The sequence below is a fragment of the Enterobacter sp. GD03975 genome, from assembly GCF_029838645.1.
GTDB lineage: Bacteria > Pseudomonadota > Gammaproteobacteria > Enterobacterales > Enterobacteriaceae > Enterobacter > Enterobacter quasihormaechei.
This window is the reverse complement of record NZ_JAOBZC010000003.1, coordinates 453554-499866: the sequence shown is the minus strand read 5'-3', so window position 1 is coordinate 499866 and position 46313 is coordinate 453554. Positions and strand designations below refer to the sequence as shown.

At 55.2% G+C, this 46313-nt stretch carries 36 protein-coding genes (1 of these 36 cut by a window edge); 25 read left to right on the top strand and 11 right to left on the bottom strand.

Going from position 1 to position 46313, the window contains the following annotated elements:
• The 4 genes from N5C09_RS08730 to N5C09_RS08715 form a co-directional block, all read left to right on the top strand.
• The coding region (locus N5C09_RS08730; protein ID WP_316087670.1) for a 4Fe-4S dicluster domain-containing protein at window positions 1-262 on the top strand (262 nt) is incomplete at its 5' end.
• A 1-nt stretch (window position 263) separates the two neighbouring features.
• Entirely contained in the window at window positions 264-1127 is an 864-nt protein-coding gene (locus tag N5C09_RS08725; RefSeq protein WP_279748869.1) for a dimethyl sulfoxide reductase anchor subunit, read from the top strand.
• 275 nt (window positions 1128-1402) lie between these two features.
• On the top strand, window positions 1403-2551 hold the full coding sequence (locus N5C09_RS08720; RefSeq protein WP_279748868.1) for an MFS transporter: 1149 nt from the start codon (window positions 1403-1405) through the stop codon (window positions 2549-2551).
• 123 nt (window positions 2552-2674) lie between these two features.
• On the top strand, window positions 2675-3196 hold the full coding sequence (locus tag N5C09_RS08715; protein ID WP_107535049.1) for an anti-virulence regulator CigR family protein: 522 nt from the start codon (window positions 2675-2677) through the stop codon (window positions 3194-3196).
• 36 nt (window positions 3197-3232) lie between these two features.
• Here N5C09_RS08715 and pflA read toward each other — a convergent pair whose 3' ends face one another.
• From pflA to ycaO, 4 genes are all read right to left on the bottom strand, one after another.
• Window positions 3233-3973 carry a pyruvate formate lyase 1-activating protein gene (gene pflA, locus N5C09_RS08710; protein WP_003858250.1) on the bottom strand — a complete coding sequence of 247 codons (741 nt, stop codon included), beginning with the start codon at window positions 3971-3973 and terminating at the stop codon, window positions 3233-3235.
• Window positions 3974-4177: 204 nt separating this feature from the next.
• Complete coding sequence (gene pflB / locus N5C09_RS08705) at window positions 4178-6460, bottom strand: formate C-acetyltransferase (RefSeq protein WP_015570975.1); 2283 nt, start codon at window positions 6458-6460, stop codon at window positions 4178-4180.
• Between the two features lie 51 nt (window positions 6461-6511).
• Window positions 6512-7369 carry a formate transporter FocA gene (gene focA, locus N5C09_RS08700; protein WP_017384832.1) on the bottom strand — a complete coding sequence of 286 codons (858 nt, stop codon included), beginning with the start codon at window positions 7367-7369 and terminating at the stop codon, window positions 6512-6514.
• 406 nt (window positions 7370-7775) lie between these two features.
• Window positions 7776-9536: a 30S ribosomal protein S12 methylthiotransferase accessory factor YcaO gene (gene ycaO / locus N5C09_RS08695; RefSeq protein WP_279748866.1), complete on the bottom strand. Its 1761-nt coding sequence runs from the start codon at window positions 9534-9536 to the stop codon at window positions 7776-7778.
• A 127-nt stretch (window positions 9537-9663) separates the two neighbouring features.
• On the opposite strand from ycaO, the gene N5C09_RS08690 reads away from it, so the two are divergent.
• The 13 genes from N5C09_RS08690 to N5C09_RS08630 all read left to right on the top strand — a co-directional run bounded on the left by N5C09_RS08690 (window position 9664) and on the right by N5C09_RS08630 (window position 24576).
• Window positions 9664-10356 carry a DUF421 domain-containing protein gene (locus N5C09_RS08690; protein ID WP_063449167.1) on the top strand — a complete coding sequence of 231 codons (693 nt, stop codon included), beginning with the start codon at window positions 9664-9666 and terminating at the stop codon, window positions 10354-10356.
• A 162-nt stretch (window positions 10357-10518) separates the two neighbouring features.
• Entirely contained in the window at window positions 10519-11607 is a 1089-nt protein-coding gene (gene serC / locus N5C09_RS08685; protein ID WP_063449166.1) for a 3-phosphoserine/phosphohydroxythreonine transaminase, read from the top strand.
• 68 nt (window positions 11608-11675) lie between these two features.
• Window positions 11676-12959 carry a 3-phosphoshikimate 1-carboxyvinyltransferase gene (gene aroA, locus N5C09_RS08680; RefSeq protein WP_279748864.1) on the top strand — a complete coding sequence of 428 codons (1284 nt, stop codon included), beginning with the start codon at window positions 11676-11678 and terminating at the stop codon, window positions 12957-12959.
• 185 nt (window positions 12960-13144) lie between these two features.
• Complete coding sequence (gene cmk / locus N5C09_RS08675) at window positions 13145-13828, top strand: (d)CMP kinase (RefSeq protein ID WP_131638111.1); 684 nt, start codon at window positions 13145-13147, stop codon at window positions 13826-13828.
• A gap of 111 nt (window positions 13829-13939) precedes the next feature.
• Window positions 13940-15613 carry a 30S ribosomal protein S1 gene (gene rpsA, locus N5C09_RS08670; protein ID WP_003858235.1) on the top strand — a complete coding sequence of 558 codons (1674 nt, stop codon included), beginning with the start codon at window positions 13940-13942 and terminating at the stop codon, window positions 15611-15613.
• A 170-nt stretch (window positions 15614-15783) separates the two neighbouring features.
• Window positions 15784-16071 (top strand): integration host factor subunit beta, encoded by a 288-nt coding sequence (gene ihfB / locus N5C09_RS08665; RefSeq protein WP_003858233.1) that lies wholly within the window; start codon window positions 15784-15786, stop codon window positions 16069-16071.
• A gap of 212 nt (window positions 16072-16283) precedes the next feature.
• Window positions 16284-18548: a ComEC family protein gene (locus N5C09_RS08660; protein WP_279748862.1), complete on the top strand. Its 2265-nt coding sequence runs from the start codon at window positions 16284-16286 to the stop codon at window positions 18546-18548.
• Window positions 18549-18584: 36 nt separating this feature from the next.
• Window positions 18585-20333 carry a lipid A ABC transporter ATP-binding protein/permease MsbA gene (gene msbA / locus N5C09_RS08655; protein WP_063449163.1) on the top strand — a complete coding sequence of 583 codons (1749 nt, stop codon included), beginning with the start codon at window positions 18585-18587 and terminating at the stop codon, window positions 20331-20333.
• Window positions 20330-21307: a tetraacyldisaccharide 4'-kinase gene (gene lpxK, locus N5C09_RS08650; RefSeq protein ID WP_204641897.1), complete on the top strand. Its 978-nt coding sequence runs from the start codon at window positions 20330-20332 to the stop codon at window positions 21305-21307. The genes msbA and lpxK overlap by 4 nt, the downstream gene beginning before the upstream one ends.
• A gap of 43 nt (window positions 21308-21350) precedes the next feature.
• A complete protein-coding gene (locus N5C09_RS08645) occupies window positions 21351-22580 on the top strand; it encodes a winged helix-turn-helix domain-containing protein (protein ID WP_279748860.1) in 1230 nt (409 codons plus the stop codon).
• A 45-nt stretch (window positions 22581-22625) separates the two neighbouring features.
• Window positions 22626-22808: a protein YcaR gene (gene ycaR, locus N5C09_RS08640; protein WP_006174474.1), complete on the top strand. Its 183-nt coding sequence runs from the start codon at window positions 22626-22628 to the stop codon at window positions 22806-22808.
• The gene (gene kdsB, locus N5C09_RS08635) at window positions 22805-23551 is read left to right on the top strand and encodes a 3-deoxy-manno-octulosonate cytidylyltransferase (protein ID WP_063449160.1); all 747 of its coding nucleotides are present in this window, start codon (window positions 22805-22807) and stop codon (window positions 23549-23551) included. The genes ycaR and kdsB overlap by 4 nt, the downstream gene beginning before the upstream one ends.
• A gap of 131 nt (window positions 23552-23682) precedes the next feature.
• Window positions 23683-24576, top strand: a complete 894-nt coding sequence (locus N5C09_RS08630; protein ID WP_112792827.1) for a YcbJ family phosphotransferase — start codon at window positions 23683-23685, stop codon at window positions 24574-24576.
• Here N5C09_RS08630 and elyC read toward each other — a convergent pair.
• The gene (gene elyC, locus N5C09_RS08625; RefSeq protein ID WP_279748859.1) at window positions 24553-25332 is read right to left on the bottom strand and encodes an envelope biogenesis factor ElyC; all 780 of its coding nucleotides are present in this window, start codon (window positions 25330-25332) and stop codon (window positions 24553-24555) included. The genes N5C09_RS08630 and elyC overlap by 24 nt on opposite strands.
• 120 nt (window positions 25333-25452) lie before the next feature.
• Here elyC and cmoM point away from each other — a divergent pair, with 120 nt between their 5' ends.
• The 7 genes from cmoM to N5C09_RS08590 all read left to right on the top strand — a co-directional run bounded on the left by cmoM (window position 25453) and on the right by N5C09_RS08590 (window position 36088).
• Window positions 25453-26232, top strand: coding sequence for a tRNA uridine 5-oxyacetic acid(34) methyltransferase CmoM (gene cmoM, locus N5C09_RS08620; RefSeq protein WP_063449157.1), 780 nt, complete (start codon window positions 25453-25455; stop codon window positions 26230-26232).
• 3 nt (window positions 26233-26235) lie between these two features.
• Window positions 26236-27558 carry a chromosome partition protein MukF gene (mukF, locus tag N5C09_RS08615; protein WP_041910621.1) on the top strand — a complete coding sequence of 441 codons (1323 nt, stop codon included), beginning with the start codon at window positions 26236-26238 and terminating at the stop codon, window positions 27556-27558.
• Window positions 27539-28243, top strand: coding sequence for a chromosome partition protein MukE (mukE, locus tag N5C09_RS08610; RefSeq protein ID WP_049132609.1), 705 nt, complete (start codon window positions 27539-27541; stop codon window positions 28241-28243). Before mukF ends, mukE begins: the two co-directional genes overlap by 20 nt.
• Window positions 28243-32691, top strand: coding sequence for a chromosome partition protein MukB (mukB, locus tag N5C09_RS08605; RefSeq protein WP_279748858.1), 4449 nt, complete (start codon window positions 28243-28245; stop codon window positions 32689-32691). The genes mukE and mukB overlap by 1 nt, the downstream gene beginning before the upstream one ends.
• A gap of 178 nt (window positions 32692-32869) precedes the next feature.
• Complete coding sequence (gene ldtD / locus N5C09_RS08600) at window positions 32870-34693, top strand: L,D-transpeptidase (protein ID WP_279748857.1); 1824 nt, start codon at window positions 32870-32872, stop codon at window positions 34691-34693.
• Window positions 34694-34868: 175 nt separating this feature from the next.
• Complete coding sequence (locus tag N5C09_RS08595) at window positions 34869-35420, top strand: YcbK family protein (protein WP_279748856.1); 552 nt, start codon at window positions 34869-34871, stop codon at window positions 35418-35420.
• A 20-nt stretch (window positions 35421-35440) separates the two neighbouring features.
• Window positions 35441-36088: an MBL fold metallo-hydrolase gene (locus N5C09_RS08590; protein ID WP_063866286.1), complete on the top strand. Its 648-nt coding sequence runs from the start codon at window positions 35441-35443 to the stop codon at window positions 36086-36088.
• A gap of 53 nt (window positions 36089-36141) precedes the next feature.
• Here the strand turns inward: N5C09_RS08590 and N5C09_RS08585 are convergent, their stop codons facing one another.
• The 4 genes from N5C09_RS08585 to pncB all read right to left on the bottom strand — a co-directional run bounded on the left by N5C09_RS08585 (window position 36142) and on the right by pncB (window position 41952).
• A complete protein-coding gene (locus N5C09_RS08585; protein ID WP_102749628.1) occupies window positions 36142-37332 on the bottom strand; it encodes an amino acid aminotransferase in 1191 nt (396 codons plus the stop codon).
• A gap of 184 nt (window positions 37333-37516) precedes the next feature.
• A complete protein-coding gene (ompF, locus tag N5C09_RS08580; RefSeq protein WP_063866289.1) occupies window positions 37517-38575 on the bottom strand; it encodes a porin OmpF in 1059 nt (352 codons plus the stop codon).
• 606 nt (window positions 38576-39181) lie between these two features.
• Window positions 39182-40582 carry an asparagine--tRNA ligase gene (gene asnS / locus N5C09_RS08575; RefSeq protein WP_003858191.1) on the bottom strand — a complete coding sequence of 467 codons (1401 nt, stop codon included), beginning with the start codon at window positions 40580-40582 and terminating at the stop codon, window positions 39182-39184.
• Between the two features lie 167 nt (window positions 40583-40749).
• Window positions 40750-41952, bottom strand: a complete 1203-nt coding sequence (gene pncB / locus N5C09_RS08570) for a nicotinate phosphoribosyltransferase (RefSeq protein WP_063449151.1) — start codon at window positions 41950-41952, stop codon at window positions 40750-40752.
• 254 nt (window positions 41953-42206) lie between these two features.
• Here pncB and pepN point away from each other — a divergent pair, with 254 nt between their 5' ends.
• A complete protein-coding gene (gene pepN / locus N5C09_RS08565; RefSeq protein WP_107535065.1) occupies window positions 42207-44819 on the top strand; it encodes an aminopeptidase N in 2613 nt (870 codons plus the stop codon).
• An 89-nt stretch (window positions 44820-44908) separates the two neighbouring features.
• Here the strand turns inward: pepN and ssuB are convergent, their stop codons facing one another.
• Both ssuB and ssuC read right to left on the bottom strand, forming a co-directional pair.
• Window positions 44909-45679: an aliphatic sulfonates ABC transporter ATP-binding protein gene (gene ssuB / locus N5C09_RS08560; RefSeq protein ID WP_063866291.1), complete on the bottom strand. Its 771-nt coding sequence runs from the start codon at window positions 45677-45679 to the stop codon at window positions 44909-44911.
• Window positions 45676-46313: the 3' portion of an aliphatic sulfonate ABC transporter permease SsuC gene (gene ssuC / locus N5C09_RS08555; protein ID WP_193032970.1), read on the bottom strand. The gene runs 154 nt beyond the window's last position; the window shows 638 of its 792 coding nt (coding positions 155-792); the start codon falls outside the window, past its right edge — the gene reads right to left on this strand; its stop codon occupies window positions 45676-45678. Before ssuC ends, ssuB begins: the two co-directional genes overlap by 4 nt.

Genomic DNA, 46313 nt, shown 5'->3' with positions numbered 1-46313 from the left:
CAAAGGCCACATGACCAAGTGCGACGGCTGCCACAGCCGCGTCGCGGACGGCAAAAAGCCCATTTGCGTCGAGTCCTGCCCGCTGCGCGCGCTGGACTTTGGCCCGATTGAGGAGCTGCGCAAAAAACACGGCCAGCTTGCTGCCGTCGCGCCGCTGCCGTCTGCGCACTTCACGAAGCCGAGTATTGTGATTAAACCTAACGCCAACAGCCGTCCGACGGGTGACACCACCGGCTACCTGGCAAACCCGAAGGAGGTGTGAGATGGGAAGTGGATGGCATGAATGGCCGCTGATGATCTTCACGGTCTTTGGGCAGTGCGTGGTGGGCGGGTTTATTGTCCTCGCGCTGGCGCTTATGAAAGGTAATCTCAGTGCCGAACGGCAGCAGCGTCTGGTGCTCAGCATGTTTGGTCTGTGGGTGCTGATGGGCATTGGCTTTATCGCCTCCACGCTGCACCTGGGTTCGCCAATGCGCGCGTTCAACTCCCTGAATCGCGTGGGCGCCTCTTCGCTGAGTAATGAGATTGCCAGCGGCGCAATCTTCTTTGCCGTAGGCGGGCTGGGGTGGCTACTGGCAGCGGTGAACAAGCTGCCGTCAGTGTTACGCGCGTTGTGGCTTATCGTCACCATGGTACTGGGCGTGGTATTCGTCTGGATGATGGTTCGGGTGTACAACACGATTGACACCGTTCCGACCTGGTACAGCGTCTGGACACCGATGAGCTTCTTCCTGACGATGTTCATTGGCGGCCCGCTGCTGGGCTATCTGCTGCTGCGCGTGGCCGGCGTTACGGGTTGGGCGATGCGCCTGCTGCCTGCGGTCTCGCTGCTGGCACTGGTCATCAGTACCGTTGTGGCGCTGATGCAGGGAGCGGAGCTGGCGACGATTCACAGCTCTATCCAACAGGCTTCGGCCCTGGTGCCGGATTACGGTTCGCTGATGGCCTGGCGCGTGGTGCTGCTGACGGCGGCGCTGGTCTGCTGGGTTGCCCCTCAGCTTAAAGGCTACCAGCCTGCGCTGCCGTTGCTGTCGCTGGCGTTTGTACTGGTGCTGGCCGGGGAACTGATTGGCCGCGGCGTGTTTTACGGTCTGCATATGACGGTCGGTATGGCTATCGCCAGCTAGTTTTTATTTTTTGTTATATAAAGCCGGGACATAGCGCCCGGCTTTTCTTTTTTCATTCATGAAATTTTTCAACTGATGTTTCGCTTAAGAATTTCCCGGATATAAATAAAAACAAATAGATAATTAATATCTGTAGCAGGCTTTGCATTAGCAGGATGAGTTTTTTAAATCGACGTGGCGCATATCGTGCGTGACGCCTGAATCGGTGGATTGACTTTGTTTTTGCCAGTGGCATGATGCGCACGAAATCTGAACTTCCTCACGGTTTTTAATCCATGACCACCTATACCCGCCCGGTGCTTTTGTTGCTCTGTGGCCTGCTTTTGCTGACCCTGGCGATCGCGGTGTTAAACACACTCGTCCCGCTCTGGCTGGCCCATGAAAACTTACCGACCTGGCAGGTGGGTATGGTTAGCTCGTCCTTTTTTACGGGAAATCTGCTGGGCACCTTATTAACGGGTAGCCTTATTAAGCGTTTTGGTTTTAACCGTAGTTATTATCTGGCGTCGCTGATCTTTGCCGTCGGATGCGCCGGTTTAGGCCTGATGGTCGGCTTCTGGAGCTGGATGGTCTGGCGCTTTATTGCGGGCGTCGGCTGCGCAATGATCTGGGTGGTGGTGGAAAGTGCGCTGATGTGCAGCGGCACCTCGCATAACCGCGGGCGTCTGCTGGCGGCTTACATGATGGTGTATTACGTCGGTACCGTTCTGGGACAACTGATGGTCAGCAAATTCCCAACCGACCTGATGAGCGTACTGCCGTGGGTAACGGGCATGGTGCTGGCTGCGGTCATGCCGCTGCTCTTTACCCGAATCGTGAACCAGAGCAGTGAGCATCAGGAAGCTACGCACGTCTGGCCGATGCTCAGGCTTCGTCAGGCGCGTTTAGGCGTTAACGGCTGCATTATCTCCGGGATTGTGCTGGGTTCACTCTATGGCCTGATGCCGCTCTATCTCAACCATCAGGGCGTCAGCGATTCCGGGATCGGTTTCTGGATGGCGGTCATGGTCAGCGCTGGGATTGTAGGTCAATGGCCGATCGGTCGTCTGGCCGATCGTTTTGGTCGCCTGCTGGTGCTGCGCGTACAGGTTTTTGTGGTGATCATGGGCTGTCTCGCCATGCTCAGTAACGCCGCGATGGCGCCTGCGCTGTTCATTCTGGGGGCTGCGGGCTTTACGCTTTATCCGGTCGCGATGGCCTGGGCCTGTGAGAAAGTAGAGCATCATCAGCTGGTGGCGATGAACCAGGCTTTATTGCTGAGCTACACCATCGGCAGCTTGCTGGGGCCGACTTTCACCTCCATGCTCATGCAAAACTACTCTGATAACCTGCTGTTTATCATGATTGCCAGCGTGTCGTTTATCTATCTGCTAATGTTGCTGCGCAAAGTCGGCGAGCATCCCACGCCGGTGGCACACGCCTGATGAATTAAAAGCCTGTCGATGACAGGCTTTTTTGTCCCTGTCACATATAAGACTTTTGCTTATTGTGCGTTTTTACTGCCTGGCGATAATTCAAATGCGTACTACCACTAAAAGGCAGCCATCATGTCTACTCGTCGTTTTACCACTACCGCACTTGCCGTAGTGTTGTCCTTAACGTTTGCAACGGCTCCGGTCATGGCTAATCCCGGGAACGGGAATGGCGGTGGCCACGGAAACGGTGGCGGACAAGGTAATAGCGGCAATCATGGTAACGGCAACGCCGGCAACCATGGTAATAAGCAAAATAAGGGTCAGGATAATCCAGGAAAATCGGACAAAAGCGTCAAAAACAGCAAAGATGTCGGTAACGACGTCGACGTTCGCGTGAGCTTCGATCGCGCCCGCCATCTGGCGCTGAATTATGGCTTAACGGGCTATGACTCTCTGCCTCCGGGCATTGCGAAAAACCTTGCGCGCGGTAAACCGCTGCCTCCGGGCATTGCAAAGAAAACCGTGCCTGCCTCAATGCTCGGCCAGCTTCCTTCCTATCCGGGGTATGAATGGCGCGTGGTGGGGGACGACCTCGTCTTAATTGCCCTGAGTACCGCGATTGTGACTGCCGTTATTAACGGCGTCTTTGAATAGAATATAAAAAGGCCCGGTTCTCACCGGGCCTTTTTCTTAATACATGACCTTGTGGCCGTATTGCTCAAGAATACCTTTGACGCGTTCCATCGTCTCTTTTTTCGGCGGCTTCACGCCGTCAAGCTTGTACTCTTCGCCCATCGCCACCCATTTGTGTTTACCCAACTCGTGATAGGGCAGGAGTTCAATTTTCTCCACGTTGCCCATATCCCGGGTAAACTCGCCCAGACGATGCGCGGAATCATCATCATCTGACCAGCCCGGCACCACCACGTAGCGGATCCACGTTTTGACGCCTTTGTTGGCAATGTATTTGGCAAATTCCAGCGTACGGTGGTTCGAGACGCCGACCAGGTTCTGGTGAATTTCATCGTTCATCTGTTTGAGATCGAGCATCACCAGATCGGTTACCTCAAGCAGTTCATCAATAACCGGATCGTAGCGGCGTACAAAGCCGTTGGTGTCGAGGCAGGTATGAATGCCTTCTTTGTGGCAGGCGCGGAACCAGTCGCGCACAAACTCAGCCTGAAGAATGGCTTCACCGCCGGATGCCGTCACGCCACCGCCGGACGCGTTCATAAAGTGGCGATAGGTCACCACCTCTTTCATCAGATCCTCAACGGTGACTTCTTTGCCGCCGTGAGTATCCCAGGTGTCACGGTTGTGGCAGTACAGGCAGCGCATCAGGCAGCCCTGGAAAAAGGTGATGAAACGGATCCCCGGGCCATCGACGGTGCCACAGGATTCAAAGGAGTGAATGCGACCAATAATTGACATTGCGGTGATATCTCCAGCATCGGCCCGTCCGGGGCCTGAGTATGCACAGCTCAAAGCCGGCTGTGTTGAAGTCTGTTTTGGCTGTTATCCATAAAGTATAGATAGCGGACAAAAGAGACTGAGGAGAAGAGGGTGCTAAAAAGGCCCCACTGACGTGGAGCCTTTATTGTACGCTTTTTAACGCGTGATTTCAGTCAATTCCACTTACATGGACTGAGTGAAAGTACGGGTGATAACGTCCTGCTGCTGTTCTTTAGTCAGGGAGTTAAAACGTACTGCGTAACCTGATACACGAATGGTCAGCTGAGGATATTTCTCAGGGTGTTCCATCGCGTCGAGCAGCATTTCACGGTTCATCACGTTCACGTTCAGGTGCTGACCACCTTCGATGGACGCTTCGTGGTGGAAGTAACCATCCATCAGACCCGCGAGGTTAGTTTTACGTACTTCGTCATCTTTACCCAGCGCGTTTGGCACGATAGAGAAGGTGTAAGAGATACCATCTTTCGCGTAAGCAAACGGCAGTTTAGCAACGGAGGTCAGAGAGGCAACCGCACCTTTCTGGTCACGACCGTGCATTGGGTTAGCACCTGGGCCGAATGGCGCGCCAGCACGACGACCGTCTGGGGTGTTACCGGTTTTCTTACCATACACAACGTTAGAGGTGATGGTCAGAACAGACTGAGTCGGGATAGCGTTACGGTAGGTAGTGAGTTTCTGAATTTTCTTCATGAAACGTTCTACCAGGTCAACTGCCATGTCATCAACGCGAGCGTCGTTGTTACCAAACTGCGGGTATTCGCCTTCGATTTCGAAGTCGATAGCCAGACCGTCTTCGTCACGAATTGGTTTAACTTTCGCATATTTGATTGCAGACAGGGAGTCAGCCGCAACGGACAGGCCTGCGATACCACACGCCATGGTACGAACCACGTCACGGTCGTGCAGCGCCATCAGAGAGGCTTCGTAGCTGTACTTGTCGTGCATGTAGTGGATAACGTTCAGCGCAGTCACGTACTGCTTAGCCAGCCAGTCCATGAAGTGGTCCATGCGCTCCATGACTTCGTCATAGTTCAGCACGTCGCCTTTGATAGGTTCAGACTTAGGACCAACCTGCATTTTCAGTTTTTCATCAACGCCGCCGTTGATAGCGTACAGCATGGTTTTCGCCAGGTTTGCACGCGCACCGAAGAACTGCATTTGCTTACCAACAACCATTGGGCTTACGCAGCACGCGATAGCGTAGTCGTCATTGTTGAAGTCCGGACGCATCAGGTCATCGTTCTCGTATTGCAGAGAAGAGGTGTCGATGGACACTTTAGCGGCGAATTTCTTGAAGTTCAGAGGCAGTTTTTCAGACCACAGAACGGTGATGTTCGGCTCCGGAGAAGGACCCATGGTGTACAGGGTGTTCAGGAAGCGGAAGCTGTTTTTGGTTACCAGAGTACGGCCATCTACGCCCATACCGCCGATAGATTCGGTTGCCCAGATTGGGTCACCAGAGAACAGCTCATCATATTCTGGAGTACGCAGGAAGCGAACCATACGCAGTTTCATGACCAGGTGGTCAATCATTTCCTGAGCGTCTTGCTCGGTGATTTTACCTGCTTTCAGGTCACGTTCGATGTACGCATCCAGGAAGGTGGATACGCGGCCGAAGGACATTGCTGCACCGTTCTGAGACTTAACAGCGGCCAGGTAGCCGAAGTAGGTCCACTGGATAGCTTCCTGAGCGTTGGTTGCAGGGCCAGAGATATCGCAGCCGTATTTCGCCGCCATCTCTTTGATCTGACCCAGCGCACGGTGCTGTTCAGCAATCTCTTCACGCAGACGGATAGTCGCTTCCAGGTTTACGCCGTTTTCCAGGTCAGACTGGAGAGAGACGAACTGCGCGTATTTGTCTTTCATCAGGAAGTCGATACCGTACAGCGCAACGCGACGGTAGTCACCGATGATACGGCCACGGCCATAGGCATCTGGCAGACCGGTCAGAACGCCAGATTTACGGCAGTTCAGAATGTCTTTGGTGTAAACATCGAATACGCCCTGGTTATGGGTTTTACGGTATTCGGTGAAGATTTTTTTCAGCATTGGGTCCAGCTCGCGGTTATACGCTTTGCAGGAACCTTCAACCATTTTAATGCCACCGAACGGGATGATTGCGCGTTTCAGTGGTGCTTCAGTCTGGAGACCAACGATTTTCTCAAGGGCTTTGTTGATGTAGCCAGCATCGTGAGAAGTGATGGTGGAAGCAACGGAGGTGTCAAAATCAACTGGCGCGTGAGTGCGGTTTTCCAGTTTAACGCCTTCCATTACGCTGTCCCACAGCTTGGTGGTTGCGTCAGTTGCACCAGCCAGGAAGGATTCGTCACCTTCATACGGGGTATAGTTTTTCTGAATAAAGTCACGGACGTTGACTTCATTCTGCCAGTCACCTTTCGTAAAACCTTCCCAGGCTGTGGCTAACTTTTCATTAAGCTCGGACATGTAACACCTACCTTCTTAAGTGGATTTTTTATTTACTGCCTGAGACAACCATTAATGATGATCGCCGCCACGCAGGTAAATGACCCAGTATGTCAACCCAACTAACAGACCCCCACCGATAATGTTCCCGATAGTGACGGGGATCAGGTTATCAGTAATGAAATTCATAATAGTCAGGTGTGAAAAACTTTCCGGGGTTGAACCAACAGCAGTCCAGAACTCCGGGCTTGCAAAGTTGCGGATAACAATCCCCATCGGGATCATGAACATATTCGCAATACTGTGCTCAAAGCCGCTGGCAACAAACATCGCAACCGGCAGAACCATAATCATGGCTTTATCCATCAGGCTACGACCAGAGTAGCTCATCCAGACCGCCAGGCAGACCATCAGGTTTGCAAGGATGCCGAGAGCAACAGCTTCGATAAATGTATGGTGCATTTTGTGGTCAGCGGTTTGCAGGACGTTAAGCCCCCAGCCGCCGTTGGCGGTCATGTACTCGCCAGAGAGCCACATCAACAGAACAAAGAGCAGACAGCCAATCAGGTTACCAACGTAGACGTTGAGCCAGTTGCGCCCCAGTTGACCCCAGGTAATTCTTCCGCTGGCTTTTGCCACAACAATCAACACCGTTGAGGTGAAGAGGTCGGCACCGCAGATGACGCAAAGAATCAGACCCAGTGAGAAGCAAATACCACCAATCAGTTTCGCTATGCCGAAAGGCATCCCGGCCGTGCCGGTGGTGGCTGTGATATAGAAGACGAAAGCGATGGAGATGAACACACCAGCCGTGATGGCCAGAAAGAACGTCGTCATCGGATGTTTCGTTGCTTTGTAGACACCCGCTTCTTCGGCAACTTTCGCCATCGCAGCGGGGAGTAATAGATCAAAAGGGTTGTCAGCTTTCACACTAACTCTCTCTTTATTAAGTCGGCGACGAGATACTAACAAAGCATTATAGAAGAGAAATTGATATAGATCATATCTCGCCTGGCTTATAGGCCCGCAGCGTGTATGGTTTTACAGCAAAAGCGGAGTAAGTATTTGATTATCCGTATAAAAATAAATTTTAAAAGTTATGAAAAGAGTTGAATTTTTTCCTTCAGCCTCCCTTAAAACAGTTAATTAAAATGGAGTATTTATTATAATTAGTAACAGTAAAGCACAGGTAAGTATTTTTATATTTACCCATGGTTAACTTAACTATTACATTTAAATGTCATTGCCTAAAAATAAAAAAAAAGGGGCAATGAAATTGCCCCGTAATATAGCTCAGGCGGTTGAATACGCCTACTGCCATTAATGTTATATGCGCTTATTTTGACCAGTAAGCGGCTTTAGCCTTCTGCAATTTTTCATACGCATTAAGCAGCGACTGATGCGCCGGGAAGGCTTTCAGATCGCTGTCAACCGCTTGCAGGCCATAGAACGGATCTTCACCGCTCAGTGCCGCGCTGGCAGCTTCAACGGCATCTGCACCGTACATGCGGACAAAGGCGTTCAGATACTGCAATGGCTCGCGATCGTCTTCCTGAGAAAGCAGGAGCAGCGTTTGCAGGCAACGGTAATAGTTAGTGCGCTCGGCGGAGAAGACGGACTGGTTAAACTCCATCGTCCACTCGGTCCAGGCCAGAGCCTGATCCAGATCGCCGCCCGCCAGTGCCAGCATCGCTTTCAGTTCGCCGATGCGCAGCGTGTACCAGCCGTTATCTTTTCCGGTTGCCAGACCCAGCAGCTCACGTACGCGGGTGAAATCATCGTGACCTTCGTCGTCCAGCTGGGCGATCAGGTTCAGATAATCTTCCTTTTCCCACTCGCTGCCCGGCAGGGCCAGCAGGGTTTCACGCAGATGTGCGCCCATGCTGTTGTTCGCCAGCCACAGATCTTCTGCCGGATAAATGTCGGACATGCCCGGTACAATGATACGGCACGCGTAAACGCCAAGGTGTTCATAGTCGGCAATATAGACTTCCTGATCCTCCGCGTTGAAGATCGCCATCAGCGTGGCGAACTCTTCTTCCGTCGTACCGGCAAAGCTCCAGTCCACGAACGGATAGTCCGCGTCCTGCTTGAACATATCCCAGGAGATCAAACCGCTGGAGTCGATGAAGTGCGTTTCGAGGTTGGTGTGCTCGGCGACCTCTTCGTCATCAAAGGTCGGCGGCGTAAACACGTCGAGATCTTTCAGGCTACGACCTTGCAGCAGTTCGGTCACGGTACGCTCCAACGCCACGCCGAAGTCAGGGTGCGCGCCGAAGGAGGCGAAGCAGGTGCCGTTGGCCGGGTTGAACAGCACTACGCAGATAACCGGATATTTGCCGCCCAGAGAACCGTCGTAGGCAAAGATTGGGAAACCTTCCGCTTCCAGTTTAGCGATGGATTCCACCACGCCCGGGTAGCGGGCCAGCACGTCAGCCGGGATCTCCGGCAGGCTGATGGATTCGGCAATAATGCGGTTTTTGATGTGACGCTCGAAAACTTCAGACAGCCCCTGAACGCGTGCTTCGTTGCGGGTGTTACCGGCGGACATGCCGTTAGACACGTACAGGTTGCCAACGATATTCATCGGAATATAGACGGTCTGCTCATCAGACTGGCGGGTGAACGGCAGGGCGCAGATCCCACGTTCCTCATTGCCGGATTGCAGGTCGATCAGCATGCTGGCGGTCAGTTCGTTTTCCGGATCGTAGAACGCACGCAGACGCGCATCCAGAATACCTTCCGGCAGTTCATCGTCCTCGGTCAGCGGGAACCATTTTTCATTCGGGTAGTGAACGAACGGACCGTTGGCGATGGTGTCGCCCAGCCAGAAGTCGGCGAAGAAGTAGTTGGTCGACAGACGTTCAAAATACTCACCCAGCGCAGAGGCCAGCGCCGCTTTTTTGGTTGCGCCTTTACCGTTGGTAAAGCACAGCGCACAGTCTTTGTCGCGAATATGCACGGACCAGACGTGAGGCACCGGATTCAGCCAGGAGGCTTCTTCGATATTAAAGCCCAGGTCGGTCAGTTTCTGCTGGAAGCGAGCGATGGAATCTTCCAGAGCGGCGTCTTTGCCGGGGATAAACGTTTGAGTCATGGCGTTCACTTTTATCGTACGTAAAGCGCGCAATGATACGGGTTTTGCGTGACGGGTGCTATCTCCGGCGAAAATAAATGGTTGGGCTATGCTTATAAGCAGTAACCTACTGTTAAGGCATAGAAAAATGAAAGCATTTGATCTCCAGCGGATGGCGTTTGATAAAGTTCCCCCCGAGTTTTTAGGTGAAGTGGCGCTGCGCAGCTTCTACACCTTTGTTCTCGTCTTCCTGTTTCTGAAAATCACCGGACGCCGCGGCGTCCGGCAGATGTCGCTGTTTGAGGTGCTGATCATCCTGACGCTGGGGTCAGCGGCGGGGGACGTTGCCTTTTATGACGATGTTCCTATGGTGCCGGTCTTTGTCGTCTTCGTGACGCTCGCGCTGCTCTACCGGCTGGTCATGTGGCTGATGTCGAAAAGCGAAAAGCTGGAAGATCTGTTCGAAGGGAAACCGGTGGTGATTGTCGAAGATGGTCAACTGGCCTGGGAGAACGTGCAACGCGCCAATATGACGGAGTTTGAGTTCTTTATGGAGCTTCGCATCAGCAGCGTTGAACAGCTGGGGCAGGTGCGTCTGGCGATTATGGAAACGAACGGTCAAATCAGCATTTATTACTATTCCGACGATGAGGTCAGGCCCGGGCTGTGCATCCTGCCGGATATGCTCATCGAGCGATACAAAACCGTACCTGAGGCGGGCGAGTATGCCTGCATAAAATGTAGCCACGTGGTGGGCATGCAGGCGGGCGATCATCAATTATGTCCTCGCTGTACGAATCCAGAATGGACGAAGGTTAGCCGGGCTAAGCGCATTACCTGACAGCGATTTTGTCGGTTTTGTGACAACGGTACGGCAGATTGTTTTGTGTGACGAGGGACACATTTCTCCGGCCATAAGTTTTAGACATTGCGGCGCGTGTCACTGAATGATAAAACCGATATCCACAGTTATAACTTATGGCTTTTAGCGTGGTGAGGGGAAATGGCTCAAGTCTTTAATTTCAGTTCAGGTCCGGCAATGTTACCGGCAGACGTGCTTAAACAGGCTCAACAGGAACTTTGTGACTGGAACGGTCTGGGTACGTCGGTGATGGAAATCAGCCACCGGGGTAAAGCGTTTATTCAGGTGGCGGAAGAGGCAGAAAAGGATTTTCGCGATCTGCTGAACATTCCCTCGAACTACAAAGTATTGTTCTGTCACGGCGGTGGACGCGGCCAGTTTGCGGGTATCCCGCTTAATCTGCTGGGCGACAAAACCACCGCTGATTACGTCGATGCCGGTTACTGGGCAGCCAGTGCGGTAAAAGAAGCGCACAAATACTGCACGCCGAATGTCATCGATGCCAAGGTCACCGTCGACGGCCTGCGCGCCGTGAAGCCGATGAGCGAGTGGCAGCTGTCTGACAACGCCGCGTATCTCCACTACTGCCCGAACGAAACCATCGACGGCATCGCCATTCACGAAGAGCCAGACTTTGGCGACAATGTCATTGTGACGGCGGACCTCTCTTCAACCATTCTGTCCACCCCGCTGGACGTCAGCCGCTACGGCGTCATTTACGCAGGTGCTCAGAAAAACATCGGTCCTGCGGGGCTGACAATTGTCATCGTCCGTGAAGACCTGCTGGGGAAAGCCCATAAGTCCTGCCCGTCAATCCTGGATTACACCGTCCTGAATGACAACGACTCCATGTTCAACACCCCACCTACGTTTGCCTGGTATCTCTCCGGCCTGGTCTTCAAATGGCTGAAGCAAAACGGCGGCGTGGCGCAGATGGACAAGATCAATCAGCAGAAAGCCGAACTGCTGTACGGCACGATCGACAAGAGCGATTTCTACCGTAACGATGTGGCGAAAGCTAACCGTTCGCGCATGAACGTACCGTTCCAGCTGGCAGACAGCAGCCTGGACAGCGTATTCCTGGAAGAGTCGTTCGCGGCGGGTCTGCACGCGCTGAAAGGCCATCGCGTGGTTGGCGGGATGCGTGCCTCTATCTATAACGCCATGCCGCTGGAAGGCGTTAAAGCCCTGACCGATTTCATGATCGACTTCGAACGTCGTCACGGTTAACGGGCTGTTTTTCACCCCCGCAGCGTTGCTGCGGGGTTTTTATTATGTTGAGTTGAGAGTTGAGTTTCATGGAATCCCTGACGTTACAACCTATCGCGCGGGTAGATGGCACCATTAATCTGCCTGGTTCAAAAAGTGTCTCGAACCGCGCTCTGCTGCTGGCAGCTTTGGCACACGGCACCACCGTCCTCACCAACCTGCTGGACAGCGATGACGTGCGCCATATGCTCAATGCGCTGAAAGCGTTGGGAGTTCATTATACGCTGTCCGACGATCGTACCCGTTGTGAAGTCACCGGTAACGGCGGCGCGTTACGTTCTGCTGAAGCGCTGGAGCTTTTCCTGGGTAACGCCGGTACGGCAATGCGTCCTCTGGCCGCAGCGCTGTGTCTGGGGAACAACAATATTGTGCTGACCGGTGAGCCGCGAATGAAAGAGCGCCCGATCGGCCATCTGGTGGATGCCCTGCGTCAGGGCGGCGCGCAGATTGATTATCTTGAGCAGGAAAATTACCCGCCACTGCGTCTGCGCGGTGGATTTACCGGGGGTAACGTTGAGGTGGACGGTAGCGTCTCCAGTCAGTTCCTGACCGCGCTGCTGATGACCGCACCGCTGGCCCCACAGGATACCGTTATCAGCATTAAAGGCGACCTGGTCTCTAAGCCGTACATTGATATCACACTGCACCTGATGAATACCTTCGGTGTTGAGGTGGAAAACCAGTCTTACCAGCGCTTCGTGGTTCGCGGTGGGCAGCAGTATCAGTCTCCGGGTCAGTACCTTGTCGAAGGCGACGCGTCATCGGCCTCTTACTTCCTGGCAGCGGGCGCGATCAAGGGCGGTACCGTCAAAGTGACCGGGATTGGCCGCAACAGCGTGCAGGGCGATATCCGTTTTGCCGACGTACTGGAAAAAATGGGCGCGGTGGTGACCTGGGGCGATGACTTCATCGCCTGTACCCACGGTGAGCTGAACGCTATCGATATGGACATGAACCACATTCCTGATGCGGCGATGACTATTGCCACCGCTGCGCTGTTTGCGAAAGGCACCACCACGCTGCGGAACATTTACAACTGGCGCGTAAAAGAGACGGACCGCCTGTTCGCAATGGCAACCGAGCTGCGTAAAGTGGGAGCGGAGGTCGTAGAGGGCGAAGACTACATTCGCGTTACCCCTCCGGCAAAACTGCAATTTGCAGAAATTGGCACCTACAACGATCACCGCATGGCGATGTGTTTCTCGCTGGTGGCGCTGTCAGATACGCCGGTCACTATCCTCGATCCGAAATGTACGGCAAAGACCTTCCCGGACTACTTCGAGCAGCTGGCGCGCATTAGCACCCTGGCCTGATGATCTTATGCCGCATCACCCGATGCGGCATTTCCTTACGCTTTCTGACAGTCATCCTCTTTCATTTCTTCTACACTCTGCTTCAATCATTTCGGAATTTGCACGCAAAGTTAACAGTTGCGCACGTTGGCGCGTATAATGCGCGGCGTTCATGTTAACGGTATGCCTTAATTAAGGAGAAAAAGATGACGGCAATTGCCCCGGTAATCACCATTGATGGGCCGAGTGGCGCAGGGAAAGGTACTCTGTGCAAAGCGATGGCGGAAGCATTGCAATGGCATCTTTTAGATTCGGGAGCAATCTATCGCGTGCTGGCGCTGGCTGCGCTGCATCATCATGTGGATGTTGCGTCCGAGGAAGCGCTGGTACCGCTGGCTGCGCATCTGGATGTGCGCTTTGTCTCTACTGATGGCAACCTTGAAGTGATCCTGGAAGGGGAAGATGTCAGTGCTGAAATCCGCACGCAGGAAGTGGCCAATGCGGCTTCTCAGGTGGCGGCTTTCCCTCGCGTTCGCGAGGCGCTGTTACGTCGCCAGCGTGGTTTCCGTGAAGCGCCGGGGCTGATCGCCGACGGCCGCGACATGGGAACCGTGGTATTCCCTGATGCGCCAGTGAAAATTTTCCTTGACGCCTCTTCGGAAGAACGTGCTCAACGCCGTATGCTTCAGTTGCAGGAAAAGGGGTTTAGTGTTAACTTTGATCGCCTTTTATCCGAGATAAAAGAGCGCGATGACCGCGATCGTAACCGCGCCGTCGCACCGCTTGTTCCCGCAGAAGATGCATTAGTGCTGGATTCTACCAGTTTAACTATTGAGCAAGTGATTGAAAAAGCGCTACAATATGCGCGCCAAAAACTGGCACTCGCGTAATCGCGACCGATTTAGCAGTACCCCCGCTGCAATGGATTGACGGCGGGTATGTGAAACAACCCCATCCGGCACGGAGCCAGGTGGACGTTAATATTAACCTGAAGATTAAACATGACTGAATCTTTTGCTCAACTGTTTGAAGAATCCTTAAAAGAAATCGAAACCCGTCCGGGTTCCATCGTTCGTGGTGTTGTTGTTGCTATCGACAAAGACGTAGTACTGGTTGACGCCGGTCTGAAATCTGAGTCTGCCATCCCGGCTGAGCAGTTCAAAAACGCCCAGGGCGAGCTGGAAATCCAGGTAGGTGACGAAGTTGACGTTGCTCTGGACGCAGTAGAAGACGGCTTCGGCGAAACCCTGCTGTCTCGTGAGAAAGCTAAACGTCACGAAGCATGGATCACGCTGGAGAAAGCTTACGAAGAAGCTGAAACTGTGGTCGGTGTTATCAACGGCAAAGTTAAAGGTGGCTTCACTGTTGAGCTGAATGGTATTCGTGCGTTCCTGCCAGGTTCACTGGTAGACGTTCGTCCAGTCCGTGACACCCTGCACCTCGAAGGCAAAGAGCTTGAGTTCAAAGTAATCAAGCTGGACCAGAAGCGTAACAACGTTGTTGTTTCCCGTCGTGCCGTTATCGAATCCGAAAACAGCGCAGAACGCGATCAGCTGCTGGAAAACCTGCAGGAAGGCATGGAAGTCAAAGGTATCGTTAAGAACCTCACTGACTACGGCGCATTCGTTGACCTGGGCGGCGTTGATGGCCTGCTGCACATCACCGACATGGCGTGGAAACGCGTTAAGCACCCAAGCGAAATCGTGAACGTGGGCGACGAAATCACTGTTAAAGTGCTGAAGTTCGACCGCGAGCGTACTCGTGTATCCCTCGGCCTGAAACAGCTGGGCGAAGATCCATGGGTAGCTATCGCTAAGCGTTACCCAGAAGGGACTAAACTGACTGGTCGCGTGACCAACCTGACTGACTACGGCTGCTTCGTTGAAATCGAAGAAGGCGTTGAAGGTCTGGTGCACGTTTCCGAAATGGACTGGACCAACAAAAACATCCACCCATCCAAAGTTGTTAACGTTGGTGATGTAGTGGAAGTGATGGTTCTGGATATCGACGAAGAACGTCGTCGTATCTCCCTGGGCCTGAAGCAGTGCAAAAACAACCCATGGCAGCAGTTCGCGGAAACCCACAACAAGGGCGACCGTGTTGAAGGTAAAATCAAGTCTATCACTGACTTCGGTATCTTCATCGGCCTGGACGGCGGCATCGATGGCCTGGTTCACCTGTCTGACATCTCCTGGAACGTTGCAGGCGAAGAAGCAGTTCGTGAATACAAAAAAGGCGACGAAATCGCAGCAGTTGTTCTGCAAGTTGACGCAGAGCGTGAGCGTATCTCCCTGGGCGTTAAACAGCTCGCAGAAGATCCGTTCAACAACTGGGTTGCACTGAACAAGAAAGGCGCAATCGTAAACGGTAAAGTGACTGCTGTTGACGCTAAAGGCGCAACCGTAGAACTGGCTGACGGCGTTGAAGGTTACCTGCGCGCTTCCGAAGCTTCACGTGACCGCGTTGAAGATGCAACTCTGGTTCTGAGCGTTGGCGACGACGTTGAAGCTAAGTTCACCGGTGTTGACCGTAAGAACCGTGCAATCAGCCTGTCTGTTCGTGCTAAAGACGAAGCTGATGAGAAAGATGCAATCGCAACTGTTAACAAACAGGAAGATGCAAACTTCTCTAACAACGCAATGGCTGAAGCTTTCAAAGCAGCTAAAGGCGAGTAAGTTCAGGTTCGCACCATCATTTGAGCTGTAACGCATTTACAGCGCGAAGGATGGAGAGCAGACTTGACAGATTGCAGGATTCGTCCTGTAATCAATAACAAAGGGCGGCTACGGCCGCCCTTGTTTAATGAGCTGTTCAGCTAATTGGTTTGAAAGGAACCGGAGGAATCATGACCAAGTCAGAATTGATTGAAAGACTTGCCAGTCAGCAACCGCATATCCCTGCTAAGGCTGTGGAAGATGCCGTTAAAGAGATGCTGGAGCATATGGCTACCACTCTTGCCCAGGGCGAGCGCATTGAAATCCGCGGTTTCGGTAGTTTTTCTCTGCACTATCGTGCACCACGTACCGGGCGTAACCCGAAGACTGGCGATAAAGTGGAGCTGGAAGGAAAGTATGTTCCGCACTTTAAGCCGGGTAAAGAGCTGCGCGATCGCGCCAATATTTACGGCAACTGAGTTTAATCATCAGGGTTAAACTGAGTTTAAAGAAAGCACCTTAGGGTGCTTTTTTTGTCTCTCGCCTCTGCGTTTCTGAATACGCGCCGCATTCTCAGCTTCTCTTTTCTGCAAGTACTTAAAAACGTTGCAGCGCTCGCTGTAAATCACGCCTTTTCTGTCTGACGACGCGCCAGCCCCGCCGCATAATCACCTGAAACATGGAGGTGAAGATGGGGATCCACGTCATCAGTATCTGCGCCATTCTGGCCATAATCCCGCTCTATTGGTTACCCGTTTTGCCCGATTTGCAGACTGTCTGGATGCTGATTGCAGCAGGAATTGCGTTATCGTTGCGGCAAAAAAAGTGGCTTACGTTTTCAGGCCTCACAGTGCTCTTTTTGTGCTGGGGATTTCTGGCCGCTCAGGAGAGCGTGTGGCCGATGAACCATTTAACGAAAGGCCCGCAGCAGGCCGAGGTAGTCATTACCGCAACGGACGGCGCAACGATGCATCAGGGAAAGATTGTCAGCCTCAATGGCGAACGCGTATGGGCTAACATGGGCGTGGCGCTGTATGGCAACTACCTGCCGCAAAACGTCTGCGTCGGCCAACGCTGGGCGATGACCCTGCGGCTCAGGGCAGTACACGGAGAGCTCAACGATGGCGGCTATGATTCGCAGAAAAATGCTTTCGCCCGACACCAGACGCTGAGCGGACGGTTTACCCATGCGGCAATCGTTGACGAACGCTGTAGCCTGCGTTCGCAATACCTGACGTCGCTACAGAATACGCTTTCCGCATATCAGTGGGGGCCCGTGATCCTGGGGCTGGGGATGGGAGAGCGCCTGTCTGTCTCGCGGGAGATAAAAAACCTGATGCGTGAGACCGGAACGATGCATCTCATGGCCATTTCGGGACTGCATATTGCGCTGGCAGCTTCTGCTGTCTGGCTACTGGCTCGGGGCATCCAGTTTTTCCTGCCGGGCCGCTGGATTATCTGGCAAATGCCCCTGCTGGCAGGTCTGCTCTTTGCCGCGTTTTACGCGTGGCTTACGGGATTGCAGCCGCCTGCGCTGCGCACGGTTATCGCGCTTGTGGTGCTGGCCGCATTAAAAATGAGCGGTCGCCAGTGGTCGCCCTGGCAGGTCTGGCTTACCTGCGTGGCGGCGATCCTGATTTTCGATCCTCTGGCGGTGCTGTCACAAAGCCTGGCGTTATCCGCGTTTGCGGTCGCCGCGCTTATTTTTTGGTATCAGTGGTTGCCTCTTCCATCCTGGCAACGGAGTCGGGGCCTGCGGCCGCTGGCGACGCTAGTGTATTTGCAGGTTGGAATGCTGCTGCTTCTGTTGCCGCTTCAGGTCCTGATTTTCCATGGTTTCAGTGTATCCTCGCTGGTGGCGAACCTGTTTGCCGTTCCTCTGGTCACCTTTATTTCAGTTCCTCTTATCCTGCTCGGCATGTTTCTGCATCTGTTTCCGGTCGCTGCGCTGGAAAGTATCGTCTGGCTGGCTGCGGATAAATCTCTGGCAGGGCTTTTCTGGCTGTTGATGCGTTTACCAGATGGCTGGCAGGACGTTGATGAGCGCTGGCAATACCTGACGTTACTGCCGTGGCTACTGATTATTGGCTGGCGATTCAGGGCTTTCAGCGCAGTTCCCGCCGCCTGTCTGGCAGGCAGCGTGGTGCTGGCATTTCCACTCTGGCACAGGGATAAAACCGATAGCTGGTCACTGCATATGCTTGATGTAGGGCAGGGGCTGGCGATGGTCATTGAGCGTCACGGTAAGGCCATTCTGTATGACACCGGGCTGGCGTGGCCCGGTGGGGACAGCGCGCAACAGCTGATTATCCCCTGGCTACGCTGGCATCATCTGAGCCCGGAAGGGGTGATCCTCAGCCATGAACACCTCGATCACGCGGGGGGAGTGGCATCGCTAAAAACCGCCTGGCCCGCAATGTGGATCAGGAGCCCGTTAGCCTGGGCCGGGCATCTTCCCTGCTTTCGTGGGCAGCGATGGCAGTGGCAGGGGCTAACGTTCACCGCGCACTGGCCGCCAGAAAACACCGCTGCGAAGGGTAACAACCGCTCCTGCGTGGTAAAAATTGATGACGGCGAACAGAGTGTTTTACTGACCGGAGATATTGAAGCGCAGGCAGAGCTGGGAATGCTGAGCCACCGCTGGCGTCAACTTGCGTCTACACTGATTCAGGTGCCGCATCATGGAAGTAACACGTCATCCTCAACGCCGCTGCTACAGCGCGTTGAGGGGCAGGTTTCGCTGGCCTCAATGGCCCGCTATAACGCATGGCGTTTCCCTTCCAAAAAAGTGGTCCGGCGCTATCGAACTGAGGGATATCAGTGGCTTGATACCCCTCAGTCAGGGCAGATATCTGTGACGTTTTCGCACCATAGTCGGCACATTCGCCGCTTACGTGAACACTATTTACCGCGTTGGTATCATCAGTGGTTTGGCGCGCCCGTAGATAACGGGTAGAATATGCGGCTATTTCAACAAATGCTGGTTTTTTGAATGCATAACGACAAAGATCTCTCCACGTGGCAAACGTTCCGCCGGCTCTGGCCGATGATTGCTCCTTTCAAAGCAGGCTTGATCGTGGCGGGCGTAGCGTTAATCCTCAACGCAGCCAGCGATACGTTTATGTTATCGCTCCTCAAACCGTTACTGGATGACGGTTTTGGTAAAACGGATCGTTCAGTGCTGCTATGGATGCCGCTGGTGGTTATTGGGCTGATGATCTTACGCGGAATCTCCAGCTATGTATCCAGCTACTGCATCTCCTGGGTATCCGGTAAAGTGGTGATGACCATGCGCCGCCGGCTGTTCAGCCATATGATGGGGATGCCCGTCTCTTTCTTTGACAAACAGTCAACCGGTACGCTGCTGTCACGTATTACCTACGATTCAGAGCAGGTGGCATCATCGTCGTCCAGCGCACTGATTACCGTTGTGCGTGAGGGTGCATCCATCATCGGTCTGTTTGCGATGATGTTCTATTACAGCTGGCAGCTGTCGCTCATCCTTATTGTGCTGGCGCCGATTGTCTCCATCGCTATCCGCGTGGTGTCCAAGCGTTTTCGCAACATCAGTAAAAATATGCAGAATACGATGGGGCAGGTTACTACCAGCGCCGAGCAGATGCTGAAAGGCCATAAAGAAGTGTTGATTTTCGGCGGTCAGGGAGTCGAAACCAAACGCTTTGACAAGGTCAGCAACAGAATGCGTCTGCAAGGGATGAAAATGGTATCGGCCTCGTCGATTTCCGATCCGATCATTCAGCTGATTGCCTCTCTGGCACTGGCCTTTGTTCTGTATGCCGCAAGCTTCCCGAGCGTCATGGAGACCCTGACTGCGGGTACCATTACCGTGGTGTTCTCATCCATGATTGCGCTGATGCGTCCGCTGAAATCGCTGACCAACGTCAACGCCCAGTTCCAGCGCGGGATGGCAGCCTGCCAGACGCTGTTCAGCATCCTCGATTCCGAACAGGAAAAAGATGAAGGTACACGCGTGATCGAACGTGCTAAAGGCGACCTGGAGTTCCGTAACGTCACCTTTACCTATCCAGGCCGCGAAGTGCCGGCACTGCGTGATATCAGCCTGTCCATTCCGGCGGGTAAAACCGTTGCGCTGGTAGGCCGTTCCGGTTCGGGCAAGTCGACCATTGCCAGCCTGATTACCCGTTTCTACGACATCGACCAGGGCGAGATCCTGCTGGATGGTCACGACCTGCGGGAATATACCCTACAGTCGCTGCGTAACCAGGTCGCGCTGGTATCGCAGAACGTGCACCTGTTCAACGATACGGTAGCAAACAACATTGCGTATGCCCGTACCGAAGAGTACAGCCGTGAAGAGATTGAAAACGCGGCGCGCATGGCCTATGCGATGGACTTTATTAACAAAATGGATAATGGCCTGGATACGATCATTGGCGAAAACGGCGTGCTGCTCTCCGGTGGTCAGCGTCAACGTATCGCGATTGCCCGTGCGCTGCTGCGCAACAGCCCGATTCTGATCCTGGATGAAGCGACATCCGCACTGGATACGGAATCTGAACGCGCTATCCAGTCGGCTCTGGATGAATTGCAGAAAAACCGTACCTCGCTGGTTATCGCGCACCGTCTGTCGACAATCGAACAGGCTGACGAAATCGTGGTGGTGGAAGACGGCGTTATCGTTGAACGCGGCAGCCATGCGGACCTGCTGGAACAGCGTGGTGTTTACGCGCAGCTCCATAAAATGCAGTTCGGTCAATGATTGCACGCATCTGGTCGGGTGAATCCCCTCTGTGGGTGCTGCTTCTCCCGCTCTCCTGGCTGTATGGCCTGGTGAGCGGTGCTATTCGTCTGCTTTACCGCCTCGGGATCAAGCGCGCCTGGCGCGCACCGGTACCGGTGGTGGTGGTCGGAAACCTGACAGCGGGTGGAAACGGCAAAACCCCGGTGGTGATCTGGCTGGTAGAACAGCTCCAGAAGCGCGGTATCCGCGCGGGAGTCGTTTCACGCGGTTATGGTGGCAAAGCGGCTCAGTATCCTCTGGTGCTGAAGCCGGACACGACAACCGCTGAAGCCGGTGATGAGCCGGTACTGATTTACCAGCGCACGGGTGCGCCGGTTGCGGTATCGCCGGTGCGTAGTGGTGCCGTGAAGGCACTGCTTGCGCAGCATAGCGTACAAATCATTATTACCGATGATGGCTTGCAGCATTATGCGCTGGCGCGTGACAAAGAGATCGTGGTTATTGACGGCGTGCGGCGTTTTGGCAACGGCTGGTGGCTGCCAGCCGGTCCAATGCGTGAGCGTGCGTCGCGCCTGAAGACCGTTGATGCTGTGATTGTAAACGGCGGTGAAGCCAAAGCGGGCGAGATCCCGATGCATCTTCGTCCCGGACAGGCAGTGAATATGCTGACCGGCGAGCGTAAAGACGTCGCGCAGCTGGATCGTCTGGTTGCGATGGCCGGGATTGGTCATCCTCCGCGTTTTTTCGCGACGCTGGAGCAGTGTGGCGCAAGGCTTGAAAAACGGGTGCCGCTGGCCGATCACCAGGCGCTGGTGGCCGACGAGGTCGACAGGCTGGCAGCACCGGGGCAGACGCTAATCATGACGGAAAAAGACGCGGTAAAATGCCGGGCCTTTGCGAAAGAAAACTGGTGGTATCTGCCGGTTGACGCTGAACTCAGCGGTGAACAGCCGGAACATTTGCTCAGGGAACTGCTCGCGTTAGTGCAGTAACTTCAACGCGGTTCCGGTGGCGCTTTGACTGACAGGAAAACGCATGTCTCTACCGCAACTCTCACTTGCAGCCGCACGTAACCTGCATCTTGCCGCTCAGGGGCTGTTGAAAAAGCCCCGCCGTCGCGCGCAGCCAGCCGATATCCTCTCTACCGTGCAACGCATGTCGTTGCTGCAAATCGACACCATTAACATCGTGGCGCGTAGCCCATATCTCGTCCTGTTTAGCCGCCTGGGAAACTATCCACCACAATGGCTGGATGATGCGCTGCGTCAGGGCGAACTGATGGAGTACTGGGCGCATGAAGCCTGTTTTCTCCCGCGCAGCGATTTTGCGCTGGTGCGTCACCGAATGCTCGCCCCGGACAAAATGGGCTGGAAATACCGTCAGGCGTGGATGGTGGAACACGCGGCTGAAATAGAGCGGCTAATTGCCCATATTCAGGAAAACGGCCCGGTACGCTCCGCGGATTTTGAGCAACCGCGAAAAGGCGCAAGCGGATGGTGGGAGTGGAAACCGCACAAGCGCCATCTGGAAGGGCTGTTTACGTCCGGCAAAGTGATGGTGGTTGAGCGCCGCAACTTTCAGCGCGTCTATGACCTTACGCACCGCGTTATGCCGCACTGGGACGATACGCGCGATCTGCTGTCTCAGGACGCAGCCGAAGCCGTTATGCTCGAGAACAGCGCCCGCAGCCTGGGCATATTTCGACCACAGTGGCTGGCGGACTATTATCGCCTGCGTCAGCCGCAGCTAAAACCGCTGCTGGATACGTGGCAGCGCGAACAGCGCGTCTTGCCGGTCTCGGTAGCGTCGCTAGGTGACATGTGGCTGCATGCGGATTTGTTCCCGCTGCTGCCTCAGGCGCTTGAGGGAAAGCTACAGGCAACGCACAGCGCCGTGCTGTCGCCGTTCGATCCGGTTGTCTGGGACAGAAAGCGGGCCGGGCAGCTGTTTAATTTTAATTACCGTCTGGAATGCTACACCCCGGCACCAAAGCGTCAGTACGGTTATTTTGTTTTGCCGCTGCTGCATAAAGGCCAGCTGGTCGGGCGCATGGACGCTAAAATGCACCGTAAAACCGGCATGCTTGAAATTATCGCCCTCTGGCTTGAAGAGGGCATAAAGGTGACGGCTGGCCTGGAAAAGGGATTAACGACCGCGCTCAGTGACTTTGCGCGCTGGCAGGGGGCGCACAACATTGTACTGGGCCGCGTGCCAGCGGGGCTGTTTACGGCCTGTCGAGGTGGCTGGGAAACAGACACTCCCTGAAAAGGGAATATGATAAGCTTTAGGGATTACCCATACGGAGGAACTATGGATCACCGTTTACTTGAAATTATTGCCTGCCCGGTGTGCAACGGCAAACTGTACTACAGCCAGGATAAACAAGAGCTGATTTGCAAACTGGACAGCCTGGCGTTCCCGCTGCGTGACGGTATTCCGGTCCTGCTGGAAAACGAAGCCCGTTCGCTGGTGGCAGAAGAGAGCAAACCATGAGTTTTGTTGTCATTATCCCTGCGCGTTATGCTTCAACGCGCCTGCCGGGTAAACCGCTGGTGGATATCAACGGTAAGCCGATGATTGTGCACGTCCTTGAACGGGCGCGCGAATCGGGTGCTGGTCGCGTTATTGTCGCTACCGATCACCCGGACGTTGCGCGTGCGGTTGAGGCCGCGGGTGGGGAAGTATGCATGACCCGTGCCGACCATCAGTCAGGCACCGAGCGCCTGGCGGAAGTCGTCGAAAAATGCGGTTTCAGCGACGAGACGGTGATTGTAAACGTACAGGGCGATGAGCCGATGATCCCGGCGGCAATTATCCGTCAGGTGGCCGACAACCTGGCCCAGCGTCAGGTCGGCATGGCGACACTTGCGGTGCCGATTCACCACGCAGAAGAGGCGTTCAATCCGAATGCGGTGAAGGTTGTCATGGATGCCGAGGGCTACGCGCTCTATTTCTCCCGCGCCACCATTCCGTGGGATCGCGATCGTTTCGCGCAGTCGAAAGAGACGATCGGCGAAACCTTCCTGCGCCATATCGGTATTTACGGATACCGCGCCGGCTTTATTCGCCGCTATGTCGCCTGGGCGCCAAGCCCGCTGGAGCATATCGAAATGCTCGAACAGCTTCGCGTGCTGTGGTACGGCGAGAAAATTCACGTTGCGGTAGCCCAGGAAGTCCCTGGCACCGGCGTGGATACCCCTGAAGATCTTGAGCGCGTACGCGTCGAAATGCGTTAATTCGCAGCCATCCCCTCGTTCTGAGGGGATGTTATTCTCCCTTTTCTTTTTCATTATTGATCTCGACCGGGTGACATCCGGGGTTCGCACGCTCATTATAAAAGCAGTAGTCTTAATGGGGGTAATCTCATATGGAACAACTGCGTGCTGAACTGAGTCATCTCCTTGGCGAAAAGCTAAGCCGTGTGGAGTGCGTAAATGAAAAGGCTGATACCGCGCTCTGGGCGTTGTATGACAGTCAGGGAAACCCCATGCCGCTGATGGCCAGAAGTTTTAGCTCGCCGGGCGTCGCCAGACAGCTGGCCTGGAAAACGTCGATGCTGGCGCGGGAAGGAACGGTCCGTATGCCAACGGTTTACGGCGTCATGACCCATGAGGAGCATCCCGGCCCGGATGTTCTGCTGATTGAGCGTTTACACGGGGTTTCTGTAGAAGCCCCGACGCGGACGCCGGCGCGCTGGGAGCAGCTCAAGGATCAGATCGTCGAGGCTCTGCTTGGCTGGCACCGGCACGACAGCCGCGGTCTGGTTGGCGCGGTAGACAGCACCCAGGAAAACCTGTGGCCGCTGTGGTATCGCCAGCGCGTTGAAGTGCTGTGGGGCACGCTCAACCAGTTCAACAACACCGGTTTAACGATGCAGGACAAACGCATCCTGTTCCGCACCCGGGAATGTCTGCCCGCGCTGTTTGAGGGTTTTAACGACAACTGTGTGCTGATTCATGGCAACTTCACGCTGCGCAGCATGCTAAAAGACTCGCGCAGCGATCAGCTTCTGGCGATGGTCGGACCGGGGATAATGCTCTGGGCGCCGCGCGAGTACGAGCTGTTCAGGCTGAGCGAGGGCGGGGCCGCGGAAGAGTTGCTCTGGCATTATCTTCAGCGCGCCCCCGTTGCGGAAGCTTTTCTCTGGCGGCGCTGGCTCTATCTGCTCTGGGATGAGGTGGCGCAGCTGGTCAACACCGGGCGCTTTAATCGCGCCAGTTTCGATCTTGCCGCAACGTCACTCTTGCCCTGGCTTGCCTGACGAACCCTTGAGCCACTGCCACAGGCGGCCAAGCGTCTCGTAGCCGACGCGGTCGCTGTGCATCAGCCATACCGGGGACGGGATTATCCGTTCCCACGGGTTGAGCGGGGCGTCAATGGCCAGCTGGTTTGCCGGAGCAGGAAGCGGATGCAGACCCTGCTTCTCAAAGAAAATCATGGCGCGTGGCAGGTGTGAAGCAGAGGTCACCAGCAGGAACGGTACGTCACCGATAGCCTGTTTCACCGCCGCCGCCTCTTCTTCGGTATCTTTTGGGCTATCCAGCGTGATGATGGCGGAACGCGGTACGCCAAGCGATTCAGCCACTCTTGCCCCTGCTTCAGCGGTGCTGACCGGGTTGGTTTTTGCCGCAGTGCCCGTGAAGATCATCTTCGATCCCGGGTTGGCAAGCCACAGGCGGATCCCCTCGTTCAGGCGCGGCAGGCTGTTGTTGATCAGGTTTGAGCTGGGGGCCCAGTCAGGGTCCCAGGTATACCCGCCGCCCAGCACCACGATGTAGTCCACCTTCTGGTTTCCCTGCCACGTCGGGTAGGTGTTCTCTATCGGGCGTAATAAACCGTCGGCGACCGGTTGCAGGCTGAGCAACAGCAGCGCCAGCCAGCCCGCGGTAACGAGAGATTTACCGCTTTTCTGAAAGCGGCTAAACCATATCAATCCCAGCCCCAGGGCGATGACGAGCAGCAGCAGGGGAAGGGGAAGCATCATGCCTCCGATATATTTTTTTAGGGTAAAAAGCATCCTTTTTGGTTCCTTTTTTAACCATACAGCAGGTGATTGCCCGTGATATTACACCAGAGTGGTTCATTCTCCGCGCGGGTGTGACAAAATAGCGGTTTTGCAGTGAGTGGGACCCTCCCAATGCGGGATCGCAATTTTGATGACATCGCGGAAAAGTTTTCGCGCAACATTTATGGCACCACCAAAGGTCAGCTTCGTCAGACGATCCTCTGGCAGGATCTGGACAAGCTGCTGGCGGAATTCGGTGACCGACAGTTGCGCGTGCTGGATGCCGGCGGTGGGGAAGGTCAGACTGCAATTTTGATGGCGCAGCGGGGGCATCACGTCACGCTGTGCGATCTTTCTGCCGAGATGGTTGCGCGCGCCGAGCGAGCGGCAGAAGAGAAAGGTGTGAGCGACAACATGCATTTTATACATTGCGCCGCTCAGGACATTCCGCAGCATTTGGAAACGCAGGTTGATCTGATATTGTTTCATGCTGTGCTCGAATGGGTCGCCGAACCGCAGGCGATGTTAAAAACGCTGTGGTCGATGTTGCGCCCGGGCGGTGCGTTATCGCTGATGTTCTACAACGCCAACGGCCTGCTGATGCGAAACGTGCTGGTGGGCAATTTTGGCTACGTACAGCAGGGCATGTATAAAAAGAAACGACGCACGCTGTCACCGGATTTCCCCCGTGAACCGCAGCAGGTCTATGGCTGGCTGGAGGAGATCGGCTGGGAAATTACCGGCAAAACCGGCGTGAGGGTGTTTCATGATTATCTGCGTGATAAACAAAAACAGGACGACTGTTTAGACGCCTTAACAGAAATAGAGACGCGGTACTGCCGCCAGGAGCCTTACCTGAGCCTTGGTCGCTATATCCACGTCACCGCGCGCAAGCCGCAGATGCAAGGATAATCTATGAGTGAATTTTCCCAGACAGTCCCCGAACTGGTTGCCTGGGCCAGGAAAAACGATTTCTCCATCTCGCTGCCGGTAGACAGACTCTCTTTCCTGCTGGCGGTTGCGACGCTGAACGGCGAACGCCTGGATGGCGAAATGAGTGAAGGCGAACTGGTGGACGCGTTCCGCCACGTCAGTGATGCGTTTGAGCAAACCAGCGAAACCATTAGCGTGCGTGCCAACAACGCAATCAATGATATGGTGCGTCAACGTCTGCTGAACCGCTTTACCAGCGAGCAGGCGGAAGGAAACGCCATCTATCGTCTGACGCCACTGGGCATTGGCATTACCGATTACTACATCCGCCAGCGCGAATTTTCCACGCTGCGTCTCTCCATGCAGCTCTCCATTGTTGCAGGCGAGCTGAAGCGTGCCGCCGACGCGGCCGATGAAAACGGTGACGAGTTCCACTGGCACCGCAACGTTTACGCGCCGCTGAAATACTCGGTCGCTGAGATTTTCGACAGTATCGATCTGACTCAGCGTCTGATGGACGAACAGCAGCAGCAGGTGAAGGACGATATTGCCCAGCTGCTGAATAAAGACTGGCGCGCGGCCATTTCCAGCTGTGAACTCTTACTGTCCGAAACGTCCGGTACGCTGCGTGAGTTGCAGGATACGCTGGAGGCGGCGGGTGACAAGCTACAGGCCAACCTGCTGCGCATCCAGGACGCGACGCTGGCGCACGACGATCTGCATTTTATCGACCGTCTGGTGTTCGATCTGCAAAGCAAGCTTGACCGCATTATCAGCTGGGGCCAGCAGTCGATCGACCTGTGGATCGGGTACGATCGCCACGTGCATAAATTTATCCGTACCGCTATCGATATGGATAAGAACCGCGTCTTTGCTCAGCGTCTGCGCCAGTCGGTACAGACCTACTTTGACGCGCCGTGGGCGCTGACCTACGCCAACGCCGATCGTCTGCTGGATATGCGCGACGAAGAGATGGCGCTGCGCGATGAAGAGGTCACCGGTGAACTGCCGCCGGATCTGGAATACGAAGAATTTAACGAAATTCGCGAGCAGCTTGCGGCGATGATCGAAGAACAGCTCGCTGTCTACAAAACCAGACAAGCGCCGCTGGATCTTGGCCTCGTGGTGCGCGACTATCTGGCGCAGTATCCGCGAGCGCGCCACTTCGATGTAGCCCGCATTGTTGTAGACCAGGCGGTGCGCCTGGGCATCGCACAAGCCGATTTCACCGGACTGCCGCCGAAGTGGCAGCCGATTAACGATTACGGAGCCAAGGTACAGGCGCATGTCATTGACAAATATTGAAAACGTGATGCCAGTTAAGCTGGCACAGGCGCTGGCAAATCCGTTGTTTCCGGCGCTGGACAGCCAGCTGCGTGCCGGTCGTCACATTGGCCTTGACGAGCTGGATAATCACGCCTTTTTGATGGACTTCCAGGAGTATCTGGAAGAGTTCTACGCTCGCTATAACGTTGAGCTGATCCGCGCGCCGGAAGGGTTTTTCTACCTGCGCCCGCGCTCTACCACGCTTATTCCGCGCTCGGTGCTTTCCGAACTGGACATGATGGTCGGCAAAATTCTCTGCTACCTCTACCTCAGCCCGGAACGTCTGGCGAATGAAGGGATCTTCACCCAGCAGGAGCTTTACGATGAGCTGCTGTCGCTGGCGGATGAAAGCAAGCTTCTGAAGCTGGTGAACAACCGTTCGACGGGGTCCGATCTGGACCGTCAGAAATTACAGGAAAAAGTACGTTCCTCCCTCAACCGCCTGCGCCGTCTGGGGATGGTGTGGTTCATGGGCCACGACAGCAGCAAATTCCGCATCACCGAATCGGTCTTCCGCTTTGGCGCCGACGTGCGCGCGGGTGACGATGCGCGTGAAGCGCAGCTGCGCATGATCCGTGACGGTGAAGCGATGCCGGTGGAAAACCATTTGCAGCTCAATGACGAGCATGAAGAGAATCAGCCGGATAGCGGGGAGGAAGAGTAATGATTGAACGCGGTAAATTTCGCTCACTAACGCTGATCAACTGGAACGGCTTCTTTGCCCGAACCTTCGATCTGGATGAGCTGGTGACGACGCTCTCCGGCGGTAACGGGGCGGGTAAATCCACCACCATGGCGGCCTTCGTCACGGCGCTGATCCCTGACCTGACCCTGCTGCACTTCCGTAATACCACCGAAGCCGGCGCAACGAGCGGCTCTCGTGATAAAGGTCTGCACGGTAAGCTAAAAGCGGGCGTCTGTTATTCCGTGCTGGACGTGATCAACTCCCGTCATCAGCGCGTGGTTGTGGGCGTACGTCTGCAACAGGTTGCCGGCCGCGACCGTAAAGTGGATATCAAGCCGTTTGCGATCCAGGGGCTGCCAACCTCCGTGCAGCCGACCGCGCTGCTGACGGAAACCCTGAATGAACGTCAGGCGCGCGTCCTGACGCTCCAGGAGCTGAAGGACAAGCTGGAAGCCATCGAAGGCGTGCAGTTTAAGCAGTTTAACTCCATCACCGACTACCACTCCCTGATGTTCGATCTCGGCGTGGTTGCCCGTCGTCTGCGCAGCGCGTCAGATCGTAGTAAATACTACCGTCTAATTGAAGCCTCCCTGTACGGCGGTATCTCCAGCGCCATTACCCGCTCCCTGCGCGACTACCTGCTGCCGGAAAACAGCGGCGTGCGTAAGGCCTTCCAGGATATGGAAGCTGCGCTGCGTGAAAACCGCATGACGCTGGAAGCAATTCGCGTTACGCAGTCTGACCGCGACCTGTTTAAGCACCTGATCAGCGAAGCCACCAACTACGTGGCGGCGGATTACATGCGTCACGCCAACGAGCGCCGCATTCATCTCGATCAGGCGCTGGAGTACCGCCGCGAGCTGTTTACCTCCCGTAAACAGCTGGTGGCCGAGCAGTATAAGCATGTTGAAATGGCGCGCGAGCTGGGCGAGCACAACGGTGCAGAAGGGGATCTGGAAGCCGATTACCAGGCCGCCAGCGATCATCTGAACCTGGTGCAGACCGCGCTGCGTCAGCAGGAAAAAATCGAGCGCTATGAAGCCGATCTTGACGAGCTGCAAATTCGTCTTGAAGAACAAAATGAAGTGGTGGCCGAAGCCGCCGATTTGCAGGAAGAGAACGAAGCCCGCGCTGAAGCCGCCGAGCTGGAAGTGGATGAGCTGAAAAGCCAGCTCGCGGATTACCAGCAGGCGCTGGACGTGCAGCAGACGCGTGCGATCCAGTACAACCAGGCGCTACAGGCGTTGCAGCGCGCCAAAGAGCTGTGCCACCTGCCGGATCTGACCCCGGAAAGCGCTGATGAATGGCTGGATACCTTCCAGGCCAAAGAGCAGGAAGCCACCGAAAAACTGCTTTCTCTCGATCAGAAAATGAGCGTGGCGCAAACCGCGCACAGCCAGTTTGAGCAGGCGTACCAGCTGGTGGTGGCGATCAACGGTCCGCTCGCGCGTAACGAAGCGTGGGACGTTGCCCGTGAACTGCTGCGCGATGGCGTGAATCAGCGCCATCTGGCCGAGCAGGTGCAGCCGCTGCGCATGCGCCTCAACGAGCTGGAACAGCGTCTGCGCGAACAGCAGGAAGCCGAGCGTCTGCTGGCGGAGTTCTGCAAACGCCAGGGTAAACGTTACGATTTTGACGAGCTTGAGGCCCTGCATCAGGAGCTGGAAGCGCGTATTGCGGCTCTGTCCGATACCGTATCAAATGCCAGCGAACAGCGTATGACGCTGCGTCAGGAGCTGGAACAGCTTCAGTCCCGCTCGAAGACGCTCTTGCAGCGTGCGCCGATCTGGCTGGCCGCACAAAGCAGCCTGAACCAGCTCAGCGAGCAGTGTGGCCAGGAGTTTGCGTCCAGCCAGGACGTTACCGAATACATGCAACAGCTTCTGGAGCGCGAGCGCGAAGCGATTGTTGAGCGTGACGAAGTGGGCGCGCGCAAGCGTGACGTCGATGAAGAGATCGAGCGTTTAAGCCAGCCAGGCGGCTCTGAAGATCCGCGCCTGAATGCCTTAGCCGAGCGCTTCGGCGGCGTGCTGCTGTCTGAGATTTATGACGATGTTGGCCTGGACGATGCGCCGTACTTCTCCGCGCTGTACGGTCCGTCCCGTAACGCGATTGTGGTGCCGGACCTGTCGCTGATTTCTGACCAGCTTGCAGGGCTGGAAGACTGTCCGGAAGATCTCTACCTCATCGAAGGGGATCCGCAGTCGTTTGATGACAGCGTATTCAGCGTCGACGAGCTGGAAAAAGCGGTGGTGGTGAAAATCGCCGATCGCCAGTGGCGCTACTCGCGCTTCCCGGAACTGCCGCTGTTTGGCCGCGCCGCGCGTGAAAGCCGCATTGAAAGCCTGCACGCCGAGCGCGAATCGCTTTCCGAACGATTCGCGACCCTCTCGTTTGACGTGCAGAAAACCCAGCGTCTGCATCAGGCCTTCAGCCGCTTTATCGGCAGCCATCTGGGCGTGGCCTTTGAGCCCGATCCGGAAGCCGAAATTCGCAAGCTCAACACCCGCCGCGGTGAGCTGGAGCGTGCGCTGGCCAGCCATGAAAATGACAACCAGCAGAGCCGCGTCCAGTTCGAGCAGGCGAAAGAGGGCGTTGCGGCGCTTAACCGCATCCTGCCGCGCCTGAACCTGCTGGCGGACGATACGCTCGCCGACCGCGTGGATGAAATTCAGGAACGACTGGACGAGGCGCAGGAAGCCGCGCGCTTTGTGCAGCAGCACGGCAATCAGCTGGCGAAGCTGGAGCCGATGGTTTCCGTTCTCCAGAGCGACCCGGAACAGTTTGAGCAGTTAAAAGAGGATTACGCCTGGTCACAGCAGGTGCAGCGCGAAGCGCGTCAGCAGGCCTTTGCCCTGACGGAAGTGGTGCAACGTCGCGCGCACTTCGGCTACTCCGATTCAGCAGAAATGCTGAGCGGGAACAGCGATCTTAATGAAAAGCTGCGCCAGCGCCTTGAGCAGGCGGAAGCGGAACGTACCCGCGCGCGCGAAGCGATGCGTACTCACGCCGCACAGCTGAGCCAGTACAGCCAGGTGATGGCGTCGTTGAAAAGCTCCTTCGACACCAAGAAAGAGCTGTTAAACGACCTGCATAAAGAGTTACAGGACATTGGCGTGCGCGCCGACAGCGGTGCAGAAGAGCGGGCACGTATTCGCCGCGATGAGCTGCATGCGCAGCTCAGCAACAACCGTGCGCGTCGTAATCAGCTGGAAAAAGCGCTGACCTTCTGTGAAGCGGAGATGGACAACCTGACGCGTCGCCTGCGCAAGCTGGAACGTGACTATCACGAGATGCGCGAGCAGGTTGTGACCGCGAAGGCGGGCTGGTGCGCGGTCATGCGCATGGTGAAAGACAATAACGTGGAGCGTCGTCTGCATCGCCGCGAGCTGGCGTATCTTTCGGCCGATGAACTGCGTTCTATGTCGGATAAGGCGCTGGGCGCGCTGCGTCTGGCGGTGGCGGATAACGAACACCTGCGCGACGTGCTGCGCATGTCCGAAGATCCGAAGCGTCCTGAGCGCAAAATCCAGTTCTTCGTGGCGGTGTATCAGCACTTACGCGAGCGTATTCGTCAGGACATCATCCGTACCGACGATCCGGTTGAAGCGATCGAACAGATGGAGATCGAGCTGGGCCGTCTGACGGAAGAGCTGACCTCCCGCGAGCAGAAGCTGGCAATCAGTTCCCGCAGCGTGGCGAATATTATTCGTAAAACCATTCAGCGCGAGCAGAACCGTATCCGTCAGCTGAACCAGGGCCTGCAAAGCGTGTCGTTTGGCCAGGTCAACAGCGTGCGTCTGAACGTGAACGTGCGCGAGGCGCACTCCACGCTGCTGGACGTGCTGTCTGAACAGCACGAGCAGCATCAGGATCTGTTCAACAGCAACCGCCTGACCTTCTCCGAAGCGCTGGCGAAGCTGTATCAGCGTCTGAATCCGCAGATTGACATGGGCCAGCGTACGCCGCAAACCATCGGCGAGGAGCTGCTGGACTACCGCAACTACCTGGAAATGGAGGTTGAGGTTAACCGCGGCTCTGACGGCTGGCTGCGCGCGGAATCCGGCGCGCTCTCTACCGGTGAAGCCATCGGTACCGGTATGTCGATTCTGGTGATGGTGGTGCAGAGCTGGGAAGATGAAGCGCGTCGTCTGCGCGGCAAAGACATCTCCCCATGCCGCCTGCTGTTCCTTGATGAAGCGGCGCGTCTCGATGCCCGCTCTATCGCCACGCTGTTTGAGCTTTGCGATCGTCTTGATATGCAGCTCATTATCGCGGCGCCGGAAAACATCAGTCCGGAAAAAGGGACGACCTATAAGCTGGTGCGTAAGGTGTTTCAGAACACCGAGCACGTGCACGTTGTTGGCCTGCGCGGCTTCGCACCGCAGCCGCCGGAATCCTTACCCGGCACGGCTGACGCCTCGTAAGGCGGCTCAGACAAAAGGCGGCGCGTATGCGCCGCTTTTTTTATTCACTTAACTTGTGTTCAGGGCTGCGTTATCTTTAAACTTCTTTACATAAGGTAAGGCAACAGCGTGTATGCCTTTCTATACTGAAGGAAAGCTCCAGAATAATGGGCATGTCGTGAAAAACAGGGGGCAAGGGATGTTGCTTAAGAAGAATCGTGGTCATCAGCTGTCTGCGCTGAGTTTATGCCTGACGGTGATGTTTGCTCCACTGTTTAGCGCTCAGGCCGATGAGCCTGAAATTGTACCGACTGACAGCTCCGCGACGATGGGCGCGCAGCCGACGTCGCTGTCGCAACCGCTGGATCAGTCTCCGGCGACGGCCATTATGGCCGGCATCAAACCGCTGCCGGAAGGCATCGACACGGAATCATTACGCCAGCAGCTGATGACCGGGCTGCCCTCGGGCTATACCCCCGCTTATATTAATCAGCTTACGCTGCTTTACGCCGCGCGCGACATGAAGCCGATGTGGGAAAATCGCGATGCGGTCCGTGCCTTCCAGCAGCAGCTGGCTGAAGTGGCGATTGCAGGTTTTCAGCCGCAGTTCACCACCTGGGTTGAGCTTCTGACCGACCCTGCCGTGACCGGGCAGGCGCGTGACGTGGTGCTGTCTGACGCCATGATGGGCTACTTACAGTTTGTGGCGGGCATTTCGGTGAACGGCAACCGCTGGCTATACAGCACTAAACCGTACAAGCTGGCGACGCCTGCGCTGTCCGTCATCAATCAGTGGCAACTGTCGCTCGATAACGGTGAACTACCGCGCTTTATCGCAAGCCTTGCGCCTGCCCATCCGCAATATGCCACGATGCATCAGTCGCTCCTTGAGCTGGTTGCGGATTCCCGCCCGTGGCCTCAGCTGCGTGGAACAGCAACGCTTCGTCCGGGGCAGTGGAGCAGCGATGTGCCTGCGATCCGCGAAATCATGAAACGGTCCGGCATGCTTGACGGCGGCCCTAAAATTGCCCTGCCAGGCGACGAGACGCAAAACGCGGTCGTCAGCCCGTCGGCGCCGGTCAAAGAGAAAACCGCCGTTGCGCAGAGCAATAAGCCCGCCGCTTACGATCGCGAGCTGGTTGCGGCGGTTAAGCAGTTCCAGGCTGCGCAGGGGCTGGGCGCCGACGGCGTGATTGGTCCATCCACCCGCGACTGGCTGAATGTCTCTCCGGCCCAGCGGGCAGGGGTGCTGGCGCTGAATATCCAGCGCTTGCGCTTGCTGCCGGGCACGTTATCCACCGGCATTATGGTTAACATTCCGGCCTACTCGCTGGTCTACTATCAGGACGGAAGCGAAGTGCTGGCGTCCCGTGTGATTGTAGGTCGACCTGACCGTAAAACGCCGATGATGAGCAGCGCGCTGAATAACGTGGTGGTTAACCCACCGTGGAACGTGCCGCCGACGCTGGCGCGCAAGGATATCCTGCCTAAGGTCTGGAATGACCCCGGTTATCTGGAGCGACACAACTATACGGTGATGCGCGGCTGGAACAGCAAAGAGACGATTGATCCCTGGATGGTCGACTGGTCAACGATTACCCCGTCGAACCTGCCGTTCCGTTTCCAGCAGGCACCGGGTGCGCATAACTCGCTGGGACGTTACAAATTCAATATGCCAAGCTCGGACGCTATCTATCTGCATGATACCCCGAACCATAATCTGTTCCAGAAAGACGCTCGCGCGCTCAGTTCTGGCTGCGTTCGCGTGAATAAGGCCTCGGAGCTGGCGAATATGCTGTTGCAGGATGCAGGCTGGAACGATACGCGGATATCAGATGCCCTGAAGCAGGGGGATACGCGTTACGTCAATATCCGCCACAATATCCCGGTCAATCTTTACTATCTGACGGCGTTTGTGGGGGCAGACGGACGTACCCAGTATCGTACAGATATTTACAATTATGATCTGACAGCGCGATCCGGCGCACAAATCTTGCCAAAAGCGGAACAATTAATCAGGTAAATGAAGTAGTTCGGTGAAAATGATTGTCGTAAGTTATGGTGAATATAAGGCGATCTGTCTGCAAGCCCCGTATTCACTGGGGTTGGGCGCCTTGACGTAGCAGGTTTTGCCAGTTATGGTGCCCTTCGTGCGCTAAGCATATTGACAATTTCTTTTACCTGTAGACCTGATTATCATGGACAAATTTGACGCTAATCGCCGCAAATTGCTGGCGTTAGGTGGCGTTGCGCTGGGCGCAGCTGCCATCCTTCCGACGCCAGCATTTGCCACCCTCTCGACACCTAGTCCGCGTATTTTAACGCTCAACAATCTGCATACTGGTGAGACGCTTAAAGCGGAGTTTTTCGATGGCAGAGGCTATATTCAGGATGAATTAGCAAGACTCAACCATTTTTTCCGTGATTTCCGCGCGAACAAAATCAAAGCCATCGATCCTGGATTATTCGATCAGCTTTACCGCTTGCAGGGACTGCTGGGGACCAAAAGGCCGGTGCAGCTCATTTCTGGCTATCGCTCTCTGGATACCAACAATGAACTGCGCGCCCACAGCCGTGGGGTAGCGAAAAAAAGCTATCACACGAAAGGGCAGGCGATGGATTTCCATATTGAAGGCGTTTCGTTAGCCAATATTCGCAAAGCGGCGTTATCTATGCGCGCAGGTGGTGTAGGATACTACCCACGTAGCAACTTTGTGCATATTGATACCGGGCCGGTTCGGCACTGGTAATAACGAAACACAGGAGCAGTATGAACTATCGTATTATTCCGGTTACCGCGTTCTCACAGAACTGTTCATTGATCTGGTGTGAACAAACTAAACTGGCCGCGCTTGTCGATCCCGGCGGAGACGCTGAGACAATCAAGCAGGAAGTCGCTGCCAGCGGTGTAACGCTGATGCAGATTTTACTGACCCATGGTCATCTCGACCATGTGGGTGCAGCGGCTGAACTGGCTGAACACTACGGTGTGCCGATTATCGGCCCGGAAAAAGAAGATGAGTTCTGGCTACAGGGATTACCTGCTCAAAGCCGTATGTTTGGCCTGGAAGACTGTCAGCCATTGACACCTGACCGCTGGCTGAACGAAGGCGATCGCGTTAACGTAGGGAATGTGACTTTACAGGTGTTGCATTGCCCGGGGCATACGCCCGGTCATATCGTCTTCTTTGATGACTCGTCGCGTCTGCTGATTTCGGGTGACGTGATTTTCAAAGGGGGCGTAGGACGCAGTGATTTCCCACGCGGCGATCACGGTCAGCTGATTCAGTCGATTAAGCAGAAGTTATTGCCGTTAGGTGATGACGTGACGTTTATTCCCGGCCACGGTCCGAAGTCGACGCTGGGCGATGAGCGGTTGCATAACCCGTTCCTTCAGGATGAAATGCCCGTCTGGTAAACCCGGTTAAATAAAAAAAGCCTGCATGATGCAGGCTTTTTTGTGGGTGCTGGTTACAGCACTGCGACAATGGCTTCGCACAGTGGTGCCATGTTGTCAGGCGTCATGCCTGCAACGTTCACGCGACCAGAGGCAACGGCATACACGCCAAACTCTTCACGCAGGCGCAGCACCTGCTCTTTGGTCAGGCCGCTGAAGGAGAACATGCCGTTCTGCTTGATGATGAAGCTGAAATCACGGTTAGCGCCTTTCTCTGCCAGCGTGTTCACAAACAGCAGACGCATGCGCTGAATGCGCTGACGCATATCGTTCAGCTCTTGTTCCCAGATTGCGCGCAGCGCATCGTTGCTCAGGATCGTCGCAACGACAGACGCACCGTGTGCCGGTGGGTTGGAGTAGTTAGCGCGGATCACGGACTTCATCTGGCTGAATGCGCGATCGACGGTTGCTTCGTCAGCAGCCACCAGCGTACAGGCACCGACGCGCTCGTTATACAGGCCAAAGTTCTTGGAGTAGGAGCTTGCGACAATCAGTTCCTGATGCACTGCGGCGAAAGCGCGCAGGCCTTCAGCATCTTCTTCCAGACCACGGGCAAAGCCCTGGTAAGCGAAGTCGAACAGCGGCAGCCAGCCTTTTTCTACAGACAGCTTAGCCAGCTGTTCCCACTGCTCAAGCGTAGGATCGATACCGGTTGGGTTATGGCAACAGCCGTGGAACAGCACCACATCGCCCGCCTGGGCTTCGCTCAGGCTAGCCAGCAGGCCGTCGAAGTCCAGCGCGTGGTTTGCCGCGTCGTAATAGGCATATTCACGCACTTCCAGACCCGCGGAGTTGAACACGCTCTTGTGGTTCGGCCAGCTTGGGTTGCTTACCCACACGCGCTTGACGGAGGTGTTTTTCGCCAGAAAATCTGCCGCCACGCGCAGTGCGCCGGTACCGCCAGGGGTCTGCGCCGTGCGGGCGCGTTTTTCGCTCACAATGGTGCTGCCTTTGCCGAACAGCAGCTCCTGGGTGCAGCGACCAAATTCAGGAATACCATCAATACCGAGGTAGTTTTTGGTGGTTTCGTTTTCCAGCAGATACTGCTCAGCTTTTTTAACGCTGGTCAGTACCGGAGTCTTGCCGGTTTCATCTTTATATACACCAATACCCAGGTTGATTTTGCCAGGGCGGTCGTCGGCACGAAACAGATCGGCCAGGCCCAGAATTGGGTCGGCAGGAGCGGCAGTAATGTTCTCAAACATGACGAAGTTCCATTGTGATTACAGAAGTGAAATCCGCTATCAGGTTAACGGTAGATTTACAAAATGCCAACCGTTTGCGACGAAAAGCGTGCGGCTTTTCAAAAGTCGCTATTTTTTTCTCTCAGGAATAAAAAAACAGGGCCGAAGCCCTGTTCATTAAGCATAGAACAATGAGGTGTGTTGATTAGAACTGGTAAACCAGACCCAGAGCCACGATGTCATCATTGTTGATGCCCAGCTTGTTGTCGTCTTTCAGCTGGTTGATCTGGTAGTCAACATAGGTGGACATGTTTTTGTTGAAGTAGTAGGTCGCACCGATATCGATGTAGTTGATGTAGTCTTCGTCACCGATATTTTCTACGTCTTTCGCTTTAGATTTGTAGTAAGCGATGGACGGACGCAGGCCGAAGTCGAACTGGTACTGAGCCACAACGGAGAAGTCCTGAGATTTGTTAGCGAAACCTCTGTTGCTCAGGCGCGCTGCGTTACGCATTTCGCCGTATACCGCTGCCAGGTAGATGTTGTTCGCGTCGTATTTCAGACCGGTAGCCCACTGCTCAGCTTTGTCGCCTTTACCCCAGTCCAGGGTCTGCTGGTTGTTGGTACGGTCAGCTGCGCCGTAAGCACCCACGATGCCGAAGCCTTCGTAGTCATAGCTCAGAGAGGTCGCCCAGCCGTCGCCGTTAGAACGTACTGCGATATCACGCTCGTTCTTGCCCAGGTACTGAACGCCAAAGTTCAGACCATCAACCAGGCCGAAGAAGTTGCTGTTACGGTAAGTCGCCAGACCACCGGTACGGCCAGAGAAGAAGTTATCGGTTGCGCCGGTGTCACCACCGAACTCAGGCAGCATATCGGTGATGCCGATTGCGTCATAGACCAGGCCGTAGTTACGACCGTAGTCGAAGGAGCCTGCATCGCCGAATTTCAGACCTGCGAATGCCAGACGGGTTTTGTTGCCGTTCTGTGCATCTGCGCCTTCAGAGTTGTTACCCTGGAAGTTGTATTCCCACTGACCATAACCGGTCAGCTGATCGTTGATCTGCGTTTCGCCTTTGAAACCCAGACGCGCGTAAGTGTTATCGCCATTGCTGCCGTCATTATCAGAGAAGTAATGCAGGCCAACTGCTTTCCCGTAAAGATCTAATTTGTTGCCGTCTTTGTTATAGATTTCAGCAGCGTTTGCTGCACCGGCTACCAGCAGGGCAGGGACTACCACTGCCAGGATATTGCGCTTCATCATTATTTATTACCCTCATTGGTTTTTTTATGACACTCGCCACTGCCGTCAATAAATTCTGTCAATAAATATTTCCGGAACTATTGATGAGAGTTAGGTGTCTTTATGTGTCTGACAGGCATCTTTCCATTCATAGAAGCGTTTCGCTACACTGAAAGTGCTACAATCTTCAAGATTCAGTTACAAAAAGAAAATATGTGTAACTAAATATGTATTTTTGGGAACTTTGTGAAGCACCTCAAATTTCAGCGCAGTCTGGTGAATAAAACATCCGCTTTATTCTTATATATATGATTTCCTTATGTTTAATTTAGCTAAAGGCCTTTCCTATAAACAGAAGTTAAACGGGTCATTTTTTCTTATGATCGGCAAAAGCCGTCCAGATGGCTAAGAGGTTGATTGTTTTTTGTGCTATTACATAAGAATTGCTTTAGGCGCAATAAGAATGGGGTTATTTTTTTGTCGCCAGATGTTTCGTGGAAACAAAACGTAACAGATAGAGGTTATTGCGGGGTTGTGGTTTAAAGATGCTTACTTTTGACTGACGAAAACTGACGTTGCAGGATAAAATAATGGCCAGCAAGTGCTGGCCATTATTGATGTGGACGGTTAGAAGCTTGCGTTACGCGGCGTGCGTGGGAATGGAATCACATCACGTACGTTCTGAACGCCTGTCACGTAGGCAATCAGACGCTCGAAGCCCAGGCCGAAGCCGGAGTGCGGCACAGTGCCGTAGCGGCGCAGGTCGCGATACCAGCTGTAGTCCGCCGGGTTCAGACCCATCTCCTGCATACGCGCGTCCAGCACGTCCAGACGCTCTTCACGCTGGGAACCACCGATGATTTCGCCGATGCCCGGTGCCAGTACGTCCATCGCAGCAACGGTTTTACCGTCTTCGTTAAGGCGCATATAGAACGCCTTAATGTCTTTCGGATAGTTTTTCACCACAACCGGTGCTTTGAAGTGCTTCTCTGCCAGATAACGTTCGTGCTCGGAGGAGAGATCCACGCCCCAGTAAACCGGGTTCTCGAATTTCTCACCGCATTTTTCCAGGATAGCGACCGCATCGGTGTAGTCCACCTGCGCGAAGTCTGCGGAAACGAAGCGCTCAAGACGGGCGATGGCGTCGTTATCGACACGCTCAGCGAAGAATTTCATGTCGTCTGCGCGCTCTTCGAGAACCGCTTTGAACACGTATTTCAGCATCGCTTCTGCCAGGCCTGCCACGTCATTCAGATCGGCAAAGGCCACTTCCGGCTCCAGCATCCAGAATTCCGCCAGGTGACGGCTGGTATTGGAGTTTTCCGCACGGAAGGTTGGGCCGAAGGTGTAGATCTTAGACAGCGCACAGGCGTAGGTTTCGCCGTTCAGCTGGCCGGAAACCGTCAGGAAGGCTTCTTTACCAAAGAAGTCTTTGTCGTAATCGACTTTACCTTCCGGCGTACGCGGCAGGTTTTCCATATCCAGCGTTGAAACGCGGAACATTTCGCCTGCACCTTCGGTATCAGAGGCCGTGATCAGCGGGGTAGAAACCCAGAAGTAACCCTGCTCGTCAAAGAAGCGATGCAGCGCCTGCGCCAGCGTATGACGCACGCGCGCAACCGCACCAATCAGGTTGGTGCGCGGACGCAGGTGCGCGACTTCACGCAGATATTCAATACTGTGACGCTTTGCAGCCATCGGATAGGTGTCCGGATCTTCAACCCAGCCGGTCACTTCCACCGAGGTCGCCTGAATTTCGTAGCTCTGACCCTGGCCCGGAGAGGCCACCACAACACCGGTGACGATCACGGAACAGCCTGTTGTCAGGTGCAGAACGTCATCATTGTAATTGGGCAGAGAATTATTAATGACGGCCTGTACAGGATCAAAGCAGGAACCGTCATAGACGGCGAGGAAGGAGATGCCAGCTTTAGAATCTCGGCGAGTACGCACCCATCCGCGCACGGTGACCTCCTGGTCAACGGCGACACGGCCCTGGAGTACGTCGGCTACAGGCACAACGCTCATAATATTCTCTCTGTTAATAGTCGGAAAAAATAAACACTTGTCCGCCCTTATTGGGGGGATATCTATGTTACCTGCCATCCGCTATCAGACAAGTAAATTTCACCGTCTTGAGAGAAGAAATAAGAAATAAATAAGAGAAGGGGAGCCATGAAGGCTCCCCGAAGCGGTTAACTGGCTTTTTTGACCTGAGGCAGATCGAAGGCTTTGCGTAATGCGCGAACAAACGCTTTGTCATGGCAGATGGTTTTGCCCGGGCTGTCGGAGAGCTTCGCGACCGGCTTACCGTTACATTCCACCAGTTTTATAACGATGTTCAGCGGTTTCACCTGAGGAATATCGCAGGTTAACCGCGTACCAATCCCAAAACTCAAGTTCACCCGGGAAGAGAAGTGACGATAAAGGTCGATCGCTTTCGCCAGGTCAAGGTTATCGGAGAAGACCAGCACCTTACTCATTGGGTCGATACCCAGCTTTTCGTAATGGGCAATGGCTTTCTCACCCCATTCAACCGGATCCCCGGAATCATGGCGTAACCCCTGGTAGCGTTCGGCAAACTCAGGGCCAAAGTCGCGCAGGAACGCGTCCATGGTAATGCAGTCGGTAAGGGCAATACCCAGCCGATCCGGGTATTCATCAAGCCACGCGGCGAGGGCGGCGCGCTGGCTGTTGGCGAGGTCTGGGCTGATCTGCTGGTGCGCCTGGAACCATTCGTGTGCCTGGGTGCCCATCGGCGTTAAATCAAGACGACGCGCCAGATCGTAGTTACTGGTGCCAACGAACCACGGCTCTTGTTGCAGACGTCTGACGATGGCTTCCTGGACCTCGCGAGAGAAGCGGCGGCGCGTGCCAAAGTCCATCAGACGGAATCGGGACATATCCAGCCCTTCGGTCAGTTGGTTAAACTCAACCAGTTTATTTTCCAGAGCGGCAACGGCCTGCGTCACACCGGTTTCAGGGGAGCGATAGCGGTGGGCCAGCTCGCTGATCACTGCCAGAAGCGGCACTTCCCACATGATCACTTCGCGCCACGGACCGGTCAGGCGAATGTCCAGCTTGCCGTTATCATTGGTGACGGTGACCTGTTCCGGCTTATAGCGGAAGTCGCGCAGCCAGTTCAGATAGTCCGCTTTAAAGAAAGGCAGGCCAGAAAGCCATTGATATTCGTCATCGGTGAGCGCCAGATGTTGCATGGCATCGACCTGTTCACGAATGGAATCTGCGTAGATACCCAGCAAGTCGTCACCCCGGCAGCGAAATTCCGCCGCAACATGAACATCATGATAGTGGTGAAACACGGCTTGCTGCATATGCAGCTTGTACGCATCGGTATCCAGCAACGTATGCAGAACCGGAGAAGCGAATTGAGTCATAGGTGCGCTGTAGCATCCTCTCACGGGAGCGTTTAGTACAATAAACAACTCCGGAGTATACCCTGTTTAGTGATTTATTGAACCCCGATCACAACATAAGCACACTTTATGGTCGAGAGCATTTCGTGCCCTGTGTTACAAAAATGTAGCTAAAAAGGGCGTTGTGCCTGAAAAGATGAACATTCTGCATAGCGCGTTTTACACAACAGGAATATATTGAATCGTTACTCGACAAACGATGCATAAGGTTTTCTATGACACAACAGCCACAAGCTAAATACCGCCACGACTACCGTGCGCCGGAATACCTGATAAGCGATATCGATCTGACCTTCGACCTGGATGCCACAAAAACCGTCGTGACGGCGGTAAGTCAGGTGACGCGCCAGAGCGCGACAGCCGTGCCGCTGCGTCTGGATGGTGAAGACCTGACGCTGGTTTCCCTGCATATTAATGATGAAGCCTGGTCAGACTATAAAGAAGAAGGCAACCAGCTGGTCATCGACAACCTGCCGGAACGCTTTACGCTGCGCATCGTGAATGAAATCAGCCCCGCCGCCAATACCGCGCTGGAAGGGCTTTACCAGTCAGGCGTGGCCCTGTGCACCCAGTGCGAAGCCGAGGGTTTCCGCCACATTACCTGGTATCTGGATCGTCCGGACGTGCTGGCGCGCTTTACCACTAAAATTATTGCCGACAAAACGCTGTACCCGTACCTGCTCTCCAACGGCAACCGTATTGGCGAAGGGGAACTTGAGAACGGCCGTCACTGGGTGCAGTGGCAGGATCCGTTCCCGAAACCATGCTATCTGTTTGCGCTGGTGGCGGGAGATTTCGATGTTCTGCGCGACACCTTCAAAACGCGTTCTGGCCGTGAAGTCGCGCTGGAGCTGTTCGTCGATCGTGGCAACCTCGACCGCGCGCCATGGGCAATGACCTCCCTCATTAACTCCATGAAGTGGGATGAAACGCGCTTTGGCCTCGAATATGACCTCGACATTTATATGATCGTGGCTGTCGATTTCTTCAACATGGGCGCGATGGAGAATAAAGGTCTTAACATCTTTAACTCCAAATACGTGCTGGCGCGCACCGATACCGCAACGGATAAAGATTACCTCGATATTGAACGTGTTATCGGCCATGAGTATTTCCACAACTGGACCGGGAACCGCGTCACCTGCCGCGACTGGTTCCAGCTGAGTCTGAAAGAGGGCTTAACCGTTTTCCGCGATCAGGAGTTCAGCTCCGATCTGGGATCGCGGGCGGTGAACCGCATCAATAACGTGCGTACCATGCGTGGCCTCCAGTTCGCAGAAGACGCCAGCCCAATGGCGCACCCGATCCGCCCGGATAAAGTCATCGAGATGAATAACTTCTACACCCTGACGGTGTATGAAAAAGGCGCTGAAATTATCCGCATGATCCACACCCTGCTGGGTGAAGAGAACTTCCAGAAAGGGATGCAGCTCTACTTTGAACGCCACGACGGCAGCGCGGCCACCTGCGACGATTTCGTCCAGGCGATGGAAGACGCGTCCAACGTGGATCTCTCGCACTTCCGCCGCTGGTACAGCCAGGCCGGCACGCCGATTGTGACCGTCAAAGACGACTACAACCCGGAAACCGAGCAGTACACGCTGACCATCAGCCAGCGCACGCCGCCTACGGCCGAGCAGGAAGAGAAATATCCGCTTCACATTCCGTTCAGCGTGGAGCTGTACGACAACGAAGGCAACGTGATCCCGTTACAGAAGGGCGGTCATCCGGTACACAACGTACTGAATGTGACCCAGGCAGAGCAGACCTTTATCTTCGATAACGTCTACTTCCAGCCCGTGCCAGCACTGCTGTGCGAGTTTTCCGCGCCGGTTAAACTCGAGTACAAGTGGAGCGATCAGCAGCTGACGTTCCTGATGCGTCACGCGCGCAACGATTTCTCGCGCTGGGATGCGGCACAAAGCCTGCTGGCGACCTACATCAAGCTGAACGTGAACCGTTACCAGCAGGGCCAGCCGCTGACATTGCCGGTTCATGTGGCAGACGCCTTCCGTGCCATCCTGCTGGATGAGAAAATTGACCCGGCGCTGGCGGCTGAAATTCTGACGCTGCCGTCCGCGACTGAAATCGCCGAGCTGTTTGACATCATTGATCCCATTGCGATCGTGGCGGTGCGCGAAGCGCTGACCCGCACGCTGGCGACCGAGCTGGCGGACGAGTTCCTGGCGATTTACAACGCCAACAAGCTGGACGCGTACCGTGTGGAGCATGCGGATATCGGCAAGCGTACCCTGCGCAATACCTGCCTGCGCTATCTGGCGTTTGGTGAGGCAGAGCTGGCGAACACGCTGGTGAGCAAGCAGTACCATGAGGCCGATAACATGACGGATGCGCTGGCCGCACTGGCTGCAAGCGTTGCCGCCGAGCTGCCGTGCCGCGATGCGCTGATGCAGGAGTACGACGACAGGTGGCATCAGGATGGTCTGGTAATGGACAAGTGGTTCATCCTTCAGGCCACCAGCCCGGCAGCCGATGTGCTCAGCAACGTACGCAGCCTGCTGAAGCACCGTTCGTTCACCATGAGCAACCCGAACCGCGTCCGCTCGCTGATTGGCGCGTTTGCCAGCAGCAACCCGGCAGCGTTCCACGCCGAAGACGGCAGCGGATATCAGTTCATGGTTGAAATGCTGACCGAGCTGAACAGCCGTAACCCGCAGGTGGCGTCTCGTCTGATTGAGCCGCTGATCCGCCTGAAACGCTACGATGCACAGCGCCAGGCGAAAATGCGCGCCGCGCTTGAGCAGCTGAAAGGGCTGGAAAACCTGTCTGGCGATCTGTACGAGAAGATTGCGAAGGCGCTGGCCTGATGTAAAAAAAGCCCGGTGGCGCTACGCTTACCGGGCCTACGTGGAGTAGCGGGGCATCGGTTTTCTCCCTCTCCCTGTGGGAGAGTGCATCAGGCATTAGCCTTAATCAATGCCCGTTCACTCACTCCACGTTTCATCACTCTATCCAGCACTTCCGCCTCCAGCTCCGCCAGTCTCGCTGACCCCACCCGGCGAGGGCGTGGAATATCCACCATCAGATCCAGCCCGATTTTTCCCTCTTCTATTAACAGCACCCGGTCGGCCATCGCCACGGCTTCGCTGACGTCATGCGTCACCAGCAGCACCGTAAAGCCGTGCGCTTTCCAGAGCGATTCAATCAAATCCTGCATCTCGATCCGCGTCAGGGCGTCGAGGGCGCCGAGCGGTTCATCAAGCAGCAACAGGCCCGGACGATGAATCAGCGCGCGCGCCAGCGCCACGCGCTGCTTCTGTCCTCCCGACAGTGCGGCGGGCCACTCTCCCGCACGATTCTCCAGCCCGACCGCGGCGAGTGCCTGTCGGGCTTCCTCCTGCCAGCTGCCCTTCAGGCCCAGTCCGACGTTATCCATCACCGTTTTCCACGGCAGCAGACGCGCGTCCTGAAACATCATGCGCGTATCATCCTGAATAGTGGCCAGCGGCGTGGTGCCCGCCAGAATGTCGCCGCCGTTGGGGGCTTCCAGCCCGGCTAAAAGACGCAGCAGAGTACTTTTGCCGCCACCGCTGCGTCCGACAACGGCCACAAACTGTCCGGCAGGGATATGCAGATCCAGTGCATTCAGAATGGTGTTTTCGCCGTAGCGTTTGGTCACGCCGTTCAGCAGTAACGGTGTCCCCTGGTTCAGTCGTGCAGTATTCATGCTTTCGCCTCCTGAGCGGTATAGGCCGGGTTCCAGCGCAGCCAGCTACGTTCCAGCCACTGGGCGCTGACGTCCGCCAGCTTGCCGAGCAGGGCATAAAGGATAATGGCAACCACCACCACGTCCGTTTGCAGGAACTCGCGGGCGTTCATCGCCAGATAACCAATGCCGGAGTTTGCCGAAATGGTTTCCGCCACGATCAGGGTGAGCCACATCAGGCCGAGCGCAAAACGTACGCCGACCATAATGGAGGGCAGGGCGCCCGGCAGGATCACATGGATAAACAGAGCAAAACCCGACAGGCCATAGCTGCGGGCCATCTCAACCAGCCCGCGATCGATATTGCGGATCCCATGCCAGGTATTGATATAAATCGGGAACAACGTCCCCAGCGCCACGAGGAAGATTTTGGCGCTCTCATCAATGCCAAACCACAGGATAACCAGCGGGATCAGCGCCAGATGCGGCACGTTACGCAGCATCTGAACGGAGGTATCCAGCAGCCGCTCGCCCCAGCGGGACAGGCCGCTGATGAGCCCCAGGGTCAGGCCGATGCTGCCGCCAATCGAAAAGCCGATGACGGCGCGCCAGGAGCTGATAGCCAGATGCTGCCACAGCTCACCGCTGGCGCTGA

Excerpts from the sequence above, each read along its gene's own strand:
- N5C09_RS08725 (WP_279748869.1), top strand. The coding sequence starts at position 264 with ATGGGAAGTGGATGGCATGAATGGCCGCTGATGATCTTCACGGTCTTT.
- N5C09_RS08720 (WP_279748868.1), top strand. The coding sequence starts at position 1,403 with ATGACCACCTATACCCGCCCGGTGCTTTTGTTGCTCTGTGGCCTGCTT.
- N5C09_RS08715 (WP_107535049.1), top strand. The coding sequence starts at position 2,675 with ATGTCTACTCGTCGTTTTACCACTACCGCACTTGCCGTAGTGTTGTCC.
- pflA (WP_003858250.1), bottom strand. The coding sequence starts at position 3,973 with ATGTCAATTATTGGTCGCATTCACTCCTTTGAATCCTGTGGCACCGTC.
- pflB (WP_015570975.1), bottom strand. The coding sequence starts at position 6,460 with ATGTCCGAGCTTAATGAAAAGTTAGCCACAGCCTGGGAAGGTTTTACG.
- ycaO (WP_279748866.1), bottom strand. The coding sequence starts at position 9,536 with ATGACTCAAACGTTTATCCCCGGCAAAGACGCCGCTCTGGAAGATTCC.
- N5C09_RS08690 (WP_063449167.1), top strand. The coding sequence starts at position 9,664 with ATGAAAGCATTTGATCTCCAGCGGATGGCGTTTGATAAAGTTCCCCCC.
- serC (WP_063449166.1), top strand. The coding sequence starts at position 10,519 with ATGGCTCAAGTCTTTAATTTCAGTTCAGGTCCGGCAATGTTACCGGCA.
- aroA (WP_279748864.1), top strand. The coding sequence starts at position 11,676 with ATGGAATCCCTGACGTTACAACCTATCGCGCGGGTAGATGGCACCATT.
- cmk (WP_131638111.1), top strand. The coding sequence starts at position 13,145 with ATGACGGCAATTGCCCCGGTAATCACCATTGATGGGCCGAGTGGCGCA.
- rpsA (WP_003858235.1), top strand. The coding sequence starts at position 13,940 with ATGACTGAATCTTTTGCTCAACTGTTTGAAGAATCCTTAAAAGAAATC.
- ihfB (WP_003858233.1), top strand. The coding sequence starts at position 15,784 with ATGACCAAGTCAGAATTGATTGAAAGACTTGCCAGTCAGCAACCGCAT.
- N5C09_RS08660 (WP_279748862.1), top strand. The coding sequence starts at position 16,284 with ATGGGGATCCACGTCATCAGTATCTGCGCCATTCTGGCCATAATCCCG.
- msbA (WP_063449163.1), top strand. The coding sequence starts at position 18,585 with ATGCATAACGACAAAGATCTCTCCACGTGGCAAACGTTCCGCCGGCTC.
- lpxK (WP_204641897.1), top strand. The coding sequence starts at position 20,330 with ATGATTGCACGCATCTGGTCGGGTGAATCCCCTCTGTGGGTGCTGCTT.
- N5C09_RS08645 (WP_279748860.1), top strand. The coding sequence starts at position 21,351 with ATGTCTCTACCGCAACTCTCACTTGCAGCCGCACGTAACCTGCATCTT.
- ycaR (WP_006174474.1), top strand. The coding sequence starts at position 22,626 with ATGGATCACCGTTTACTTGAAATTATTGCCTGCCCGGTGTGCAACGGC.
- kdsB (WP_063449160.1), top strand. The coding sequence starts at position 22,805 with ATGAGTTTTGTTGTCATTATCCCTGCGCGTTATGCTTCAACGCGCCTG.
- N5C09_RS08630 (WP_112792827.1), top strand. The coding sequence starts at position 23,683 with ATGGAACAACTGCGTGCTGAACTGAGTCATCTCCTTGGCGAAAAGCTA.
- elyC (WP_279748859.1), bottom strand. The coding sequence starts at position 25,332 with ATGCTTTTTACCCTAAAAAAATATATCGGAGGCATGATGCTTCCCCTT.
- cmoM (WP_063449157.1), top strand. The coding sequence starts at position 25,453 with ATGCGGGATCGCAATTTTGATGACATCGCGGAAAAGTTTTCGCGCAAC.
- mukF (WP_041910621.1), top strand. The coding sequence starts at position 26,236 with ATGAGTGAATTTTCCCAGACAGTCCCCGAACTGGTTGCCTGGGCCAGG.
- mukE (WP_049132609.1), top strand. The coding sequence starts at position 27,539 with ATGTCATTGACAAATATTGAAAACGTGATGCCAGTTAAGCTGGCACAG.
- mukB (WP_279748858.1), top strand. The coding sequence starts at position 28,243 with ATGATTGAACGCGGTAAATTTCGCTCACTAACGCTGATCAACTGGAAC.
- ldtD (WP_279748857.1), top strand. The coding sequence starts at position 32,870 with ATGTTGCTTAAGAAGAATCGTGGTCATCAGCTGTCTGCGCTGAGTTTA.
- N5C09_RS08595 (WP_279748856.1), top strand. The coding sequence starts at position 34,869 with ATGGACAAATTTGACGCTAATCGCCGCAAATTGCTGGCGTTAGGTGGC.
- N5C09_RS08590 (WP_063866286.1), top strand. The coding sequence starts at position 35,441 with ATGAACTATCGTATTATTCCGGTTACCGCGTTCTCACAGAACTGTTCA.
- N5C09_RS08585 (WP_102749628.1), bottom strand. The coding sequence starts at position 37,332 with ATGTTTGAGAACATTACTGCCGCTCCTGCCGACCCAATTCTGGGCCTG.
- ompF (WP_063866289.1), bottom strand. The coding sequence starts at position 38,575 with ATGATGAAGCGCAATATCCTGGCAGTGGTAGTCCCTGCCCTGCTGGTA.
- asnS (WP_003858191.1), bottom strand. The coding sequence starts at position 40,582 with ATGAGCGTTGTGCCTGTAGCCGACGTACTCCAGGGCCGTGTCGCCGTT.
- pncB (WP_063449151.1), bottom strand. The coding sequence starts at position 41,952 with ATGACTCAATTCGCTTCTCCGGTTCTGCATACGTTGCTGGATACCGAT.
- pepN (WP_107535065.1), top strand. The coding sequence starts at position 42,207 with ATGACACAACAGCCACAAGCTAAATACCGCCACGACTACCGTGCGCCG.
- ssuB (WP_063866291.1), bottom strand. The coding sequence starts at position 45,679 with ATGAATACTGCACGACTGAACCAGGGGACACCGTTACTGCTGAACGGC.